Here is a 57,671-nt window from a genome sequence, read left to right on the forward strand (position 1 = left end):
CGCGACTCATGAGTGCTCGGTTATATGCGGGCCAATTGGTTGTGCGGTAGATTTTGTGTGTAGGCTTCTTCATTTGAAAATTATATCGCTGAAAAAGCCTTTACAGATAGGTTTGTGCAACAAAGCCCTTTTGAATTAAAGCAAAAACTGTTGAAAGAGACTTCAGCCAAAGAACATTTTGAAAATCTTTGCAAAGAGCATGGTATTGATGGAGGGAGCCCACAACTTTCAGAAACATACTCTGAATAAGATGTATTAGTTCAGATCGGACAATACAACCAATAATAGAACCCTTAAACATTGAATTTAAGGGCTTATATATTCAGTCGAGCATTTCTGAATTGAATTCTGGTGTATATGACGTCACCATAACCCACTAATATTTATAAATTATTTACTATGCATTTTCTTGCATTAATTGTTCTAAATAATTCGACCATGCTTGCATCATCACTATCCTCTCCTCCAAATACTTTGTTCGGTTATACGCCCTTCCATGCATATCACGGACCTGATGAGCTAACTGCTGCTCAATACGTTCAATAGGAAATTTCAATACTTCATCTAATAAAGTTCTTGCTGTTGCTCTGAACCCATGCCCAGTTGTTTCACCATTTTCAAAGCCATATTGCTTTAATCGCTTATTAATAGTCGATTCACTGATGGTTTTCGTTTTATCTCGCATAGACACAAAACAATATTCGGTATATCCAGTAATGCAATACAATTCTTGGAACAGCTTCAAGACTTGATCAGACAAAGGAACAATATGTTGTAGGGCTGTCTGATTTTTGGTCTTAGGCGGTGTATAACTCCATGTTCTATTTTTAAAATCGATATCTGCCCATTTTGCTGCACGTAATTCTCCTGGACGTACAAAAACATGAGGTAATATTCTCACGGCATAGTCTATTGTGATATCACCACGGCCAACACTATTATTAATATTCCACAATAACTGTCCTAGCATTTGTTCATTTGTGATCGCTGATCTATGCTTGGTTTTACCAACTTTTAATATCCCACTAATCTGGTCCGCAACATTAAATTGACACAATCCTAAAGCAATCGCATATCGAAAGACTTGAGATGCTTTGCTTCGCATTCTTTTAGCGGAATCAGTCTTTCCTTGCCTTTCGTAAATACGGCAAACATCTAAAATCTGAGTAGGTGTTATATCGGTTATTACCATCTCACCTATTGATGCATATAGCTTATCCCATACGAATTCGTTTCTTCGCTGAGTACTAGGCTCAAGTTCTTCCGTCTTACGATATTCATCAGCGATTAAAGCGAAAGTATTTTTACCTAATTTAGCTTCTTCGTCATTTTTCTTCAGAATTGCTGGATCTATATTTTGAGCAAGTAATTCTCGATATTCTGTTCTTTTTGCTCGGGCATTTAGTAATGATACCTCTGGGTATGTGCCCAAAGAAATACTATTACGCTTTTTAGTGATTGGGCGAGCGTAGTCCAATCTCCAATAGGAATTGCCATTTTTATTAATAATAAAAAATAGTCCTTTACCATCTGAAAGTTTAATTTGAACCTTTGTTGATAACTTTCTATGTGAATTTACAGCTGAACGAATCTGTGTATCTGTCAGATTTACAATTACTTTTGGCATTTTTACGGTAAGCCTTCGCAATAATTTTGAAATTACCGCAAAAATTACCGCAAAAAACTTAAATAACCTAAAACACCTTCGGACAATATCGGACAAGAGAAGTACGTAAGCTATTTATTTTTAATGATTTTCGTATTTCTTCGGATGAGGTAAAACAGTGAAATGGTGCGCTCAGCGGGACTCGAACCCACGCCACAGGCTTCGGAGACCTGTACTCTATCCAGTTGAGCTATGAGCGCTTATTTTGGATTGCGCACATCATAACAAAAAAAACTGTAAGGTAAAGCAACTATATAGATGTTAGGTATTTTTCTGCTTAAGCTTTATACAACGTTCTATTTTTAAAATGCAGAATTCCATACGATTTACTTGGTTTATTTGCCCCGATATCGCACAATACTCATACTATTTATAGAGTGAATTATTTATGACTGATGCACTAACGTTAAAGCAGCTGTCAAAAACCTATAAAAATGGGTTTCAGGCGCTTAAAGGTATTGATTTAACAGTACCCGAAGGTGAATTTTATGCACTTTTAGGTCCCAATGGTGCAGGAAAATCTACCACGATTAGTATTATCAGTTCACTAACCCGTAAAACTTCAGGTACTGTCGAAATTTTTGGGCACAATTTAGATACCCATCCCTCGCATGCAAAGCAGTGTTTGGGCGTTGTACCTCAAGAATTTAACTTTGGTCAATTTGAAAAAACATTTGATATTTTGGTGACTCAAGCTGGTTATTACGGTATTTCTAAAAAGATAGCAGAGAAACGTGCAGAGGAATATTTAGAAAAGCTTGGCCTTTGGGAAAAACGTAGCACCCAAGCACGCATGCTATCGGGCGGTATGAAACGCCGTTTAATGATCGCTCGTGCCATGATGCATGAACCTAAACTGCTGATTTTAGATGAGCCGACTGCTGGTGTTGATATTGAACTACGCCGTTCGATGTGGGATTTCCTCACTGAAATGAACGAAAAAGGCACGTCCATTATTTTAACGACACACTATTTAGAAGAAGCTGAAATGTTGTGCCGTCGAATCGCAATTATTGATCGTGGTGTGATTAAAGAAGACACCAGCATGAAAGGTTTCCTCAGCCAGTTGAATGAAGAAACATTTATTTTCGATCTAGCCGAACCCATTGAACCGATCCATATAGAAATTATTGGTGTCCGTTTCAACTTAGTAGATCCTGTCACCTTAGAAGTCACTATGGATAAAGGCCATACCTTGAATGATTTATTCCAACTCATGGAATCTCAAGGTATTCAGGTTCGAAGTATGCGTAATAAATCTAACCGACTAGAAGAACTGTTTGTCCGTATGGTCGAAAAAAATCTTGAAGGTGCAGCACAATGAATTTTAACCAACTGTGTATTGCCCTCTACACCTTAGTGTATAAAGAAATTCGCCGTTTCATGCGTATTTGGCCGCAAACCCTTCTCCCACCGGCAATCACCATGAGTTTGTACTTTGTGATTTTCGGTAATTTAGTCGGTTCACGCATTGGGCAAATGGGTGGTTTTAGCTATATGCAGTTCATCGTGCCCGGCTTAATTATGATGGCGGTCATTACCAACAGCTATGCCAATGTGTCATCCAGTTTCTTTAGTGCAAAATTTCAAAAAAGCATCGAAGAATTAATCATGAGTCCAGTGCCGTTACACATGGTGCTTTGGGGTTATGTGATCGGTGGTGTTTGCCGTGGTGTTTTAGTCGGCTTTATTGTCACTGCGATGAGCCTATTTTTTACTGAATTACACCTGACCAATATCTTCGTAACTATATATACAGTTCTCATTACTTCGCTGCTGTTTTCTCTTGGCGGATTTATTAATGCTGTTTATGCAAAGTCTTTTGACGACATTTCGATTATCCCGACTTTCGTCCTGACTCCGCTGACTTATTTAGGCGGTGTTTTCTATGCCATCTCATCACTGAGTCCTTTTTGGCAAAATCTCTCTTTAATCAACCCTGTCGTGTATATGGTCAATGCATTCCGCTACGGTATTTTAGGTCATAGCGATGTGAATGTCGGCATTTCATTGACAGTTATTACTGCATGTTGCGTTGTACTTTATGGCGTGGCGTATCATTTACTTTCTCGTGGTTCAGGAATGCGTGAATAATGAGTGTAGAACAATCCCTTTTAGGCAAAGACACCAATTACCCAACAGAATATCAACCTGCTATTCTGTTTCCGATTGCACGTGCCACTGCACGTGAACAATATGCCCATGTGGAAGGCATCCGCCAAGGTACAGACTGGTGGCATGTTTTTGAAATTTCTTGGTTAAATGCTTCTGGTGTGCCTCAAGTCGCTATTGGCCGTTTAACTTTGCCTGCAAGTTCAGACAACCTCATCGAATCGAAATCTTTAAAGCTCTACTTTAATAGTATGAACTTTACCAAATTTGATTCTCAGGCAGCGTTTAAAGCAACCGTTGAAAAAGACTTATCTGCTGCAGCCAATGCCGCTGTGACTATTGATCTATTTCATGTTGATGAAGTTGAAATTTCAAAACCGCAAGGCATCTGTATTGATGACTTAGAACCCACCCAGTTAGAAAATCATCCAAATGCAGCTTTACTCTCTTTAGATGAAGATGCAGCGCAAGAAGAAGTTGAAATTCAACTTTATTCACATTTATTAAGAAGTAACTGTCCAGTCACGGGTCAACCTGATTGGGGAACGGTATTTATACGGTATAAAGGTACTAAGCCTTGTTATCGTAGTATTCTGGCTTATATTATTTCTTACCGTCAGCATAATGGTTTCCACGAACAATGTGTGGAGCAAATGTTTGCCGATATTTGGCAACATTTAAAACCAAGTCAGCTGATGGTATATGCTGCCTATACACGCCGTGGTGGATTGGATATCAACCCTTGTCGTGTATCGGATTTAACATGGATGCCTCGCCCCATTCGATTGGCGCGACAATAAAAAAATTGAGGTTAGTGATGCCATTTTTTGGTTTTATTCCTTCTGAGGAACTTCTAAGCAGTATCCAAAATGGTCACGCGAAAAAAAATTCGAGTGAACCCCTTTATCCTTTACGTGATAAAACAGCTTTGCTGATTAATGAAGAAATCATTGGTGCAACTATATTAGCTCCTGTTCATCTGTTTCCTGCAAGCGATAAGCGCGACACAGCAGAAAAACTGGCTGGCTATGTCAAATCAACAGTCGCTGTATTGTTAAAGCAGCTATTGGGTAAATCTCCGAATGATGTGGTGAAACAATCCATTGAATTTTCAGAACGAAGTTTATTTCAAGACGCGACTGGCACTTATCGTGTAGGTCTGAGCTTAGATGCAGGATTGGTCACTAACCTTAAGAACAGTTATGCCGAAATTAAATCGGGTGTAGATATCAATAAAGCTGCTTTTGGTGAACTGTATAAACAGTTTGCTGAAGCTGCAGTGCGTCATTTTATGAATGACTTTAATAAAACACTCGATTTAGGCATGATTAAGCGTAAAGCAGCCGATATCGGTTCTTCTGCTGTGATTAAAGCTATTCATATTGCAATTGATAAGATTTTCCCAAATCTGACCAAAGAAGAGCTAGGTGCCCTTGCAGAAGCACATGATTCGATGTTTAACAAATAAATCGCACTACTCGTCAAAACCTAGCTTCAGCTAGGTTTTTTTATGGCTAAACGCATAAAATCGAATCCCGATACAATGACTATATAGTCATGCAAACACAGTTCTAGAATTGAACAGATTTTTATTAAAAGAAAGACAGTACATTGATATCCACAATTTTTAAAAATCTACAAAGAACAGGAAGAACCTGAATATAGATCATATTTTAATGTGAGCCGTCATTTTGGCTTAAATTTCAATGCGTCCATTTTAATATTCAATCTCTTTCTTTTTTATCATTCAGTCTATATTTCTACTATATAGCGACGTTTTCAACAGCATTGAAGCGCTGGCGAACAAAAACTATGTAATGAATAAAACACTGCTTGCATATGGGTGTTTTAGACCGATACCTTTTTAATCCTATCCCTTTATTTTTAGATATAACATTGCAACTTTTGTAGCTTCTAAACAGTATTTCGCAACGCGATAAAGTTTACTCGTTCTGCGTTTTTATGACGCATGAGTTTTAGAGTCATCTTTATTTCAAATGATTTGTGAATATTTGAAAGTTATGTAAATGAATATGTCACTTTTCAATATGTTAACTGCGAAAAAACCCTTTGCTTTGTCTTTTTTTGTATATCTATTTATGAAAGCATGCGCTGTCAGTGGTATCTTAGTTGCTATTGGTAACGTTTACCTTTAATGAGCTATGAAACCAGAAGGTCATCACAATTTTCAGGATCTTTTCCCCTCGAAATTTTGTTCATACTCATCGCTAAAGCAACTGGAAATTTTTTATTTATGCTAAATCGAAATTTTTATAAAAAACTATCACATATTGCCATTATGGCCGGTTCAATTTCACTGACTAGTTTCTGTCAAGCCAACGACTTTCAGTCTCATCCAGCCTATGCAGCTTTTAAACAAAATACCATGCAAACCTATGGTTTAAGTGAGAGTCAAATTGATTGGGCAATGCAAGGTAGTAAAAACCTACCCAATATTATTAGCATTATGAATAGACCTGGTGAATCAAAGCCTTGGTACCAATACAAAACCAATTTTTTAGCTGAAAGTACAATTCAACGCGGCGTTCGCTTCAAAAATCAATATGCCGACACTTTAAATCGTGCAGAACAACAATTTGGTGTGCCTCAATCCGTGATTTTAGGCATTTTGGGTGTTGAAACAGGCTACGGCAGCAATAAAGGTAATTTTATTACCCGTGATGCTTTGGCGACCCTTGGTTTTGGCTATGAACGCCGTGCGCAATATTTCCAAGATGAACTTGCTGCACTGATTGCTTGGTCATATAAAGATGGTGTTCCAACCAACTCTGTCGTCGGTTCATATGCAGGTGCTGTGGGTTATCCTCAATTTATGCCAAGTAACATTCCAAAATTTGGTGTGGACTACGATGGCAATGGTCATGTTGACCTGCGTAATTCGGCTGTCGATGCCATTGGTTCAATTGCAAATTATTTAGCAAATTATGGTTGGCAGCGTAATCAACCGATTGCTTTTGCTGCTCGCTATAGCGGAAACAACCCAGATGCTATTATTGCAAAGGATTTAAACCAGCCAACACCCTATGGTGTACTCAAGGCTCAAGGTGTAACCCCTATGAATCCATTGGTAAAAATCGATGATCTCGATTTAGTCAATGTCATCCAATTGCAAGATAGTTATGGACCAATTTATTACATCACTTATCCAAATTTTCAGGTCATTACAACCTATAACAAAAGCCGTATGTATGCGACTGCACTATGGCTTTTAGGCACTGAAGTTACCAGTCGATAAGACTGGTTTTTTCTTATAGAACAAAAAAGTCAACAAATATTTTCACCAAAATGAGCATTTAATCGTCATTTTACACATCTTGTTACATTATTGATTATTTATTAACCAAATATTGTTAATTTTTTAGACATTTTCAAAGTATTTTAATTAAACACTAGACAGCCTATTGATGGCATGAATATTATCCATCTCGTTAAATGTAGTTGCAAAAGTGAAATATCAGACGTGTTTACATGGATATCAGCGACTTAGTTGAACCAGTAAATATGCCATTGGGAGATAAACAATGCAGTCATCAATTATTAAATATGCCTTAGCGCTTGCCACGGCAGTTGCGCTAAGTCAGTCACAAGCTGAGATGGTTCAGTCATCATCATTCAATCATGATAATGACAACTCGCGTCTTGCAGCTCGTGTATTGAATAAAGAAGCTCAAAGCTTCAATTCAAACTTTACGAATTTAAGTAGCCTTTCAATCACTGAGCGTTCTGGCGATAAAATTCGTCGTCAAACAATCGCTGCTAAAATCGAAATTCCTGAAGATGAGCCTTCAGTGATTGAAAAGTTAAATACTGTTGCATCGAATACTGTTCGTAAGTTCACTCAAACAGGTACTGCTTCTTGGTACGGTCGTCAATTCCACGGTCGTAAAACAGCAAGCGGTGAAACGTTTGACATGAACGCACTTACAGCAGCACATCGTAGCCTGCCACTTAATTGCTTTATTCGTGTTACGAATCGCAATAATGGTAAAAGCGTCGTGGTGAAAGTAAATGACCGTGGTCCATTCCATGGTAACCGTGTTCTTGATTTATCTTATGGTGCTGCTAAGCAATTGGGTATTACCAGTGCAGGTACTGCAAATGTGAGCATTGAACGCGTAGACGGTCCAAATTCTTAATTCTCCAATGAAGTGACTGCAGTTAACAGACCACGCCTAGCGTGGTTTTTTATTTGAAGCCTCTTAGCCTTTCAAATCATCAGTAATCCTGATTTTGACCCTTCCCGCATTCTTGTTTATATTGAAGTCCTTCCCCATGATTAAGGACTATCATGAAAACAATCAACGAATGGTTTGATGAATACAGCGAAAGTCATCAAAATAAAACCAATAAAATGATTCACTGGATTTGCGTACCCACGATTTATTTTTCAATCATTGGCATATTGGCGCATTTTAGCGCGCTACTTACTGCTGTCTTACTTGCTTTAGCATTTATCTTTTACGCACGTTTAGACATTGTCCTTGCTGTTGCAATCGCCGCGTTAACATTAATCATGGCATGGCTAATTTGGGTGTTACCAGTTGGATATGGCTTTTATATCGCGCTCTTTATATTCGCATGGATTGGTCAATTTTATGGCCATAAAATTGAAGGTAAAAAGCCCTCTTTTTTCAAAGATCTCCAATTCCTCCTCATTGGCCCTATTTGGTGTTTAGATACATTTGCAGGAAAAGTACTTGATAATTGGAAAACACGCTATAAATCGCAAATAAAGAGCATTTAGAGCACGATTAATTTCATAGATCTCTTTTTCACTTATTCCACATCGGTTTTCTTCATATTCGATGCTTAAAACCCTATTGTTTATAGGTGTATTTATCTCTGGTATTTCCAATCATTTTTTCTATTTATACGACCAAAAAGCCAGTGTTTAAACACTGGCTTTTACTCAATATGATTAATCCAATTTTATGTTGATAGCTTCATCTGAATCATGATCATTTAAATAACTAAAGTTAAAAACGACTACGTGATTTTTATTGATAGGTTTTACCTTGATGCTTTAACCAACCATCTTGATGACGTCCATTCGGATCGTGATGTGTCCAATGCATCACACCACCCTGATCTGAATATTCATATTCACCGTAAAATTGAACCGTATCGCCTTTTTGCAAGTCGTCAATTCGTGGAGCAAGATCGATATTATGTGCGACTAAAAGCGTTTGACCATTATTTAAGGTCAAAATGAACTTTTGATGTCGGCTACCTTCATTATCATCTCGAAGTACCGCTTTCACTTGACCCGCACCCTCAACCTGAACATTACTGAGTTTATTTTTAAATGCATGCGCAATAATATCTTCAGCACTCTGCCCTTTTTGATGAACATCTACTGTTTGTACTGATTCTATTTGTGGCTGTGAGTTTTGTTCAGCTGTCGTCTGAACCTGTGCAGTTTTTTTTTGTTGTAAATCTATTCCGAAATAAGCTGCTGCAAGCGCAACAATAATTCCGCCGATGGTTAAGTTTGTTTTGTTTGCCATAACTAAGTTTAAATCTAAATTTTCAACTCATTATAGTCATTAATATGGATAAAAATAGAATCTATGCACAAGAATGCACACAATATAAAGTTTAAATAGCTTTGAAATCAGTAAAGCTACAGCCATAAAAAAAGCCCTCTAAAACGAGGGCTTTTTTCTACAAATAATCAGAGATTATTTTGCAGCAGCTTGAGCAGCAGCAACTTCTTCAGCGAAAGAAAGTTCAGCTTTTTTCTCAATACCTTCACCAACTTCGAAACGTACGAAGTTAGCAACAGTAGTACCAGTTGCTTTAAGAACTTCTGCAACTTTCTTATCGTTGTCGATAACGTACATTTGGTTCTCAAGAACAACTTCGTTCAAGTATTTTTGAACTGAACCAGTTACCATTTTTTCAACGATGTTTGCTGGTTTACCAGATTCAATTGCTTTGGCTTCAGCAATTTCTTTTTCTTTAGCGATAAGTTCAGCAGAAACGCCAGCTTCGTTTACAGCAACAGGGTTGAATGCAGCGATGTGCATAGCCAAACCTTTACCAGTTTCAGCATCACCAGCGTATGCAACTACAACACCGATTTTTAAACCGTGTTTGTAAACTGCAAGGTTGTCGCCTTCAACGATTTGAGCACGACGTACTTGGATGTTTTCACCGATTTTTTGAACAAGCGCAATACGAGCTTCTTCAACAGTAGCACCATCTTCAAGTTTCAATTCAGCAATTTGAGCAACGTCAGTTACACCAGCAGCAAGCGCAGCAGCAGCAACTTTAGCAGAGAAACCAGCAAAGTTTTCGTCTTTAGCAACGAAGTCAGTTTGACAGTTCACTTCTAAAAGGATTGCTTTATTACCTTCTTGAGCGATAGTGATCGCGCCGTCAGCAGCAATGTTACCTGCTTTTTTAGCAGCTTTAGCTTGACCAGATTTACGAAGGTTGTCGATCGCTAATTCGATGTCACCGCCCGCTTCTGTTAATGCTTTTTTACATTCCATCATTGCAAGACCAGTACGATCGCGCAATTCTTTAACCATGCTTGCTGTAACTGCAGTCATGTTAATCTCCTAAATACGGTAGAAAATGAATTCTTTTTAGAACAGAAACGGCCCAGAGCTGTCTCTTGGGCCGTCTGCATACATGACGCTTACTTTGCCACCATCACGTGTCGCAAAAATGACAAGCTTACGTCAAACGCATTAAGCCTCAGAAGCAGGAGCTTCTTCGCCTTTAGCTTGTGCATTTGCTTGTGATTGAGCATATTCTTTACCAGCAAGAATCGCATCAGCCATAGCAGAAGCGTAAAGAGTAACTGCACGGATCGCATCGTCGTTACCAGGGATAACGTAGTCTACGTTGTCTGGGTTAGAGTTTGTATCAACGATACCGATAACAGGAATACCAAGGTTTTTAGCTTCTTTAATTGCAATTGCTTCGTGATCAACATCGATTACGAATAATGCGTCAGGTAAACCACCCATGTTTTTAACGCCGCCAAGAGCGCGTTCAAGTTTTTCCATCTCACGAGTACGTTCTAAAGCTTCACGTTTAGTAAGTTTAGCGAAAGTACCGTCAGTAGATTGAGTTTGAAGGTCTTTTAGACGGTTGATTGACTGGCGAAGAGTTTTCCAGTTAGTCAACATACCACCCAACCAGCGGTGATCAACATATGGTTGACCTGCACGTTGAGCTTGTTCACGGATGATTGCAGAAGCTGCACGTTTTGTACCAACGAACAAAACTTTGTTCTTTTTGCTAGCCAAGTTGTTAGCAAAGTTCAAAGCATCATTTAACGCAGGAACAGTGTGCTCAAGGTTGATGATGTGAATTTTGTTGCGCGCGCCGAAGATGTATTCGCGCATTTTTGGATTCCAAAAACGTGTTTGGTGACCGAAGTGTGCGCCTGCTTGAAGAAGGTCGCGCATGCTTACGTTGTAATCTGCCATTTTCTTTACCTTAAAGTTTGGGTTAGGCCTCCATATACCCGCATTCTCCACCTAAAAAGGCACCCAGAGAAATGTGTCGATATATGTGCGGATTTTATTGCCCCATCGCACAAAGCTCGTGAAAGATATTCACGAAAAAGCATTTGATAAAATGGGCGGCTATTTATACCATAGTCACATACAAATTTCCAAAAGTTTTTAGAGATCATGAACAGTACTTACGAAGCTCCACGTCGATTAATTAAAACGCCTGACGAAATTGAAAAAATGCGCGTCGCGGGTCGACTGGCGGCAGAAGTTTTGGATATGATCAAACCGCATATTGTTCCAGGTGTGACTACCCTCGAACTTGATACGATTTGTCATGACTATATTGTCAACAAACAAGAAGCTATTCCTGCTTGTTTAGGTTATGGCGCTGCGCCGGGTCGTCCAGCGTTCCAGCACGTGATCTGTACTTCAGTGAACCATGTTGTGTGTCACGGTATTCCATCTGAAAGCAAAAAGTTAAAAAAAGGTGACATCTTAAACATCGATGTCACTGTGATTAAAGATGGTTACCACGGTGATACCAACATGATGTACATCGTGGGTGGTGAAACATCTATTTTAGCGAACCGTTTATGTAAAGTTGCTCAAGAAGCCATGTACCGTGGTATGGCGGTAGTAAAACCGGGCGCAACCATGGGCGATATCGGTAATGCCATTCAACAATATGTTGAATCAGAACGTTTTGGCGTTGTACGTGAATACTGTGGTCATGGTATCGGTACTGTTTTCCACGACGAACCACAAGTTTTACACTACGGTCAACCCAATACAGGCATGATCTTAGAAGAAGGCATGACCTTTACCATCGAACCAATGGTGAACGGTGGCGACTGGAAAACCAAACTTCTTGGCGACAAATGGACTGTCGTGACTAAAGATCATAGCTTGTCTGCACAGTACGAACACACGCTACTTGTAACAAAAAATGGTGTAGAAGTGCTAACTGCTCGCCCTGAAGAAGATCTATCGCGTTTTGTTCAATAAGCAAAGTATTTGAAGCACAAAATTTTATTAAAAATGGTCACACATATTGTGGCCTTTTTTATGCCCTATTTTTGTCCGTGACTTTAAGAATTTGCCATAAAATTTGATTAAAAATTTAAGTAACTCAATGTAAATTTTCTCAATTATATGGTTAGGATGGAATATCACACTTTTTTGCACATTGTTGATTTTGCCACTCCCCATTACTGTGCATTTAAGCTAAGATAGTGTGCTTTTTATTTTTTAATCCCTATAAGAAGGAATACTGCCGTGGACGTACGTCTGTCTGATCGTGTAAATAGCATCAAACCGTCCCCTACACTTGCTGTTACTAACAAAGCTGCTGAATTGAAGGCTGCTGGTAAAAACGTAATTGGTTTAGGCGCAGGTGAACCGGATTTCGATACCCCACAACACATCAAAGATGCTGCAATTGCTGCTATCAACAATGGCTTCACTAAATATACAGCTGTTGACGGTACTCCAGGTCTTAAAAAAGCAATTATTGCTAAATTAAAACGCGACAATAACCTTGATTACGCTGCAAACCAAATTTTGGTTTCTTGTGGTGGTAAACAATCTTTCTTTAACTTGGCACTTGCTTTGTTAAACAAAGGTGACGAAGTAATTATCCCTGCTCCTTACTGGGTAAGCTACCCAGACATGGTGATCATTGCTGAAGGCACTCCTGTAATTGTGAAATGTGGTGAAGACCAACGTTTCAAAATTACGCCTGCTCAATTAGAAGCTGCAATCACTGACAAAACTCGTTTAGTGGTTCTAAACAGCCCTTCTAACCCAACAGGTATGATCTACACTAAAGAAGAATTACTTGCTTTAGCTGACGTTCTACGTAAATACCCTGAAGTTTTAGTTGCTTCTGATGACATGTACGAACCAATCCGTTGGGACGACGAATTCTATAACATCGCAACAGTTGCACCAGACCTTTACGATCGCGTAATCGTTCTTAACGGTGTATCTAAAGCTTATGCAATGACTGGCTGGCGTATTGGCTACGCAGCGGGCCCTGCTAAACTTATTGGTGCGATGAAAAAAATCCAATCTCAATCAACTTCAAACCCAACTTCTATTTCACAAGTTGCTGCTGAAGCTGCATTGAATGGCCCTCAAGACGTTCTTGAGCCAATGATTGAAGCATTCAAACGCCGTCACGACCTAGTTGTGAAAGGCTTGAATGACATCAACGGTATTACTTGCCTTCCTGCTGACGGTGCATTCTATGCATACGCAAACATCCGTCCACTGATTCGTGCAAAAGGTTTAAAATCTTGCACAGAATTCTCTGCATGGTTATTGGAAGAAACTGGTGTTGCCGTAGTTCCTGGTGATGCGTTCGGTCTAGGTGGTTACATGCGTATTTCTTATGCAACTGCAGACGAAGTGCTTGTAGATGCACTTGCACGTATCAAGAAAGCTGCTGACTCAATCGAAGGCGTAGACGCTGCGATTGCTTCAATTGCTGCTGAAAAATAATTTGATCTAAAGATCAAATCAAAAAAACCCGCGATATTCGCGGGTTTTTTTATATCTGAGCCATTTTATAATATTTGCTATGTTTCCATTTAAGGATAATAAGACGACGGCGTATGCCAGTTAAATGCCATGCCTCCTGAACACACTCCTCACCGATTTTAGCCGATACCAAAATACTAAATGCAAGATTACTCAATGAAAGCTTCAAAGAATCAACTTGACAATAATTTCAACAATTAGCTATGTTAAACTTAGATTCCTTTTTAGAACTCGTAAAATAGGCCAGAATAATGAACCCAAAAGAAATGACCGGACTGCAACTTCTACAAGCCATGTGTGCAGGGAAAATTCCTCCTGCAAGTATTAGCGAAACTATTGCCTTATGAAGTATCTGAGGGCAGTATTAGCTTTAAGGCTAAAGCAGATGCACGACACATAAATCCGCTAGGCGGCGTGCATGGTGGCTTTGCTGCTACGGTACTCGACTCGGTGACAGGTTGTGCCATTCACACGTTATTAGAGGCTGGTGTGGGTTATGGCACCATCGACTTAAATATTAAAATGTGTCGTCCGATCCCAAAGAATGTTGAACTTACAGCGATAGGAACAGTCATTAATATCAGTAAAAATTTAGGGATTTCTGAAGGGAAAATTATTGATGACAATGGCAAACTTTATGCACATGCAACTGCAACTTGCATGATTATACGTCCTTAATATTTTTATTTTTCTGCTCGCAATTCAATGCGAGCAGATGATGATTCAAACTTAAATTGCTGAATGTAAGGCGCGAATTAATTGGCCTTCGCTTAGATCAATGCGATTACTGCCCTTTTGAAAGCAATAATATTTTAAAGCACTATCTAACTCAACACGAAGTTCCCGTTGTTCTGAAATAGACCATACTTTAGAACGATTTGAGCCTGATAACGCATTACCTGCCAATTGGTATAAATACAAATCTTGCTTGCGTTGCAAAGGCACACGACGGCCATCATCTTGATATTCAAAACGTAAATGACATGGCGCGTTGATCAACCATTTTTCACTAAACCACAGTTGTAATAAATCACCCAATGCTAAGTCACGTCGACCCAAAGGCCAAACGTCAACGTACGCCCCTTCGACAGGTGTTTGATATTGCTCTTGGTTACTGATAATGGAAAGATAGTTTTCTTGATAAAAAGAAAAGTTTGAAAAAATCTGAGAAATAGTCAGCGTATTCATTCGCTTTCTCCTGTTTAGCCATTTTAGTGCTGGCAAGTTGGGTTTAAATCCACACTGTTTAAACATATGTTTAAACGCTCTGTTGTTGCATTCAGACTATCAATTGAATTTTTTCTTTGCAAGCCTAAGATTCATTTTTTCTAAAAAATCCTTCTTTTTGTTCAAATAAAAAACATCTATCACGCATTTCTCCTCATATTGGTATTTTTAGCTTGACCCTCTTCAAAATCTGCTTATAATCGCATTCAGATTCTCCAATAGCTCAGTCGGTAGAGCGACGGACTGTTAATCCGCAGGTCCCTGGTTCGAGCCCAGGTTGGAGAGCCAAATTCTAAAGCCCATTTATTTAAATGGGCTTTTTTAATGCCTATGATTTACATATAATCTATAAGTCATTGTCATTAAAATAAAAAAAATGTTCATTCAAGTTGATGCTGAATCAAATAAAACTGCCTTAAAACACTACCTCACTGCATTCATTTTTCTTTTAATTATTATCAGCCCATTTGCAATTTATTTGGTGAGCTGCACACCCGAAAGTGAAATTGAGCAACATTTCAAAACACCACCCAATTTATATAATAGTGAATCTAACACCCTTCTTGACAGCAACCTACAGTGGTTGATTCCACCTCAGCAGATTCAAAATCACAATAGCATTCCCGAAATATCTGAATCTGTATTGAACGAGATAACAGAAGGACAATATTGGTCGAGCACACCGATTACACTGCAAAACCAATCTGATCAACTGTATATCCATATTGATTTTGCAGGTCAGCAACAAACTCGAAAAGATCTTGAAATTTCGGTACTGCCGTTATGTATTGTTCACGAGAAAGAAACACCATGTATGAAAGCTGGGTTAAATGCAACTGGACAACTTTTTAACATCTCAACTCAAAAAAATACGCAATATCACACACTAGAGACCAATAAGTCATGGATGTTTTATGGCCATGAATTCCAAGAAAATTATATTATTCCACCACAAGCCACTCTCAAATTTTTAGTTAAAGCCAACATCCCTGAACACTTAACCCTGCAATGGCTTAGGCTAAGCATCAGTACTAGCCCCATTGTTGAGAAACAGCAAAATTTTATGCTCATGACGCAAAACAGTATAAGAATAAAATATGCACTTGCTCTATTGCCATTCTTCATATTAGCTTTGATGCACATTTTTCAAGGGTTTGAAAGCCTGCGTAATTTATCTATCGGCGCACTTTCAGCACTTTTATTTGCAATCAACACCATCATTTGGGATATCCATTATATGGTGATTGGCTGCCTGATTTTATGTTTTGCAAGTGTCTGTTATTGTTTTGAGAGCCGATATTATCGATTGCTTTATTTAACGGGTTGTTTACTGATTGCAGGCTATTCGCAGCAATATTATGGTGGTTTTAATAAACACTTTTTCACTCAAACCAGTTTAATTTTATTGATAGGTTTATCGATGTTTTATCTTGAACCTAAAGATAGCTAAATCATTTTCATAAAAAAGCTCCGCAAATCGCAGAGCTTTTTCTCTTTAAATCACATTAAAACTCAAAGTATATTTATATCGTTTTAATGCGTGTTCCTTCATTTCAAAAGGCTGTTGATAATCCATTTTCAGCAAATACTGACCACGATCTGATAGGTTAAAATTCAAATTTCCATCTTGATCAGTTTTAAGCGTTTTATAAACTTTTCCTTCACGGCTGTAATCCGTGGTTTGCTGCAAAATTTCAACCTGTAAACCCGCAACCGCTTTTTTCTGATCTAGCACTTTCAGTTGCACAGGCTCATTATGCTTTATAGCATTTGGATGGGTTTTAAATTGCACATCAAAGCCATCATGTAAATGATTCACCACATGTGTAGAGGTTGCACGGCGTGATACAAAAGTTTCAATGATTTCCTGCGTTTGAATACTTTTGATTTGCGACTTTTTAGTCAACTCGGCTGTATAAATGACATTTGCATTCGCAGTTTTTTGAGGATCACGCACACCATTGATTAACGCTTTCCACTGCTTTTGATCATAAGCAAAACGCGCTGTACTTCCCTGCTTTTCACCGCGAATACGATACGTGCCATCTTGCTTATTTTCTAAACTATAACTGCTGACTGTTTGAGTTTTTGCCCAATCGGCATCTGTTAGATGCAGCTTTTCACCTGACGGTGTATGTACATGGAAATTAAAATTTTTAATGGCTATTTCAGAAACAAACGGATTGTCATAAAAACCAGAAAGAATGGCACTATGATTATTAAATGTTTGATAGTTTAGAGGTGCAACATAAGGATAATGCGCTTCAGCCTGACCAACCGCACACAAAGCGATACAGAGTAAAGTGAATTGTAATTTCATATTGAATAAGTGAGCTTAAATTGTTTGATTCATAGAGATCGTTTCATTTTAGATTCACCCAAGATAATTATAAATAATTCTTATTATCATTTATTTTAAGTGCATAAAAAATCCCCCATTCTGGAGGATTCTTTTATCAAGCTGCTTTGACTGGCACACCACTATGAAAGCGGAATAACTCATCTGGGCTGCTAATCAGATTTTTTTCAACTTCACGAATATGCTCAATACGCATCTGAATATCTTCTTTCGGGTTCTTTAGCTTATTGGTCGTCGCCACATCCATGGCCAATGCTAAATAGTCCTCATAATGGCGTGATTCAGACTTTAGCAAATAGCGGTAGTAACGACCCAACTCTTCATCCACGTGCGGTGCAAGCGCATAGAAACGTTCGCATGAACGTGCTTCAACGAATGCGCCGATCACCAAAATATCAATTAACGCTTCTGGCTCATAAGTCCGCACTTCTTTACGTAAACCACCTGCATACCGACCAGCACTGATTGCAGTCCATTCCTGACCACGTTTTGCCATCAGTTCCAGCACTTGCTCATAATGAAGCATTTCTTCACGTACTAGCTGTGCCAGTTTGATTTGTAAATCCGAGAAAAAACTATAACGAAACATCAAATTCATTGCTGTACTTGCAGCTTTCTTTTCACAATTGGCATGATCCTGCATCAGGATATCCAAATTATTTAAAGCTTCATCTAGCCATGCTTTTGGTGTTTCACACCCCAAGAAGCCAATGACTGGCTTCATTAGGGCATCATAATCAATATTTGACATATACTTTACTTAAAAAATTAACGTGCGGCTTTAATCGCAGCTTTCATTTGTTTTACAGACTGTGCCAATCCAATAAACACTGCATCAGCAATAATCGAGTGACCAATATTTAGTTCATGAATTTGCGCAATGCGAGCAATTGGAGTGACATTGTCAATATTTAAGCCATGACCAGCATTCACAATCAAACCTTTAGATGCCGCATATTCAGCACCTTGAATGATACGCTCCAGCTCTGCTTTCTGCGCTTCAGGTGTTTCAGCATCTGCATATGCACCTGTATGCAACTCAATCGTTGGCGCGCCACAGGCAATCGCCGCATCAATTTGAGCAAAGTCAGCATCAATAAATAATGAAACTTCGCAACCAATCGCTGCGAGTGCTTGAGTCGCATTTTTTACATCTTCAAAATGCCCAACAACATCTAGACCGCCTTCAGTCGTGACTTCTTCACGCTTTTCAGGAACAAAGCATACATGATGCGGCTGAATCTCTTTGGCAAATTCAACCATTTCATTGGTCACTGCCATTTCAAGATTCATATGGGTTTTTAATACAGAACGCATACGACGAACATCATCATCTTTAATATGGCGACGATCTTCACGTAAATGTAGCGTAATCCCTTCCGCCCCCGCTTGCTCACAAATAATTGCGGCATTCACAGGATCTGGATAAGTTGTCCCACGTGCATTTCGTAGTGTTGCCACATGGTCAATATTTACACCAAGCAAAGCTGCCATAATTCTTTCCTAATGACGTTGAGTTTGAGAATTCTGTATCCACAATTGACGACTTTTTAATGGACGATCGCCAAGCAAGGAAGTAATCATTTGTCGGTACAACTTAGACAGTAATTGTAACTGTTCAGAATTAAATTCCCCACCTTTTTCATAATCACACATACTTAAAATATGTTGACCTGACAATGTTGCGCGTGAGGCTTTAATGACAGGTTGAAAACCTTCATTTAAATGAAATTGATAATTTTCATGAAGCTGAATTTGCTGTTGATTTGCATCAGTTGAATAATCCAGCGCATAACCCAACTCTTCAAGTAGCTCATGCTCAAACTGTCTAAGGATTTGTCGCAAAAACAGGTCAGGATTTTCTTGCGCAGACATGCATTGGAGTTGTTCTAAGGTATGCGCATATTGAGCAAATGTCTCTGGCATCTCGACCTCTAAGGGACATAACCTCAATAAGACTTCATTCAAATAAAAACCTGAAAAAAAAGCATCCCCATAAAAGAATATGGGTTGATTTACAATTTCAAGTTTACTGAAATTTTTAAGCTCAGACTTGCCGGAGGCTTGCAAGCAGATCGGTTGATACTGAGGCGGAGGTGTTTGCCTGAGAATACCATCAACTCGGCCATGCTCCTGCGTAAACAAGTGCACGATATGACTTTTTTCACGATATTTACGATGGTGAATTAAATAACCATGCAGTATCTCATTACGCATGATTTAAGATATTAATCCTTGTCTTTCTTTTTCTTTTCGTCTTCTTCATCATCACCCCCATCTGGAATGACTGCACCTACAACTGCAGCGGTCCCTTTGACCACGCCTTTTGTGGTTTTATAAGCCACTTTGACAGGAACAGTAACGATTTTATGAATACACCCTTGTAGAAACAAAACACATGCCACTACAGCTAATACTTTCATCATTACTCTTCCCTCAAAGTTTTAAATGTCTAGCAATTAAATATCGCTATAACCCAAGCTTTTCAATGCACGTTCATCATCAGACCAACCACCTTTGACTTTCACCCAAAGTGTCAGCATGATTTTTTGCTCGAACATTTTTTCCATATCCACACGTGCATCCATACCGATTTTCTTCAGTTTGGCACCTTTCTCACCAATCACAATGGCTTTTTGGCCAGAGCGATCGACAAAAATCGTCGCATCAATATAGGTACACGCCGCTTTAGGACGACCTGTTTTTGGATTAATTGTTGCTTCTTCTGTTTTAAACGACTCAATTTGAACGGTTAAATCATAAGGCAGCTCTTCACCCAATTGACGCATGATTTTTTCACGGATAATTTCAGATGCAAGGAAACGCTCTGAACGATCAGTCAATTGCTCAAGTGAATACAGTGGTGGTTGGAACGGCAGATATTTCTCAATCGTACTGCGCAAATGATCCAAATTTGCACCGCGTAACGCTGATACAGGAACAATTTCTGCAAAATTCATTAATTTCGCACGTTCTTGTATCAAGGGTAATGCATGGTTTTTGTTTTCTAGCGTATCAATTTTATTGATCACAAGAATCACTGGCATATCGGCATTTTTTAGCTTCTCTAACACTAAATCATCATTCTGTGTCCATTTGTCTGCATCAATCACAAACAAAACCAAGTTCACATCACGAAGTGCAGAATGCGCCGCACGGTTCATCATTTTATTGATGGCACGAACTTCTTTTTTGTGCATCCCAGGCGTATCAACAAATACCGCTTGAGACTTTTCACGTGAGTCAATACCCACAATTTTATGACGCGTCGTTTGTGGTTTACGAGACGTAATTGAAAGTTTTTGACCCAAAATATGGTTCATTAACGTTGATTTACCCACGTTTGGACGACCAACAATCGCCACAAAACCACTTTTAAAATCGGCAGGGATTTCAGTGCCTTGTGCACTAAAAAACTGACTAATTAAATCGTTACTGTCGCCTTGCGACTCGTGATCAGCATCTACGTGATCGGAATGAGTAGTCATTAAGACTTTTTCTCCAAAATTTCTAAGATTTCTGCCGCTACAGCTTGTTCAGCAAAGCGACGGCTTGAACCTTCACCGTATTTAACAGGGAGCCCTTCGACTGTACATTCAACTTTAAAATGTTGGTTCGGAGCATCACCCTGAATATCTACAACCTCGTAAACCGGGAGAGGTTTTTTACGTGCTTGTAAATACTCTTGCAAACGTGATTTAGGGTCTTTCAGTTGATCGGTCGGTTCAATATGATCTAAATATGGCACATACCATTTAAGAACAATCGGTTCCAGAATTTTTAAATCCTGACAATCGACATAGATTGCACCAATGATCGATTCAACGGTATCTGCAAGTATAGACTCACGATGATGACCGCCAGATTTCAACTCACCTGTACTCAAGATTAATTCTTGACTGAGTTTTAAGTCATTGGCAATTTTTCCTAGCGCTTCCTGACGAACCAGTGTCGCACGCATACGCGTTAGACGCCCTTCATTTTCATGCGGGTAGGCATGGTACAGATAATTGGCAATTATCATACCCAATAATGAATCGCCCAGATATTCTAGGCGTTCATAATTGTATTTATGGCTCACCGATCGGTGGGTCAAGGCCAGTTGTAACAATTCAGGTTGTTTAAACTGATAACCGATACGACTTGCTAAACGAGCTTCATTTAGCTTGGACTGAGCTTTGATCAAAACTTTTCTCGAACTTCAACACAATATCAATATTCAATAAGAAAGGTTTTCTTATTTCATAATCTGTTTTCACTTGTAGACCATCTACATTAGTGACTTGAGCAATATCTTTAAAATTTAAATCACGTACACCATTCATATCTAAACGCTGTGACATTTGTGACTCAAACTTACTCGGAGCAATATTTTTAGGACTGCTCTTCATCAATTCTTCAATTTCATTGTTGACGAGACGGTCGTCAACATACGGTCCCCAAACCGCAATTAAAGCTTTAGCTAAAAAAGCAAACCCAATAATAGCAATTAAAATTGCGATATAAGACGTTCCCCGTTGATGTCTCATTTTATTTTCCTGATGTAAGACTAATCAATACTGCCATTACGACTAAATGAAGGCAGTTTTAAACCAGGTTCCTTATGCATCCACTTGTAAAAAGCACGTCCAGTGAGGTTTTCTTCAGGCACAAAGCCCCAAAAACGACTGTCCGCACTTTGATCGCGATTATCCCCCATCGCGAAATAGTGACCTTCAGGAACCTTAACTTCCCAATATAAACCATTTTCTGTTGAATATTTACCATTTTCAACATAGTTGATAAATGGTGCTTGGCGCGCAACATTGACGCCTTCAAGCTCACGCATGGTAAACGTATGCTTACCCATGGTTTCTTTATGATAAATCGATGTAGGTGTATCAAGTTGATCTTTTTCACGGCTAAATTCTACAGGAACTTTTGCCACCTTTTGACCATTCACACTCAGTTGACCATGATCGTAAATAATATGATCACCTGGTAAACCGACCACTCGTTTAATATAGCTGATGGTTGGTTGTGGTGGATAACGGAATACAATGACATCACCACGCTCAGGTTCACCGACATCAAGAATTTTTTTATTGACGATAGGTAAACGTACGCCATACTGATATTTATTCACCACAATAAAATCACCTGTTTCTAAGGTTGGAACCATAGAGTCAGATGGAATATTAAATGGCTCATATAAGAATGAACGCATCACCAAAACTATCGCTAAAATCGGCCAGAAATCATAAGCCCATGCGATAACGACATTTTCATTCCCCTTACCTTTGGTCTGCCGTTGCTTCCAGACAAACTTATCCAACAACCAAATTAAGAAAAAAATGACTGTGGCAGGAACAAGGATCAAATTAAAGTCAAAATCCATGAGCTCATAAACCTCTATTTATTATCTTTCTACTTTCAATACAGCAAGGAACGCTTCTTGTGGGATTTCGACGCTGCCCACTTGTTTCATACGTTTCTTACCTTCTTTTTGTTTCGCAAGAAGTTTCTTCTTACGCGACACGTCACCACCATAACATTTAGCCAAAACGTTTTTACGCATCGCTTTTACAGTTGAACGTGCAATGATTTGTGCACCAATCGCTGCTTGAATAGCAACATCGAACATTTGACGTGGAATTAAATCTTTCATTTTTTCCACAAGTGCAATACCACGATGGCGAGCATCTTGTCGGTGGCAAATCATGGCCAAGGCATCAACCTTTTCACCGTTGATTAACACATCCACCTTAACTAGGGATGAAGACTCAAAACGCACAAAGTTATAGTCTAACGATGCAAAACCGCGTGAACATGATTTCAATTTATCAAAGAAATCCATCACTACTTCAGCCATTGGAATTTCAAACGTAATGGCCACTTGGTTCGCCATAAACTTCATATTCTTTTGAACGCCGCGACGTTCAACACATAACGTCATCACATTACCCAAGTATTCTTGCGGTACTAAAATGTGACATTCGGCAATTGGCTCACGTAAGTCTTCAACTGTTGAACCATCAGGCATTTTAGAAGGACTGTCGATATAAATGGTTTGACCATTTTTCATCACCGCTTCATAAATTACGGTTGGTGCTGAAGAAATCAGGTCCAGATCATACTCACGTTCTAAACGTTCTTGTACAATTTCCATGTGCAGCATACCCAAGAAGCCACAACGGAAGCCAAAACCAAGTGCATCTGAACTTTCAGGTTCAAAGAACAACGCTGAGTCATTAATTTGCAGTTTGTGCAGCGCCTCACGGAACGGTTCAAATTCACTTGAATCGATTGGGAATAAACCTGCATAGACCTGTGGTTTCACTTTTTTGAAACCCGGTAAGCTTTGAACTTCTGGTGTAGTTGCCAAGGTAATCGTATCACCAACTGGAGCACCAAAAATATCTTTAATACCCGCGATCACGAAACCAACTTCACCTGCTTCGAGCATGTCAGTTTCTGTATGTTTAGGATTAAAAATACCTACTGAGGTGATGATGTGCGTTTGACCAGTTGATTTCATCAACATTTTATCGCCTTTACGCACACGACCTTCTTTAATACGAACTAAAGAAACCACACCCAAATAGTTGTCGAACCAAGAGTCAACAATTAAGGCTTGTAATGGTGCATTACGATCGCCTTCGGGTGCAGGAATGACATTGACTAGTGTTTCAAGCACCCCTTCAATGCCTAGACCGGTTTTAGCTGAACATGTAGGTGCTTCAGTCGCTTCGATACCAATAATGTCTTCAATTTCTTGAATAACACGCTCTGGCTCTGCTTGCGGCAAATCGATTTTATTTAAAACAGGTAGGACTTCTAAGCCTTGTTCAATTGCTGTATAGCAGTTAGCAACAGACTGGGCTTCTACACCTTGTGCAGCATCGACCACCAATAATGCGCCTTCACATGCAGCAAGTGAACGTGAAACTTCATAAGAAAAGTCAACGTGCCCAGGTGTGTCAATAAAGTTAAGCTGGTATTCTTCACCGTTAGGATGAGTGTAATACAAAGTCACAGACGTAGCTTTAATCGTAATACCACGCTCACGTTCTAATTCCATAGAATCTAGAACCTGTGCCTGCATTTCACGATCTTGCAGGCCACCACAAGTTTGAATAAATCGGTCGGCAAGCGTCGACTTACCATGGTCGATATGCGCAATGATCGAGAAGTTACGAATGTTTTTTATATCAACAGATTTTTTAGCTTGCGCCATGGGCTACCTTGGAAAAATAAAAGCGCTATGCATGCAATTCTTTATGCATAGCAAAAGCCGAATAGAAATTGCCGAGGATTATAGCAGATGGATTTTTCAAAGTATCGAAAATAATGCATTGCTTTTATGCTAAGCACTTATCCTGCGTGTAGAACTTAACTAGTCTTCGCTTTAATATGAGGTTTCAATTAAAAATCAGAAATCATAAGCACTAAAATCAAGCGGATTTATGCTATCTGCGATGGGTTGATAAGCTTGGGTAAATGTTGGCGACATGCGCTTTGGACGGCCTGTAGCAATTTCAATGCATGCCCACTGTGTATTGCCTGTAAATAATATCGCTTTGTCTTTAGGGCGATAAAATACATACTGCCGAAACGAATACAATGCATTGATATCATTTAGCCAAGTTCGTAAAATAATCTCCTCACCTTCGAGCGCTGCTTTACGATATTGCACATGATGCTCAACAGCGACCATGGCATGCTTCAATTCAATATATTCTTTTAAGCCTAAACCCAAAGCTTCAATATGTGCTGTCGCGACATCTTGCATCCAACTGACGTACACCACGTTATTCACATGATTTAATGTGTCGATATGTTCAGCTTGAACTGTAATTTTTAAATCAAAGATATCGCTCATAGCGTCCTGCAAATTTTAAATTGTGGCCCACAGTCTACCCATTTTTATCTAAGGGTGAATTGCAAAAACGCTAAAGTTAAAAAACCACTCGCTTGGAGTGGTTTTCATTCAGCAAATCATTATTGAATGCGCATGCCCACAATCGCACGTTGCCCCTGACGAATCAAAGAAACACGTGCAATGCTGCCATTTTTCAATTCTGAAATAACTTTCACAAAATCTTCTGCATTATTCACAGCTTTATTATTAACTTGAGTCACAACGTCACCCGGCTGAATTCGCGCTTGTGCAGCAATACCACTAGCTCGTACATCTTGAATTAATACACCACCTTTCACACTCAGTTGCTTTAATTCATCTGCAGTTAAATTACGAATTGACACCCCAATCACCGGGCCTTTTTTCACAGGTGCAATTTCAGCTTTTGCAGGCGTATCATCTGGTGCAGTGATCAAGGTTGCTGAAATGTTTTGGCGTTTATCATCACGTAATACTTCAAGCTGAATACTTTGATTAGGACCTGTACGATTGAGATAATTCAGTAGTTCGCCAGTACGTGAAATCGGTGTACCATTAAATTTCAAAATGACATCACCCGCTTTAAAGCCAGCTTTTGCTGCGGGTGAATTCGGTGCAACTTGAGTAATCAATGAGCCCTCAGGTTTTGAAAGGTTATAGGATTCAGCAAGATTCCGATCGATATCTTGCAGCATAACGCCTAAGTAAGCACGTGTCACCTTGCCGTTTTTCTTTAATTGGTCTGCAACATCCATCGCCACATCAATAGGAATCGAGAACGATAAACCCATATAACCACCCGTACCACTAAAGATACGAGAGTTCACCCCAACCACTTCACCAGACTGGTTAAATAAAGGGCCGCCTGAGTTTCCGGGGTTCAATGCCACATCGGTTTGAATAAATGGAACCGAGGTTTCTCCCATCATATTGCGCATTTTCGCACTGACAATCCCTGCCGAAGCTGAATAGTCAAAACCAAATGGTGAACCAATAGCCAACACTGGCTCACCTACACGTAAACGGTCAACATTACCTGTGCGTAGCTCTGGAAAATTTGAACCTTTCACCTTTAGCAAAGCCACATCAGTCCGCTCATCACTCCCCACAACGGTGGCATCAATTTCACGGCGGTCATTCAATACGATGGTGACTTTCGATGCATCTTCTACCACATGGTGATTAGTTAATAGATAACCATCTTTACTAATAAAGAATGCGCTTCCATAACCGGTCTTTTCTTGCGGCATTTTTTGCTGCGGGATAACGACCTGATTACCGAAAAAGCGTCGTAATATTTCTGGGACTTGTTGCTGCAAAAGCTCTTCTTGACTAAGCTTTTTAACCACATTCACGCTTACGACAGCTGGGCTGACTTGTTCAACCAAATTGGAAAAATCAACAGGACCCGCTGCCTGAGTCTGCACGCTAGCAACCGTAAACACAGCTGCATAGAGTCCCTTTTGTAAATACGATTTATTCATTGTTAGCATTCACTCAATTGTGCTTATCATTTGAAATACGTTAGTTTTTATCACAATGCAAGTCTAAGCTTCGTAATAAAATGTTTGATGATTATTTATGATAAACAATCTTAAACATTCCTTAAATATTACAGATCTATGAATATTTTTCATTATTTAGTTAATTTATAGTCATTGCGTTTTTAGGCAAAAACAGTTGTGATGATCGGACATTTTTAAAATTAGCTGATGGACATGTCTAATTTAAACACGACACATCAATTTGATGTGATTATTGTGGGAAGTGGCGGTGCAGGCCTAAGTTTAGCCCTATCGTTACCAGATCATTTTAATATTGCTGTTTTAGCTAAATCGACGCTGACGGATGCCAGTACATATTATGCCCAAGGTGGTGTTGCTGCCGTCCTCGATAAAACAGATTCTATTGAACAACATATCAATGACACCATGATTGCCGGTGCGCATTTATGTGAAATGGCAGCGGTAAAACAAACCGTTGAAGGTGGTAAATCTTCTGTCGATTTTCTACTGAATCAGGGTGTGCAATTTACTTTAGACGACCAAGAACAGTTACATCTGACACGTGAAGGTGGTCACTCTCACCGGCGGATTATCCATGCAGCAGATGCCACAGGTCGTGCTATTTCCACAACATTGGTTGAACGTGCGCAAGAAAAAGCCAATATTCATATTTTTGAAAATTTTATTGCAATCGATTTAATCACCGCACAAAAATTAAATCCTGAAGCTGAAAACCGTGCTCTCGGTCTATATGCTTTAGATGAAAAAACCGAAAAAGTACATACCTTTTTAGCACCGTTCACTGCCCTTGCCTGTGGTGGTGCCATGAAGGCATATTTATATACATCAAATCCCGACATTGCGACGGGTGATGGTATTGCCATGGCGTATCGTGCAGGCTGCCGTGTTGCCAATATGGAGTTTAACCAATTCCATCCAACCTGTTTATATCATCCTCAAGCTCGCTCTTTCTTAATTACCGAAGCGATGCGTGGCGAAGGTGCCTATTTACGTCTTCCAGATGGTGAACGCTTTATGCTGCGCTTTGATGAGCGTGCCGAATTAGCACCACGCGATATCGTAGCGCGCGCTATCGATTATGAAATCAAACGTCTAGGAATCCGTCATGTTTGGCTTGATATCACCCATAAACCTGCAGAATTTGTCAAAGAACATTTCCCAACATTGTATGCACGCTTAATGGAACTCGGTATTGATATTACCAAAGAAATGATTCCGGTGGTTCCGGCAGCACACTACACCTGTGGTGGCGTTGTGGTTGATGAAAACAGTCAGACCGATATTCCAGGCCTATATGCCATTGGAGAAACCTCTTATACCGGCCTACATGGTGCAAACCGTATGGCAAGTAACTCCTTACTTGAATGTTTCGTCTATGGTATGAGTGCTTCAACACATATCACAGCACAGCATCAAGGAACTTATCAGGCGCCTCATGTCCCAGAATGGGATGACTCGCAAGTGACTAACCCTGATGAAGATGTAGTGATTTTGCAAAATTGGGACGAGCTTCGCCAAACCATGTGGAACTACGTGGGCATTGTCAGAACGACCAAGCGGCTTCAACGAGCGCTCCATCGTATTGAAATGCTTAATCGTGAAATTACCGAGTATTACCAAGACTACCAAGTCAGTAAAAATCTGATTGAACTACGTAACTTGGTACTGGTATCAGAAATGATTGTGCGCTGTGCAATGGAACGTAAAGAATCTCGTGGTCTGCATTTCACTTTAGACTATCCTGAACAAGCAGCAGAATTACGAAAAACAGTCCTAACTCCACCCAATTTCCAAGTGGAATGTCCATTGGTGAATACAGAACTGGTTTCTTAAACATCTAAAATGTCTAAAAACCATAAAAAGCCGAATATAAATTCGGCTTTTTATTTGAATCAGCAAATGCAATTGAGCCTTTATATTCGTTTTGGTGGAATAGAATAACTCCCTGTTATATGTGCAACAGGCTCATCCACACCTGCTGAATACACCAACACCTCACCATAAATTATACTTTTGCCCACTTTCAGCAATCGACACTCGCCTATTAAATCTTGATTGGCTTCGGGTTTTCTTAAAAAATTAATATTCATATTGGTCGTGACCGCCAGTCCTACAATCCCGATCTCCCCCAATATAGCCACATATAGCGCAAAGTCCGCCAAAGTCATCATAGTCGGGCCTGAAACAGTATTGCCAGGCCGCAAATCTTTTTCAGTCACATGCCAAATTAAAGTGGCAGCCTTTTCACCAACTTCAACGATAGTGCAATGCTTTAAGCTTGGCGCAAATTCAGTCTTAAGGAAATTGATAATCTCCTGTTTTGTAGCATGCATAAAAAATCATCCATAACTTTTGCTATGGATGATTTTTAAATCAATTGCCTAACAAATACTATGGCATTTTAGATCTGCTGTAGATGCGATAATGCCTGTTGGAAAACATGCTCAGGTGTTTGGGTTGCGTCAAGGCGTTTCATTCGTTCAGGGTGCGTTTGATGAATCTCAGCAAAACCTGATCTTACTTTCTCAAAGAAAGTTGCTTTCTCTTGTTCAAAACGGTCTAAAGCACCACGCTCTCTTGCTCTTAACATTCCTGTTTCAATCGGTGCATCAAGCCAAAAAGTAATATCAGGTATACGCGCAACAAAACTTGCATTTAAGACATTGAGCTTGTCACGATCTAAACCACGTCCTGCACATTGATAAGCAAAACTCGAATCGGCAAAACGATCACATAAAACGATTTTACCTTCTGCCAATGCAGGTAAAATCACGCGCGCCAAATGCTGTGCGCGTGCAGCATACATAAGTAACAACTCTGTATCATCACTCATTGCTTCATCATGATTGACGGCCAAAAGTAATGCACGAATTTGTTCAGCCATAGGTGTACCACCCGGCTCACGTGTAAGTACGACATTTTTACCCAAATTTTGGAAATGATCATGTAATTTACGAATGAGTGTAGTTTTACCCACACCTTCCGTGCCTTCAAAGCTAATAAACATGCTCACTCCTTAGTTTTTCGCACGAATTACAGATAAATATTCTTGTACCGCGCGGTTATGGTCTTGCAAATTACTGCTAAATTTATGGCCGCCATTTCCTGTTGCAACAAAATATATATTGTTAGATGAATCAGGATGCATCGCGGCTTCAATTGCTTTTTGACTCGGCAAAGCAATCGGTGTTGGTGGTAAACCATTAATCGTGTAAGTGTTATAGGCTGTTGGTGTACGTAAGTCCTGACGCGTAATATTACCGTTGTACTTATCGCCCATACCGTAAATCACAGTTGGATCTGTTTGCAAACGCATCCCTTGTTTGAGACGACGCACAAATACACCAGACACTTGTTCAAGCTCACTATCAATACTGGTTTCTTTTTCAATAATCGACGCCATAATCAGGGCTTCATATTTATCTTTATACGGTAAATTTTGAGCTCGATTAGTCCAAGCCTGATCTAAGGCTTTGATTTGTCGGTTATACAAATCCTTCAAAATTTTTCGATCAGATTCGCCTTTTGCAAAGAAATACGTATTTGGTGCAAATAATCCTTCTGGGTGTGAATACGGAATACCGAGTTCTTTTAAGATTTGTGCATACGGTAAATGACTGATGTCATGCGTCACCAAAGGATCATTTTTTAACGCGTCTATCAGTTGCTTAAATGTCGTCCCTTCGATCACTAAAATTCGATTCATTTGCGCATTTTCAGAGTTAGAAATCAGTTTCATGACTTCACGTACGCTCATGCCTTCATGGATTTCATACACACCAGCTTTCAGGGTGTCATTGATCATGAACTTTTGGTACAACTTTAAAATAATAGGAAAATGAACTTGTTTCTCTTTGGAAAGTCGGTCAATAAAACCTGAATAGGTATCCCCTGCACCAATCGCCAACATTTGCTTTTTGCCTTCCACAGGATAGGCTTTAAATAAACTCGACCACAGTAAAATCGCCACAAGTACAACGATACCAAGTAGCACAACCAAACATGCTTTAAATGGAAAACCTGCTTTGGCAGATTTTTTCTTATTTGTTTTTTTAGACGCGGTGGACATATTAACGAATCTGACTTAATTGAAGTGTTCGGAAAAGTTCAATACAAGCTTGAACATCTAACTCAACTCCATTCAGAGTTGATGCAATTTTCATGGGACTTAAAGCATTGCAGAAAAAAACACTCTGAAAATGCGTAATTTCATCCATATTGACGTGACGTTGAGTACATGCAATCTGATGCTGCTGCATCCGTTTTAAAATTTCTGCACGCATGACACCATGCACGCCATTATAACGAAGTTCGGGCGTAATCCATCCTTCATTTGTACGAATAAAACAATTACTGCTCACACCTTCGACAACTGTACCTTGCACATCCGTCACCAAAGCTTCCCCCCATGGGGTTTGATCCAACTCTGCTTTGAGCATGACTTGTTCTAATCGATTTAAGGACTTCAAGCCCACCAAACTTGGCATGGTTAACCCAATGGCTTGATGTAATACACCACTTTCGACAGTTTCGTACTCAAAATCTGCAACAGCTTTGGGGTAATAAAACACCCAAACATCTGCTGGATGCTCAGGTAAACTATAGCCACGCTGACCGATACCACGACTCAACACGATTTTCAAAGTGCCATTGACGACATCTTGTTTACGTAACAATTTTAAAGTGTCTTCAATAAGGATTAAATCTGCATTTAGCTTTAAACGTTCATTACTCAGTTTTAATCGTGCAATATGCAAAGCTAAAAGTTCTATTTGTCCTTGGCGAATACGTGCCGTGCTAAAACAGCCATCGCCATAGTGAAAGGCTCGATCAAGTAAATCAACTTGTTCTATTTGCTGCGCATTTTTAAAACACTGCATACGTCGTCATCCCAATTACATCACTTTATTTTAAAAAATAATCGTTCAGCATATATTTCTTTTTTGTTCATATTAAATTCTTTTTTAATTATTTTTTCTGCATAAAAACTACAGATATTCTTGCCTCATCCAACAAAACATGTATAAAAATTGAGGACAACATGAATCTATCTAAATTAAAACTTGGGGTTTTGGCTGCATTCATTTCTGCCACAGCATTCAGTGCATCTGCCAAAGATTTCTTAAATGTGTCATATGATCCAACCCGTGAATTGTATGACAACTTCAATAAAGACTTTAGCGTTTACTGGAAAAAAACCACAGGCCAAGACATTAACTTTAAACAATCTCATGGTGGATCAGGTAAACAGGCTCGTGCTGTTATTGATGGTCTAGATGCCGATGTTGTTACGTTGGCTTTGGCTGCAGATATTGATGAAATAGCTGCACGTGGTTTAGTTGCAAAAGACTGGCAAAAGAAATTCCCACAAAACTCAACGCCATATACATCGACCATTGTGTTCTTAGTGCATAAAGGCAACCCGAAAGGCATTAAAGACTGGGGCGATTTAATTAAACCTGGTGTCGACATTATTACCCCGAACCCAAAAACATCGGGTGGTGCGCGCTGGAACTATCTAGCAGCGTGGGCTTGGGCAAAACATCAAGCAGGTGGTAATGATGCAAAAGCCCAAGAATTTGTCCGTCAAATTTATAAGCAAACCAAAGTCCTCGACTCAGGTGCTCGTGGTGCAACAACTACATTCGCTGAACGTGGTATTGGTGACGTGTTATTGGCTTGGGAAAATGAAGCACATTTGGCAGTTCGTGAACAGCCAGGTAAGTTTGAGATTGTGACCCCTTCACTTTCTATCTTGGCCGAGCCACCTGTTGCGATTGTAGAAAAAAATGCTAAGAAAGATGGCAATGAAAATTTAGCCAAAGCGTATTTAAATTATCTGTACTCACCTGCAGGTCAAACTATTGCCGCACAGAACTATTATCGTCCACGTAATGCGGCAGTTTTAGCAAAATATAAAAATGTTTTTAAACCTTTAAAACTCGTCACGATTGATAAAGAGTTTGGTGGTTGGAGCAAAGTGCAGAAAAAACATTTTGAAAATGGTGGTGTCTTTGATCAAATCGTGAAGATCAATAATTCCAAATAATGCTTTAAATACTGAAAAGCATCTTCCTTTCGCATAAGGTCGATGCTTTTTTTTCATGGACATGCCTTTTATCTTTTTTATTCATATAAAATTCGTTTTTAATTATTTTTTATGCATAAAGATTGGCGCTATTCTTCCCCCATGTTACAGATAAAGTAAAAATTATTGAGGTTCACATGAGTATTTCCGCAAAATTAAAATTGGGTGTTCTTGCTGCCGTCATCTCGACGATTTCTTTTGGTGCAGCTGCAAAAGACTTTTTAAACGTATCTTACGACCCAACGCGTGAACTCTATGAAAGTGTGAATAAAGACTTCAGTAAATATTGGGAAAGCCGTACAGGTCAAAAAATTAATTTTAAACAATCTCACGGTGGTTCGGGCAAACAAGCACGTGCAGTCATTGATGGCTTAGATGCCGATGTGGTGACTTTAGCACTGGCAGCGGATATTGATGTGATTGCAGAAAAAACCAAACTTTTACCTGCAGATTGGCAAAAGAAACTTCCGCAAAACTCAACGCCATATACCTCAACCATTGTGTTCTTAGTACGTAAAGGCAACCCAAAAGCAATTAAAGATTGGGGCGATCTGGTTAAACCAGGCGTAGGTATTATTACCCCAAACCCGAAAACTTCAGGCGGTGCGCGTTGGAACTATTTAGCTGCGTGGGCTTGGGCAAAACATCAAGCGGGTGGTAATGATACAACGGCTCAAGAATTCGTCCGTAAGGTTTATAAAAACACCAAAGTGCTCGATTCAGGCGCACGTGGTTCGACTACGACCTTTGCTGAACGTGGTATTGGTGATGTATTGCTGGCTTGGGAAAATGAAGCACATTTAGTGATTCGTGAACAACCGGGTAAATTTGAAATTGTGACCCCTTCACTTTCAATTTTAGCTGAGCCCCCTGTTGCTGTTTTAGAAAAAAACGCAGAGAAAAAAGGTAATCTTTATTTAGCCAAAGGTTATTTAAACTTCCTTTATTCACCACGTGGTCAGCAAATCGCGGCTCAAAATTTTTACCGTCCACGTAACGCTACAACACTTGCACAATACGCGTCAGTCTTTAAGCCACTTAAACTCGTAACCATTGATAAAGAATTTGGTGGTTGGGATAAAGTCCAAAAAGCACACTTTGAAAATGGCGGCGTGTTTGACCAAATCGTTAAAGCCAACAACGGAAAATAAGACCAGTCATTGACTGAATCAGGAGAACTTGACATGACACATACAGTAATTGTCCCAGGAGTAGGCGGTAGTGAACACGCGCATTGGCAATCTTGGTTACAACGTCAGCTCATGTCTAGCTCTCGTGTTCAGCAAAAGGACTGGAATCACCCTGTACTCAAGGACTGGATTAAACAATTCGTTCAAACCTTACGACCATTACAGGGTGAAATTCAAATTGTGGCGCATAGCTTTGGTTGTTTAACCACGGTGGCAGCATTGGCCTTGCATCCAGAACTCAATAAAAAAATCAAAAATTTAGTTTTGGTTGCGCCAGCCAATCCAGCTCGCTTTGGAGAAAACGGCTTTGCACGCGACAGTACAACGGATTACAAAGCATTTTTTCATCAGCTAAGTATTCGTGTGCCAACAACGATGTTGATTAGTGAAAATGATCCTTGGCTTAGCTTTGAAGATGCAAAACAACTTGCAGATGCTTGGAAGCTCTACCCTGTAAATATGGGCGCTGTGGGTCACATTAATGTTGCATCAGGTTTTGGACCATTTCCTGAAATTTTCAATTACTTAATTTCAGAAAACCACATGAAACATATCAGCTTTACTGATGAAAACAAGTATTTATTTCAATTTGCTTTTTAACTACTGAGCATTAAGCTTGTCGCAAAATCATTTATTCAATTTTGCTGACCTTTTAAGTCAGCTTTTCTCATTTTGAGGAGTCATCATGTCGCAGCGATCCCGAGTGCTGCCAGGATTTGGTCTTTCTCTAGGCTTTACCCTAGCGTATTTATCCTTAATTGTGCTCATTCCCCTTTCGGCCGTATTTATTAAATCTTTAGGTATCGGTTGGGATGGACTATGGGAAATTTTAAGCTCAGAACGTATTTTAAAATCGTTACAACTGAGTTTTAGTGCCGCCATTATTGCTGCGTTAGTCAATGTGGTTTTTGGTTTGCTCTTAGCATGGTGTTTGGTTCGCTATACCTTCCCGGGTAAACGTATTATCGATGCATTGGTTGATTTACCTTTTGCATTGCCAACTGCCGTTGCTGGTATTGCACTGACTTCGTTATATGCACCGACTGGTTGGATCGGTCAGTACCTTGAACCCATTGGCATTAAAGTCGCATATACCCCGATCGGTATTACCTTGGCCCTCATCTTTATTGGTATTCCTTTTGTGGTTCGCACTGTACAGCCTGTACTGAGCGACCTAGAAACTGAACTTGAAGAAGCAGCTTCTGCACTGGGTGCAAATCGCTTTCAGATCGTGACCAAAGTGATCTTACCTATTCTATTTCCTGCGCTGTTAACAGGTTTTGCTTTAGCCTTTGCTCGCGGTGTAGGTGAATATGGTTCGGTGATTTTTATCGCAGGTAACCAACCCTTCAAAACTGAAATTGCCCCATTGATGATCATCTCTCGTCTTGAGGAATATGATTATGCAGGCGCGACCACGATTGCAGTGGTGATGCTGGTGATTTCTTTTGCCATTTTATTCTTAATTAACTTGGTTCAAGCATGGGCAAGTCGCCGTACAGGGAGAACTGCACGATGAATACGAATAGTAATGCGCTTGCGGAAAAATTACAGTCGCGTGATGCAACACGTGAACCGACATGGGTTCGTTATACCCTGATCATCATTGCTTTAATTTTCTTCTTAAGCTGCCTGATTCTGCCCTTGGTTTTGGTTTTCGTTGAAGCCTTTAAACAAGGTGTTGGCGTTTACTTCCAAGCACTGGTTCATCCAGATACATTATCAGCAGTAAAACTTACGTTACTGACAGCTGTGATTGCCGTACCGTTGAACGTCGTCTTTGGTGTAGCTGCGGCATGGTGTGTTGCCAAGTTTAATTTCCGTGGTAAATCTATTTTAACCACGATTATTGATATGCCATTTTCAGTCTCTCCAGTTATTGCTGGCTTAATGTTGGTATTGATTTTTGGTACTCAAGGTTGGTTAGGCGGCTGGCTGATGGATAACGACATCAAAATTTTATATGCCGTTCCAGCGATTGTCCTTGCCACTGTGTTTATTACCGTTCCTTTTGTGGCACGTGAGTTGATTCCATTAATGGAAGCTCAAGGGACTGAGGAAGAAGAAGCGGCAATCGTCTTGGGTGCTTCAGGCTGGCAGACATTCTGGAAAGTGACACTTCCAAATATCAAATGGGGCTTAATCTACGGCGTGATTCTCTGTAATGCACGTGCAATGGGTGAGTTTGGTGCTGTTTCTGTGGTTTCAGGTCACATTCGCGGCGAAACCAACACCTTACCGCTACACGTAGAAATCCTTTATAACGAATATACCTTTAGTGCTGCTTTTGCTGTGTCTTCACTATTAGCGCTCTTGGCGATTGTGACCCTGATTTTAAAAACATGGGTTGAACTACGTCAGGAACGACAAGACAAGCGTAAAGAAGATTCACAAGTTTCTTAAGGAATGACCTCATGAGTATTCAAGTAAAAAATATTGAAAAACACTTTGGTGCATTCCATGCACTTAAAAATATCTCTTTAGATTTCCCTGATGGTCAGCTCGTTGCGCTGCTTGGCCCATCAGGCTGTGGTAAAACTACCCTATTGCGTATCATTGCAGGACTTGAATCTGCCGATGGCGGTCAAGTCATTCTAGAAGGTGAAGATGCCACTAAAGTTCATGTCCGTGAACGTGAAGTTGGTTTTGTATTCCAACATTATGCACTATTCCGTCATATGACCGTATTTGACAACATTGCTTTTGGTTTACGCGTACGCCCACGTGCAACGCGTCCAAATGAAGCTGAAATCAAAAAACGGGTTACTCGTTTACTTGATCTTGTTCAACTTGGTTTCTTGGCTGACCGTTACCCTGCACAACTTTCAGGTGGTCAACGCCAACGTATTGCCTTAGCACGTGCTTTAGCGGTTGAGCCGCGTGTGTTATTACTGGATGAACCTTTTGGTGCATTGGATGCCAAAGTTCGTAAAGAATTACGCCGCTGGTTACGTACCTTGCATGACGAACTCCACATCACCTCTATTTTCGTGACCCATGACCAAGAAGAAGCGCTTGAAGTGGCCGATCAAATCATTGTGATGAATAAAGGCAACGTAGAACAGATAGGCTCGCCGCGTGAAGTTTATGAAAAACCTGCAACACCGTTTGTATTTGACTTTTTAGGTCAAGCCAACCGTTTTGAAGGTCAAAATAGCAATGGCCTTTTTCAAATTGGTGAAGACCGAATTTTGTTGCCACAAAACGCCAATGCGCCGCAAGGAAATGTCATTGCCTTCGCTCGCCCTGATGAACTGCGTATTCATGCACAGCCGCAAGAAAATGCCATCCAAGCGACTTTTGTACGTGAGCTTTGGATTGCAGGTAAAGTCATTGCTGAACTGCATGACCGTCAAGGCAATCTTATTGAAATTTCATTAACGGCAGATGAAGCGAAAGCGCATCAATTCCGCCCAAATCAAACGGTATGGTTAAGTGCAACGAATTTGCATTTATTTGAAAACCAAGTTGCATAAAACAAAAAAGTTGGGGCCTTCACAAGCCCCACTTGCTTTTAAGGTAAAATAAAATTATGAATTTCCAACAATTAAGAATTATTCGAGAAACCGTACGTCAGAATTTTAATTTAACTGAAGCATCTGCTGCACTTTACACCTCGCAGTCTGGTGTAAGTAAACACATTAAAGACCTAGAAGATGAACTAGGCGTACAATTATTTATTCGTAAAGGTAAACGCCTACTTGGTTTAACTGAACCAGGCCAATCTTTACTCGGTATCGTTGAACGCATGTTGGTGGATGCAGACAATATCAAACGTCTAGCAGATGACTTTAACAAAGTCGATGAAGGCACTCTCACTATTGCGACTACGCATACGCAAGCGCGATATGTCTTACCACCTATCGTGAATCAATTTAAAAAAGAATTTCCCAAAGTTCATCTGATTTTGCAACAAGCAAGTCCTGTTGAAATCACTGAAATGTTGCTTCAAGGTGAAGCCGATATTGGTATTGCAACAGAGTCTTTAACCACCGAAGACAACCTTGCAAGTGTGCCTTATTATAATTGGCAGCACAGTATCATTACACCACAAAATCATCCACTTACGCAAAAAACAAATATTACAATTGAAGATTTGTCGAACTATCCAATTATTACCTATCACGGTGGTTTTACAGGTCGTTCAAAAATTGATAAAGCCTTTGAAGATTCAGGCTTTGATGTTGATATCGTGATGTCCGCACTTGATGCAGACGTTATTAAAACCTATGTTGAACTTAATATGGGGGTTGGTATTGTCAACGATGTAGCATACGACCCAGAACGTGATTACCGTTTAAAACAGATTCCTACCGATATTTTTGGTGTTAATACCACTTGGATTGCTGTTCGCAAAGGACATTTACTACGCGGTTATGGCTATGAGTTTATTTCTTTATGTTCACCAGATGCTGACATCAAAGCGTTGAAAAAAGTCGCTTACCCAGAAGAATGATAGGCCAATTGACGAATTAAAGAGGACACCTACTGTCCTCTTTTTTTGGTAAACACATATTTTATCTAAGTTTTCTTGGCTTTATTTTTAATTTTGATTAAAATACATCCAACACAATAAAAATTAAAACCTTATTACTTCCGACCCATATTTATGAAAAATCAATTCGTCGCAGTGGCAGTCGGTATCGTCTGCCCCATACAGATCATGTATGCAGCAGGAATAGAAAACTCAGATCAATCGATCTCGGCCTTTCTTGAACCCGGAAATTATACTGAAGCCAGTTTCGCTTATGTCGATGCTCAAGTTGACGGCAAAGTTCAGAATCAAGGCTTAATTAGTGAATTGGGCATCACTGATTTTTCTACAGGGAATCTCGCTCATCAACAATTTTCTGGGAAATTTGCACTTAAAATTCAACCACATGAAAATATTTCTGCGGGAGTAATTTATGAGCAACCTTTTCATACTGATATCAGTTATCAATATAGTCCTCGCTTACCAGATAGCTCAAATATCGATATTGAAAGCGCCGATATTAACTTTAGAACGCATAACCTAACTGGACTGGTAGGCTATCAACCCAATAATAATTGGAATATTTATAGCGGTTTAAGCCTACAAACATTTAAAGGTGATTTAAAAATTTCTGGGCAACAATATGCTGCTCTCAATGGCTACCATGCCGATTTTAAACAAGATGAAGCGATTGGTTGGCTGCTCGGATTCAGTTATCAAATCCCTGAATATGCTATTAAAACTAGCCTAACCTATCGTTCAAAAATAAAACATGAAAATAAGACCTCTGAATCAACTTTATATTCAAATGGTCCTTTTCAATTAGTACCAGACACCCATACCTCTATTCAAATGCCACAAAGCGTCAATTTTGAATTTCAAACAGCCATTAGCCCACACAATGTTGTTTATGGCACAGTTCGGTGGATTAATTGGAAAGATTTCAACATTCAGCCACCGCAGTTTAATGCCGTGCTTCAGTACGCAGCACTCGATCCACAATACCATGATTTAGCTGATATCCAATTGGTGGAATATCAGAAAGATCAATGGTCAGGAAAGTTAGGGATTGCACATCAATTGAATCCGAGTTGGCTCGCTGCTGCAGAGTTTATTTGGGACAATGGGACAGGAAATGCGGCGTCTACCTTAAACCCAAGTGATGGCTATCGAGGTTTAGGTTTAGGTATGATGCATAAATTTAACCCGAACAATTTTCTAGCGACTGGCCTGTATTATATGAAACTCTCAAAACCATCGAATACTGAAACATCTCATATTTCAGGTCTTGCAAGTGTCTCAGACAATGATGCCATGATCTATGGTCTGAAATTTGGTCACAGATTTTAAACGCTTTCAAAAAAAAAAACGAGCCGAAGCTCGTTTTTTTTATTTCAGTAAGAACTTACCAATGGTAGCTCACACCTACTTTAGCAACTGGCATCCATTCATATTTGTCATCGTTTGCAATTTTACGTGCCTCATTATCTACAGATTCGCTGATTGAAGGTGAGCCTGTTACAGAGTTTTGAAGATTACCGTACTCTTGAAGTTTCACAGTAGGGTTGCCAGTGTAATAAGCACCTACTTCACCAAATACACCAAAGTTTTTATTTAATTTTGGTGCAAAACCTAAACCTACATAAGGCGCAATGTCGTTATCATAAGATAAGTTACCTTTCACACCACCAATGCCAGTGTAGCTCGTACCATCAACTTTAATCGTACCTTCGGCATTTTTATTATGTTTATTTAGACCGTATTCATTATCGATATAACCTACACCTGCAGCAACATATAAGCCTTGTGCCCAAGGACTCGTACTTGCGCCCCATGGACGAATTTCTGCATTTAAGTAGCCAACGCTGTTATCCATATCCATGTCATATTTAGTGCCATTGATTGACAAATCATCAGACCATGAAATATCACCACCGTTATAACCTAATGCAAGGCCGACGTATGGGTTCGCAGTCCAAAGTAACGCACCACCATAACCAGTCGTACCCACTTCTAGACGAGCGCCAGTTGGGATAAGTTGGTTTTGATCAAATGCATAACCATCATGAACTACAGAGGTATCTGCCATTGCAGTACCTGCAGCAGTAAGTAGAGCAGCTACTGTTAATAAACGTAATGATTTCATGTGTTTCTCCTCAAAATAAACTGTTATTCAGATTTTACAGACTTGTTATATGGCACATGTTAAAAGGAAACACAGCTCAACATTTATGCAAATTTACTGATTTTTTGTTAACTTTTGATACATTTAGATTTTAATATTGATTAATAAAGAGTTTTTGTTTCATTTTTTAAATATAATAATGATGTTAAGGAACAATTCTGTATATTTTGCGTATTTCTTATACAAACCTTATGAAAATGCTAAATTCATCACTCTTAATTTCTTGGTTTTAGTACTTGCTTAATAATTAATTCCGATCCTAGGCCGATTTACCATCTATTTTTAACTCGATATAGTGTAAAATCTTGGAAAATTTTTTTCTGGATGGAAGAACATGTCTCAGCTTTCAACAATCATTGAACAAGCGTTTGAAGACCGTGCTAATTTCACTGCAGCTGATTGTCCTGCTGAAGTACGTACAGCAGTAGAAGAAGTGATCGCTGGCCTAGATAACGGTACATTACGTGTTGCTGAAAAAATTGATGGTGAATGGATTGTTCATCAATGGGTGAAAAAAGCCGTTTTGCTTTCATTCAAATTGAACGACAACAAACCAATGGAAGCTTGTGACTTACGCTTCTATGACAAAGTTGATACTAAGTTCTCTGACTGGACTGAAGAACAATTTAAAGCTGCTGGTGTACGTGTAGTACCACCTGCTGTAGCACGTAAAGGTTCTTTCCAAGCAAAAAATGTTGTATTGATGCCTTCATATGTCAATATTGGGGCATATGTTGACGAAGGTACTATGGTTGATACATGGGCAACCGTTGGTTCATGTGCTCAAATTGGTAAAAATGTTCACTTATCTGGTGGCGTTGGTATTGGTGGTGTTCTTGAACCACTTCAAGCGAACCCAACAATCATTGAAGACAATTGCTTTATTGGCGCGCGTTCTGAAATCGTTGAAGGTGTGATCGTAGAAGAAGGTTCTGTGATTTCAATGGGTGTATTCATTGGTCAATCAACTAAGATTTATGACCGTGAAACTGGCGAAATCCATTACGGCCGTGTTCCTGCTGGTTCTGTTGTGGTTTCTGGTAGCTTGCCGTCTAAATGCGGTAAATACAGCCTATATGCTGCAGTAATCGTGAAAAAAGTTGACGCGAAAACTCGTGCGAAAACAAGCTTGAACGAATTATTACGCGAAGACTAAGTTTTTATTTCAGCGGAGCATTCTTGTTCCGTGGAGCTTCTATCGCTCCTCGTCTCTACGGTTAGCAATAATCGTAGAGATTTTTTGTTTTTTTATATCTGGTTAATTTTGCTATGAATACCCTTCGATCTTCCGCTATTCCTGTTTCTGATCCGTCTGCGGGTTTACGTATTACGGAGATTTTTTATTCATTGCAAGGTGAAGCCAATACCGCAGGTTTGCCTACGGTTTTTATCCGCTTAACGGGCTGTCCGTTACGTTGCACTTATTGTGATACAACCTATTCGTTTGAAGGCGGTGAACGCCAATCATTAGAAGAAATTATTCAAACTACTTTAGATTTTAAAACCCCTTATATTTGTGTGACGGGTGGTGAGCCGCTTGCTCAACCGAACGCCCTCCCCCTTATGACTCGTCTGGCCGATTTAGGCTGCGAAGTCTCTTTAGAAACCAGTGGTGCTTTAGATGTGTCTAAAGTTGACCCACGTGTTTCAAAGGTTATGGATTTAAAAACCCCGACATCGGGTGAAGTTGCACGAAACTTGCTTAGCAACTTCGACCATTTAACAGCGCATGATCAAATCAAATTTGTGATTTGTAATCGTGAAGACTATGAATGGTCAAAACAGCAAGTTGAGCGCTATAAACTAAACGAAAAAGTTAGCACCATTTGGTTCTCTCCGGCCTTTGCCGTTGAAAAAGGTGCTGTTCGTTTGCCTCAGCTTGCACGTGATTTAGCACAATGGATTTTAGAAGACCATCTCCCTGTTCGCTTCCAATTGCAATTACATAAGTTGCTTTGGAACGATGAAACTGGTCGTTAAGTTTTAAAGAATTATTTGGAGTAATGCATATGCGCCCTCGTGCCATAGTTTTATTGTCTGGCGGCTTAGACTCAACCACTTGTTTAGCTTGGGCTCAAGCACGTTATGAATGTATCGCCTTAAGTTTTATGTATGGTCAACGTTCTACGACAGAACTAGATGCTGCTCGTGAGTTAACTAAGCAGGCTGGTGTAGAACATCGTGTCATTAATATCGATTTAGGTAACTTAGGTGGCTCTGCGTTAACTGACCATAGCATTGAAGTTCCTGATCATGAACAAGCCGGTATTCCTGTAACTTATGTACCAGCGCGTAACACGATTTTCTTGTCATATGCTTTAGCTGCGGCGGAAGTTTTTGGTGCAGAAGCAATTGTCATTGGTATTAATGCAGTTGATTACTCTGGCTATCCAGACTGTCGTCCAGAGTTTATCGAAGCATTTGCCAACATGGCTCGCCTTGCAACAAAGGTTGGCGTTGAAGGAAAACCACTTAAATTTGAAACACCTCTGTTACATTTATCCAAAGCAAATATCATTCGCTTAGGTATAGAACATGGCGTAGACTACAGTCAAACGGTGTCTTGCTATCAAGCAGATGACCAAGGTCGTGCTTGCGGTAAATGCGATAGCTGCCGTCTTCGTAAACAAGGTTTCGTTGACGCAGGTATTGAAGATCCGACACGTTACATACCGAAATAACAAGGTAGGGTTTATGAAAAATTTAAAATCAAACATTATTCTTTCTGCTGCTTTCTCTGCAGCTGCGTTGTTTGCTTCAGTTGCACACGCTGACAACGACAAGCTTCAACAAGCATATAAGAGCACTAACGTAAAATCTTCGTTAATTAATGTTTGTAAAGAAGAAACTGGCAAAGGTAAAAAACTAACTGCCGCTGAAGTTAGCAAATACTGTACTTGTGCTGTTGAAGCAGATGGTCGTTTAACCAATGCTCAAAAATGGGAAATCCAAAGCACAATCAACCAGAAGAAAAGCCCTGCAACACTCGCTTTTGTTCAAAAACAAAATAAAGACCTTCAAGCATGTTTCGGTCCTCAGTTAACAGGTAAATTAAAAAATTTAACTGAAGAAGCAATGAAATCTGCTCAAGCGAAAAAATAATTTTCGTTTTAAAAAAGCCTGCAAATGCAGGCTTTTTTATTGCTTTAAGTTCAAAGTAAATTCTGTATGATGGTCATATTTCACATACTTTGTTTAAGCCCCTTTAGGGATAAGACACGAAAAAGGAAATCTTCATGACTGAAATTAGCTTACCAAATCAAACCTTTCCAACTACCTCAGGTGAAGTTAACCTTGCGGAACTTAACAATGACTGGCTGATTGTTTACTTCTACCCTAAAGATTCAACACCGGGATGCACAACGCAAGCTATAGGGTTTTCATGCTTAAAAGATCAGTTTGATGCGCTTAATACCCCAATCTACGGCATTTCTCGTGACTCGGTTAAAGCCCATCAAAACTTCACTGAAAAGCAAAATCTAAGCATTGATTTAATCAGTGATAAAGAAGAAGTGCTATGTCAGCATTTTGACGTGATTAAAGAAAAAAATATGTATGGCAAAAAGGTTATGGGCATCGAACGTTCAACCTTTATTTTCCATCATGGCAAGCTGGTAAAAGAATATCGCAAGGTCAAAGCTGCAGGCCATGCAGAACAAGTCTTAGAAGATTTAAAAGCACTACAAGCAGCATAACAGTAATGATTTGAGCCCGCTCCTTTAGGAATGGGCTCAAACTTAATAAGAAGCTTCTAACTAGAGCAATAATGAGGCTGCAATTCCCCACATCACAACGCCAATAATAAAGTCTAAAACTTTCCATGCCTTTGCACTTTGGAAGAGTGGTAATAAACAGCGCGCACCATATCCGAGAACAAAGAAAAATACCCATGAAGCTGTAATTGCCCCAATCGCAAAATATACTGCGGTCGATTCAAACTTCGTGGAAATAGAACCAATCAGCACAACCGTATCGAGATACACATGTGGATTTAACCACGTTAAAGCCAAGCAAATCAGTATCAACTTCAATAGTTTGGTTTCATTCTTCTCACTGGGCGCTAAACTGCTCGAAGTTTTAAAGGCTTGCAGAAAATGCTGTACCCCATAAACTGCTAAAAACGTTGCGCCCAAATATTTCGCTGCATTGACAATTTCCGGATGACTTTCAACCAATTGGGAGAATCCGAGCACTCCCAATAAGATGAGTATCGAATCAGAAGCAGCACAAATAGCGCAGAGCCAAAAGACATACTGCTTTTTTAACCCTTGCTTGAGAATAAACGCATTTTGCGCACCAATCGCGATAATTAGGCTAAATCCAATTGCGAGCCCTTGCATATAACTGTGCAACATTTTTAACTACACTTTCAAAGCTTTAAATGAATCTTGCTATTATCTAAGCTTATTGCTAAAAATAAGTATTTATAAATAAATATCAATATAACTAAGTTTTTCTTAGTTTATGTAATTTCTAATACTCGTAGGTGACTCATGTTACAAAGCAAACATAGTGAAGCATTTCTTGCGGTTGCAGAAACAGGAAGCTTTGAACAAGCGGCACTGCGTTTAAATATTACGGCATCTGCGGTCACGCTCAGGCTACAAACCTTAGAAAAGAAATTAGGTCATGTGCTCATTGTGCGTGAACGGCCCTGCCGCCCAACACTCGCAGGCCAATCTTTATTGCATTATTTACAACACAGCAAATTACTAGAACATAATTTTCTGCAAAATCTAACAGGACAAACGGCGAATGCTTTCTATCAAGTCAATATTGCAACCAATGCTGACTCACTTGCGACATGGTTGCTTCCGCTACTCAAAGATCTCTTAATTGAAGAAAAAATCGTGATTCATTTTCAGGTCGATGATCAGTCACAAACACATCATTTATTAGAAGCAGGACTGGTCAATGCCTGTGTTACAACAGAATCAGAAGCCATGAAAGGCTGCGTCGCAGAATATCTGGGAGAAATGCATTATCGATTTGTAGCAACCCCTGATTTTATCCAAAGATGGTTCGGTCAAGGTGTGACGCGAAATGCGTTAAGGGCTGCGCCTGCACTGATTTTTAATGAGAAAGATGACTTACATACGCAATCGATTCAGAAAAATTTCGGACTCAATCCTTCACAATATCCACATCATTTCATTCCCTCTTCAACAGCATTTTTTGATGCCATTACGATGGGCTTGGGCTACGGATGGTTACCCGACTATCAAAGTAAAGACTTATTAGCAGTGGGAAAATTGATAGAGCTTTCAACGGAACTCAGTATTGATTTAGCCTTGTATTGGCATCACTGGAACCAACAATCTGTTCAATTACAAAAATTGACTGCTGTTGTGCTGCAACATGCCAATGATCATATGTGTTAAATCCAATAAGACTGGGTTTATTCAAGTCGCCATTGGCCTTTGAGTTGTATCAATACTTGCTCACCTACTCCACCGAGTGCTTTACGCATACCAAAATCACTACGCTTAATGGTTGCTAAAGATTGAACATCCAACACTTTTGGATTTTGCGGACTTGGGGTGAGTGTGGTATCGAAGATCACAGGCTTAGTGATGCCACGAATGGTCAGATCCCCTCGAATCATATACTTCGCATATGCCACGGGTTCGATTTGTTTACTGACAAACTTCACTTGCTTAAATTCAGCAGCATCAAAATATTCACTGCCCAAGATCAATCCCTTTAAGCTTGGGTTACTAAAACTGATGCTATCTACATCTAACACTAAATGCGCTGAACCTTTATGCGGAACTTCAGGATCAAACTTAAGATTCGACTGAACCTTATTAAAGCGTCCTTCAACAATAGATAAGCCCACAGATTTAATGCCAAATGTGACCTGACTATTAGGCGTTAGCGTCCACTCAGCAGCATGTAGGGGCAATACGCAGCATAAAGCGAAGGCTCCCATATATTTTGCTAACGTTCCGTGACGCAAATTCATGTTTTTCTCCTGAATAAAACACAGCCTAAAATCACTACAACGTTTATTTTTTTGCTCCATTGTAGTGCTAGAAATTTTAGCGTTTTTTTATAGCAGATTTGTTTTATCCTGAGTCATAAATTTGTGTTGAAGTTGTTTATAAATGTCAGTCTGTTGAAATTTTTGCAAAAATTCGACGGTACCTTGAGGAAAAGCATAATGCTGAATTTCACCACGATAATACGCCTCGCGTACCGGTGTCGCAGAGATCGCCCCTTCTAGACTATCCAGCTCAACCATTTCCCATTCGGGGAAGAATTTTAAATAATAAGAAGAATCATCTTTAAAATGTCCAATCAAACCGACTTTTGCATTCGTTTCAACTAAATCATTCACCAAAGATTTGACTAACTTTTGCCATTTTTCATCGTTATATACATCTATCACATGCACAAACTTGATTCGCTTCTGATCTTGCTCTGAAAAATTTGACAGGATCATCTGCTCACGTTCTGACGCTAAAAATGGATTTTTGATATTACGTTCATTTTGCGCCGAACCAAGCGCCAAAAGCACATAATGACTCTGTTGCAAAGCTATTTTAATGGTTTGCAAATGCGCTAAATGGAACGGCTGAAAACGCCCAATGAAAACCAAATAATCAAATGTATATTTCATATCAAATCAAACTTTTTATGAACTGAGCAGTTGTGCCACAGGCTGAAATATGCGACATAATGTCGAGCATAAAATCAAAACGAAACTTTTACGCAAGGATAGTACGATGACACTGAGCTGTATTCAACAACCCCATGAACATTTGAATGCGAATTTGGACAATGGCGTACTGACCTTAGCCATTAACCGACCTCAGGCGAAGAACGCGCTGTATACAGAATTATATCTGTGGATTGCAAAAGCATTAGATGAAGCTGATCAGGATACTTCAGTGCGTGTAATTGTACTCCGTGGTCAAGATGCGGACTTCAGTGCGGGCAATGACATGCAAGATTTTATGAAATCTGCTGCTCAAAAAGGACAAGCTCCAGCTTCAGAAGGCGCACCGTTCATTTTATTAAAATCTGCTGCTCAATTTTCTAAGCCGCTGATTGCTGCGGTTCGCGGCGTTGCCATTGGGATTGGTGTTACGATTCTGCTTCATTGCGATCTTGTCTACAGCGACAATACTGCCCTATTCCAAATTCCGTTTGTGAGCCTTGGTCTATCGCCTGAAGGTGCATCGAGCAAGCTATTGGTTCAACAAGCCGGCTACCATAAAGCGGCGGAATTACTGTTAACTGCTCAGAAGTTTGACAGTGCGACAGCGCTTTCAGCAAATTTGGTCAATAGCATTGAAGAAGATGCTTATGCGACAGCTGCGAAAAAAGCAGCACAGTTATCTGCACTTCCACTAGCATCTTTGGTTCAATCAAAAGCATTAATGAAACATAATGTAGATGAAATCGTGGCATGGATTGACCATGAAGCTGAAATTTTCATGGATCGAGTAGGCTCTCCAGAAATGATGGAAGCTGTTGCCGCCTTTATGCAAAAACGCAAACCTGACTTCTCTCAGTTCAATTAATGTTTTAATGGAACTAAAAAACCACTCATATTTGGGTGGTTTTTTTCATCTCAGCCCCAATCTATTTTCTAAATTAAAAAACTGGATGTTTCCACATGACTGCAGTATCACAAACTGAAACTAAACCTGAAAAGAAACGCTACTACGAGCCTGCGCCTGAAGGCATCGATATCGAGAATTTTAAAAAAGTTGTACAAAGCCGTCGTTCTGTACGTAAGTTTACCGACAAGGCCATTCCAAACGACGTTTTAGATGAATGCTTAGACCTCGCCTTGCTTGCACCGAATTCATCGAATTTACAACCGTGGACATTCTATGTCGTTCAGAACCCTGCAAAGAAAAAACAATTGGTGAAAGCTTGCTTAGGGCAACTAGCTGCAAAAACTGCTGCTGAATTGATTGTCTGTGTCGCGCGTACCGACCGTGTAGATGAAATGGCAAAACGGAATATTTCGGAATTTCCATTTCCTGAAGCACCTGCAGCGGTACAGAAGTATTACAAGTTTATTCCTTATAACTATAAAACTGGTTACTTCAACGCCCTAGGTAACTTTAAGAAAGTTGCTTTCAAAGTTGCACGTACACTGGATAAACAATTGCCTGTAACAGCTTTTAATGAAGCAGATGCAAAACTTTGGGCGAGCAAAACCACAGCATTGGCTTGTGAAAACTTAGTTTTGGCTTTACGTGCCTATGGTTTTGACAGTTGTATGATGGAAGGTTTTGATGAACCTTTGGTGAAGAAGATTTTAGGATTAAATGCCCAGCAATACCCAGTGATGGTGATTGGTGCAGGTGAACGTGCTAAAGATGGTGTGTTCTTCCCGCAGTATCGTTTTGACCGTGAGCTGTTTATTCAGAAGATATAAATTGCTTTCAAATGAATGGTCACAACCACAATTAGCTGCATAACTTTAAATAATCGGTAAGTCCCTTCTCTCTTCGGGATGAGGAGCATGTTCCGCAAGAGGATGAGGGGGCATAATCTGATAAATCCTCTCCCTAACCCTCTCCTTTAAAAGGAGAGGGGACTTTTATTGTGAATTAAAAACTCACATCCACCATTTGAATAAACTCAAATGCTGGCTCTTCATAAGGATGACTTGCTTTTAAAGCCCTTGCGACTTCACTCGCTTTATCTTCAGGCACGATGGTTTCCACTCGCCATTCAGGGATAGATTCAAGCTGATTCAACTCACCAATAAAAGGATTTGCGCCTTTTACAGGTTTAAATTGCCCCGTCCCTAACACTTGCCAAGCACAGTGTTCATAGTTTCCGATACCTCCTGCTCCAGCTTCAAAAACAGCCAGTTTAGTCGACTCTAGGTGAGACTCAGGTACATAATAAATCAGTTTTAACATTGGTTATTCCAGACGCTATTGTGCAGTCACATTATTTAAAGCACTGCAAATCATTTTTAATGCCACATTATTCGATGCATTCGGATAGGTTGCATATAAACCTAGTTTCGGTAATTCCACATCTGTTTGAATGACTTTGACCGAATCATTTAAAAATTTGAGTAAATATTCGGGCACAAAACTCAGGCCCATGCCCATATTAATCAAATTTAAATGCTGCATGACATTGGTCACCCACAGCATGTGATCATGTTGTTGCTGATCAAAAGGAATCAAGGCATTTAAGGTATCGTAAAAAACAGGAGAAGCATTTTGTTCACACATAATAATGGTGTGATTTTTTAACTCTTGAAGTTTTAAGATTCGATCTGATGGATGCAGATGCGCTGCACCGACTAGATAGATCTGCTCACTTAAAACCTGAATATTGGTGAAGTCGTCATGACTTAAGTGATAACGAGTAAAACTAATATCCAATTCAGTATTTTTGAGTTTTTGGATTTGCTCTGTACACGTCAAGCTATGTAAATGAATTTTTAAATCTGGGATATGTTGTTTTAATTGCGCCAAAATACTCGGCATAATTTTCAATTCTGCGACATTTAAAAAGCCAATATGTATTTGGTTATTTTTAGCTTGCGCCACGTGGCGAGCTGCAGCTACAGCTTGTTTGGCATTTTGAATTGCTTGCTCGGCATATTTGAGAAAAGCCTGCCCCTCATCGGTCATTAAGACTTTTCGGGCAGAACGTTCAAATAATTGCACCCCAACCTCCTGCTCTAAGTCTTTAATTTGCTGACTGAGCGATGGTTGTGCTGTAAATAGTTTTTCCGCTGCCTTAGTGAAACTCTGTTCTTTCGCCACCGTCACAAAATAACGTAAATGTCGTAATTCCATTCGCTTCACTCCACACACTCACTACATCACCCGTGTCATGCAGTCAAAATACCAATAGATCTATAGTTTATATGAATATCCATTCTACTCGGAAAATCATTTGCCTAGACTGCGGACTATTCCAAGTTTGCGCTTCACATACACATGGAGTTTTGTATGACACAGCAATACGATACCGATGTTCTGATTATTGGCACAGGGCCTGCGGGTTCTACTTTAGGTTTGGCCTTGGCAAATTACGGCATTCAGGTTCAGCTTTTTACCCAATTTAATTGGTTAGCCAATAGTCCTCGTGCCCATATTACCAACCAACGTGCGATGGAAGTATTACGTGACTTAGGTATCGAAGAACAAGTTCTCGACATTGCCACACCTTGGGAACAGATGGGTGAAAGCCTCATCACCACGAGTCTTGTCGGTGAAGAAATTGCCCGTATGAGTGCTTGGGGCACGGGCGATGAACGTCATGGCGATTATATTAAAGGCAGCCCTTGTCCATTGGTTGATCTCATTCAACCGAAAATGGAAGCTTTATTAGTTAAAAATGCGGCTGAACGTGGTGCGATTTATAATTTTAATACTGAATATTTATCGCATGTACAAGATGAACATGGCGTAACTGCAACATTCCTTAATCGTATTACCCAGACTGAATTTAGCTTACGTGCCAAATATTTAATTGGTATGGATGGTGCGCATTCTAAAGTGCTTGAGCAACTTGATTTACCGCTTGAAGGTGTGATGTCACGCGCCGGTACGGTATACGTGACCTTTAAAGCAGATCTTTCACAATATGTGAAAAACCGCCCTGCTATTTTGCAATGGATTGTTAACCCTGAAGCGAGCTTTGGTGATTTGGGCATGGGCTTACTCCGTGCCATTACGCCTTGGAATGAATGGATTATGGGTTGGGGCTTTGATATTTCCAAAGGTGAACCACAAGTCACCGAAGAGCAAGTGCGTGCTCGTTTAAATGCCTTTGTCGGTGCTGAAATTGAACATGTCGAAATTCAAAAACTATCTTATTGGTATGTGAACCAAACATGGGCAACTGAATATTCAAAAGGTCGTGTATTCTGCGGTGGTGATGCGGTGCATCGTCATCCACCATCAAGTGGCTTAGGCTCAAATACCTGTATGCAAGATGCTTTTAACCTCGGTTGGAAATTGGCATATGCCATTAAAGGTTGGGCTGCTCCTACTCTACTTGATTCTTATACATTAGAGCGTGCGCCTGTCGGCAAGCAAATCGTGGCGCGTGCCAACCAATCTCGCTTTGACTATAAGCATCTCAAAGAGGTATTTGGTTTTGACCAAGGCATCACAACTCAAGCTCAAATGATGCAACGTATTTTTGCGGAAGATGAACAAGCTGCAGAAATTCGTCAAAAGCTATATCAAGCCTTAGAAATTAAAAACTTTGAGTTTAATGCCCAAGGTGTAGAGTTGAATCAGCGCTATACATCCAATGCCATGATTGCGGAATCTGAGCCTGAGATCTTTGCCAAAGATCAACAGCTTTACTTGCAAGCAACCACGCGTCCGGGGGCTAAAGTTCCACATACTTGGATTATTGATGCCAAAGGCGATAAGCAATCAACTCTAGATATTACTGGGCATGGTCGTTTCACTCTACTGACAGGTCTTTCAGGCAAGGGTTGGAAAACTGCTGCTGAATTTTTGAATCTACCTTATTTAGATGTGATTCAAATTGGTTCACGTGAATACCGTGACGTTTATGGGACATGGAATGCGAAATCAGAAATCCATGAATCAGGCGCTGTCTTAGTTCGTCCAGATGGTTATGTCGCTTGGCGATACCAAGACAGTACCAATGCTGCTTTTGATTATGAAAATACGTTGAAGGCTGTCTTAAAGCAGATTCAATTGGCTGTTTAATCAAAAAAACCACCTTCGGGTGGTTTTATTAATTCAATATTTTAGGATTTTTCTTTCCAACAATGTTGTTTTTTTTCTACACCTAATTCAGCTTTATCTAACAACAATACTAAATTTTGTGTTCGATTATTTGAACTTTTTGGCACAAAACTATTTTGACTATATCCATTTTTATAAACGCAAATCGACCAACTATATTTTGCTGGAAATATATGAATAAATTGCAAACTTTTCTCTGCAGAAAATGTAGCAATTCCGTCCTGTGTTTTTTTTAATGTAGATTCAGTAAAAGACTTGCCTTGCCATGTTGTAAGATTTAAAAATACTTCTGCATCGTCCAACTTTTCATTTTGCTCATTGATAACAGTTATATTAATTTTCGGATGCTTCGTTTTTAAAATAGGAAAGCACCCACTTAACAATGTTGACGGAAACATAAAGCCTAAAAGTAAAAATATTTTTATATCTTTTAATAATACAAATTGTTTAAAGCTCATTATTAATTTTTGCAGTTTTTTAATTATGCATTAGTTTACATAAAAAACCGCCTCACGGCGGTTTCAATTGTTCAAATATTACATCTGTAAAACATAACCCAAAACTAAAAACACCAACTGCAAACACACGACTGCACCAAAAAGCTTCCAGCCCTTTCTACGCAACGCAGACTTATCCACTGCCGAATATTCCACTGTTTTAATCATGTCATCACCTCATCATGAGTGTTGATACTGAACTCGTTTAGTTATCCATCTTTCTTTTATCTTGCTATCTTTTATCTTGCATAGTTATTGTGCATAAAATACACACTAGCATGATTCCACAATTATAAAAGCAAAATCTAAACCAAGTTCAGCGGGAGAAATAAAATTTAAAAACCAACAAAAAACCACCCGTAGGTGGTTAAAAATCGAAAGCGATTATATGTGTAAAAACAAGCATTCACAATAATTAATATATCTTTTGGTAAATTTTAACCATAAAAAAGCCACCCGAAGGCGGCTCTTTTCTATGATTCATCTATCTAAGATTAACCAATAAATTTACGTGCATTACGGAACATACGTAACCAAGCACCGTCTTGATCCCAATCTTCTGGTTTCCAAGAATGCTGAATCGCACGGAAGTTACGTTCAGGGTGCGGCATCATAATCGTTGCACGACCGTCTTTAGACGTTACACCTGAAATCGCTTCTGGCGAACCATTCGGGTTCATTGGGTAATGCTGCGTTGGGTTGCCTTGACTATCTACATAACGCAAGATCACTTGATCGCCTGCATTCAATGCTGCAATGTTTTCTGCGCTAGCAACTACACGGCCTTCACCATGTGCTACAGCGATAGGAAGAATTGAACCTTCCATACCTTCTAACAATACAGAGTTCGATTTTTCAACGCGTACGTTAACTGCACGCGCTTCAAACATCTCAGAAGTATTGCGGTGGAAACGAGGCCAAGCTTCTGCGCCAGGAATAAGCGGTGCAAGCTGAGACAACATTTGGCAGCCGTTACATATACCTAGAGAGAATGTTTCATCACGGTTGAAGAATTTCTCAAATTGGTCACGAAGCTTCGGATTAAACAATACAGATTTAGCCCAACCGCCGCCTGCACCCAATACGTCACCGTAAGAGAAACCGCCACATGCCACTAAGCCTTCAAAGTCATCAAGACTGATACGGCCAGCAAGCAAGTCGCTCATGTGTACGTCTACAGTATTGAAGCCAACTTTGTCGAATGCAGCAGCCATTTCTACATGACCATTTACACCTTGCTCACGCAGAATCACCATGTTTGGACGGCGTTCATTGATGTATGGCGCTTCGATCGGCTCGTTCAAATCAAATGTTGGTTTGGCAATTAAACCTGCATGTGATTTGTCCGCGATTAACGCATATTCTTGATCCGCAGTTTCTACGTTGTCACGTAGACGTTGGATTTGATGTGACACTTCTGTCCATGCTTGTTGTAAGTCTGCACGGTCTAAGTTCAAACCATTTACAGTTAAAGTATCTGTATCGTTTACAGTACCCACAACTGCAATTGCATCTTTAAGGCTAGACGCTGCAACTTCAGCTTCTAATGCAGCCCAATCCGCTTTGCTGATTTGAAGCACTGCGCCAATTTCTTCAGCAAATAACGATTCAACAGATTGATCTTCAAGTGCTACACCTAGGCGTGAAGCGAACATCATTTCTGCAACAGTTGCCAATAGACCGCCATCACCGATGTCATGGTAAGCCTTGATAAGACCACGGTTGTTCCAGTCTTGAACCAATGCAAAGAATGCTTTGAAGTCATCGAAGCTGTCTACATCAGGAGTTACAGAACCAATTGCTTTATAAACCTGAGCAAGGATTGAACCGCCTAAACGGAATTGACCTTTAGAAAGATCGATACGTACAAGTACAGACTCGATATTTTTCAATTCAGGTGTCAATGTTTTGCGAACATCCGTCACAGGTGCAAATGCTGTGATCACGCCTGACATTGGTGAAGTGACAGATTTGTCTTCGCCTTCGTCATTCCAAGTGGTACGCATAGACAATGAGTCTTTACCTACTGGAATTGCGATACCTAGTGCAGGACACATTTCCATACCGATGGCTTTAACGCCTTCGAATAGCGCTTGGTCTTCACCTTGTTGACCTGCAGCAGCCATCCAGTTTGCAGACAATTTAATGTCGCTGATCTGGTCGATTTTTGCAGACATGATGTTTGAAATTGATTCTCCTACAGATAAACGTGCAGAAGCAGCAGGATTCAACAACGCAACTGGTGGACGCTCACCCATTGCCATCGCTTCACCTGTATAACCAACAAGGCTAGTCGTTGTTACTGCAGCATCCGCTACAGGCACTTGCCACTTACCGACGAACTGATCACGTGCAACCATACCTGTAATCGAACGGTCACCAATGGTGATGAGGAACGATTTAGATGCAACAGTTGGATTCTTAAGAACGCGGTAAATCGCATCTTTCAAATCTGTTACAGTTTCAGCAGTGAAGTCATCGCCTTTACGTTCAATCGTTTCGTATGAACGGCTCATGCGTGGTGTACCGCCAAGCATCACTTGCATTGGCATATCCACAGCTTTGTTTTCAAACAATGGATCTTCAACGGTTAAATGGCGCGCTTCAGTCGCTTCACCCAATACCGCAAACGGACAACGCTCACGTGCACACAGTGATTCAAAGAGTTCTAAAGATGATGGACGGATCGCCAAAACATAACGTTCTTGCGCTTCATTCGACCAGATCTCCATCGGAGACATGCCTTTTTCAAGCGATGGAATTTTACGCAGATCAAGTACCGCACCTAACTCGTGATCGTTCACAAGTTCAGGCATTGCATTTGAGATACCGCCTGCGCCTACGTCATGTACAGACACGATTGGGTTATGGTCTTCCATGCGCCAGCAAGCATCAATCACTTCTTGGCAACGGCGTTCCATTTCTGGGTTTTCACGCTGTACAGATGCGAAGTCTAGGTTTTCACCTAACTTACCGCTGTCTACAGAAGACGCAGCACCGCCGCCTAGACCGATCAACATTGCAGGACCGCCAAGTACGATTAAAAGATCACCCGGTTGGATTGCATCTTTTTCTACATGGTCAGGACGGATGTTACCGTAACCGCCAGCAATCATAATTGGCTTATGGAAACCTTTTACGTCGCCATTTACATTTTGTTCAAAGGTACGGAAGTAACCATTTAAAGCAGGACGACCGAATTCGTTGTTAAACGCAGCGCCACCCAATGGGCCTTCAATCATAATTTGAAGCGGAGATGCCATACGAGACGGCTTGCCGTAGTTTTCTTCCCAAGGCTGTTCAAAGCCCGGAATGTTCAAGTTAGAAACAGTGAAACCTGTTAAACCTGCTTTTGGCTTACCGCCACGGCCTGTTGCACCTTCATCACGGATTTCACCGCCTGAACCTGTCGCAGCACCCGCAAATGGCGCAATTGCTGTCGGATGGTTATGCGTTTCCACCTTCATTAAGATGTGAGCAGCTTGGCTCTTATATTTATAAACGTGCTGACCTGTTTCTTCGTCTTTTTTCGGATAGAAACGTTGAGTGTCAAAGCCCACGATCACTGATGCGTTGTCTTTATATGCAGACAAAACATCATCTGGAGATTCTTTATACGTGTTTTTAATCATTTGGAACAATGACAATGGCTGAACTTCGCCATCAATTGTCCATTCAGAACCAAAGATTTTATGACGGCAGTGCTCAGAGTTTGCTTGAGCAAACATCATCAATTCGATGTCATGCGGGTTACGGCCAAGCTTGTTAAACGCTGCAACTAAATAATCAATTTCTTCGTCAGATAGTGCAAAACCAAACTCAGAGTTTGCTTTCACTAAAGCTTCTTTGCCTTGACCTAAAATATCAATTGCATTTAACGGCTTTGGTTCAGTTTCAGAGAACAGCGCAGTCGCTTCTTCAATTTGATTGAAAACACTTTCGGTCATGCGGTCATGTAATGCTAGTTTTACTTCATCAGAAACAGCATTTACGCCCTTCAAAGTAAATAAAACACCGCGTTCAAGACGATGAACCGGTGTATTACAGTTGGCGAAAATGTCTGTTGCCTTCGACGACCACGGAGAGATTGTCCCAACGCGTGGCGTCACTAATATTTGGACTTCATCACTTGCTGGCTGGCGCAATTCAAAAGATTGACCATCATTAAGCAGCTGTAAAGCAGATTGCTGTTGCTGTTCGCTGAGCGTTTGGTCAAATAGATAGACCAATTGGCTTTCAATTTCTTGAACAGAACTAATCGAAGATAGACGTGTTAATAGTTGCGTTTTCTTAAAAGAAGAGTGTGCTGGTGCACCGGCCACGATAAACATGCTGATTTTGGCTCCACGGGCTGGTCTTTTGAACCAAGCCGCAATGTGACTTGAAGAGAGCGCATATTCTACTGTGTATTGGTGAAATCAGCTAGATGGGAAAAGCATTTTCTGTTCGAGAATGGCACAAGATTTTTTAAATTTTGTTTTTATTTTCAGTCAAAAAGATTGAATACAGCAGTGCAGCTTAGCACAAAATAAATTGTAAAAAACATTAATCGAAAATTAATATCAAATTTAGAATTTTGAAGCTTTCAAGTCCGCATTACCAATGGGTTTGAATCAGCGAATAGTCTAGCCAATGAATAATATTTATCTTAAAAACACCCTACCTTAATACGAATATTCTACACCTACACCGATACCCTTAAATA

Annotated in this window: 59 protein-coding genes, 2 tRNA genes and 1 pseudogene; 31 read left to right on the top strand and 31 right to left on the bottom strand. The window is 39.9% G+C overall.

Annotation, left to right across the window (positions count from 1 at the left end):
* Positions 1–114 precede the first annotated feature (114 nt).
* Positions 115–249, top strand: a complete 135-nt coding sequence (locus FTV11_RS17070; protein ID WP_257223188.1) for a hypothetical protein — start codon at positions 115–117, stop codon at positions 247–249.
* A gap of 148 nt (positions 250–397) precedes the next feature.
* Here FTV11_RS17070 and FTV11_RS05570 read toward each other — a convergent pair whose 3' ends face one another.
* Both FTV11_RS05570 and FTV11_RS05575 read right to left on the bottom strand, forming a co-directional pair.
* Positions 398–1,627, bottom strand: a complete 1,230-nt coding sequence (locus tag FTV11_RS05570; RefSeq protein ID WP_180073565.1) for an integrase arm-type DNA-binding domain-containing protein — start codon at positions 1,625–1,627, stop codon at positions 398–400.
* A 163-nt stretch (positions 1,628–1,790) separates the two neighbouring features.
* Positions 1,791–1,866, bottom strand: a tRNA-Arg gene (locus FTV11_RS05575).
* Positions 1,867–2,054: 188 nt separating this feature from the next.
* Here FTV11_RS05575 and FTV11_RS05580 point away from each other — a divergent pair.
* The 7 genes from FTV11_RS05580 to FTV11_RS05610 all read left to right on the top strand — a co-directional run bounded on the left by FTV11_RS05580 (position 2,055) and on the right by FTV11_RS05610 (position 8,543).
* A complete protein-coding gene (locus tag FTV11_RS05580) occupies positions 2,055–2,990 on the top strand; it encodes an ABC transporter ATP-binding protein (RefSeq protein ID WP_168378014.1) in 936 nt (311 codons plus the stop codon).
* Positions 2,987–3,760: an ABC transporter permease gene (locus FTV11_RS05585; protein ID WP_078190306.1), complete on the top strand. Its 774-nt coding sequence runs from the start codon at positions 2,987–2,989 to the stop codon at positions 3,758–3,760. Before FTV11_RS05580 ends, FTV11_RS05585 begins: the two co-directional genes overlap by 4 nt.
* Positions 3,760–4,578, top strand: coding sequence for an NADPH-dependent 7-cyano-7-deazaguanine reductase QueF (queF, locus tag FTV11_RS05590; protein ID WP_180007650.1), 819 nt, complete (start codon positions 3,760–3,762; stop codon positions 4,576–4,578). The genes FTV11_RS05585 and queF overlap by 1 nt, the downstream gene beginning before the upstream one ends.
* 17 nt (positions 4,579–4,595) lie before the next feature.
* On the top strand, positions 4,596–5,246 hold the full coding sequence (locus tag FTV11_RS05595) for a hypothetical protein (RefSeq protein WP_180007649.1): 651 nt from the start codon (positions 4,596–4,598) through the stop codon (positions 5,244–5,246).
* Positions 5,247–6,032: 786 nt separating this feature from the next.
* Positions 6,033–7,034 (top strand): lytic murein transglycosylase B, encoded by a 1,002-nt coding sequence (gene mltB, locus FTV11_RS05600; protein ID WP_180007648.1) that lies wholly within the window; start codon positions 6,033–6,035, stop codon positions 7,032–7,034.
* Positions 7,035–7,320: 286 nt separating this feature from the next.
* Positions 7,321–7,935 carry a septal ring lytic transglycosylase RlpA family protein gene (locus tag FTV11_RS05605; RefSeq protein ID WP_180007647.1) on the top strand — a complete coding sequence of 205 codons (615 nt, stop codon included), beginning with the start codon at positions 7,321–7,323 and terminating at the stop codon, positions 7,933–7,935.
* A 152-nt stretch (positions 7,936–8,087) separates the two neighbouring features.
* The gene (locus FTV11_RS05610; protein ID WP_180073566.1) at positions 8,088–8,543 is read left to right on the top strand and encodes a DUF962 domain-containing protein; all 456 of its coding nucleotides are present in this window, start codon (positions 8,088–8,090) and stop codon (positions 8,541–8,543) included.
* Between the two features lie 253 nt (positions 8,544–8,796).
* On the opposite strand, the gene FTV11_RS05615 is transcribed toward FTV11_RS05610, so the two are convergent.
* From FTV11_RS05615 to rpsB, 3 genes are all read right to left on the bottom strand, one after another.
* The gene (locus FTV11_RS05615) at positions 8,797–9,306 is read right to left on the bottom strand and encodes a DUF3465 domain-containing protein (protein ID WP_180073567.1); all 510 of its coding nucleotides are present in this window, start codon (positions 9,304–9,306) and stop codon (positions 8,797–8,799) included.
* Positions 9,307–9,480: 174 nt separating this feature from the next.
* Positions 9,481–10,356: a translation elongation factor Ts gene (gene tsf / locus FTV11_RS05620; protein WP_180066391.1), complete on the bottom strand. Its 876-nt coding sequence runs from the start codon at positions 10,354–10,356 to the stop codon at positions 9,481–9,483.
* A gap of 141 nt (positions 10,357–10,497) precedes the next feature.
* Positions 10,498–11,244 carry a 30S ribosomal protein S2 gene (gene rpsB, locus FTV11_RS05625; RefSeq protein WP_078190314.1) on the bottom strand — a complete coding sequence of 249 codons (747 nt, stop codon included), beginning with the start codon at positions 11,242–11,244 and terminating at the stop codon, positions 10,498–10,500.
* Positions 11,245–11,451: 207 nt separating this feature from the next.
* Between rpsB and map the strand changes: the two genes are divergently transcribed.
* The 3 genes and pseudogenes from map (at position 11,452) to FTV11_RS05640 (ending at position 14,493) form a co-directional block, all read left to right on the top strand.
* The gene (gene map, locus FTV11_RS05630) at positions 11,452–12,279 is read left to right on the top strand and encodes a type I methionyl aminopeptidase (protein WP_168378021.1); all 828 of its coding nucleotides are present in this window, start codon (positions 11,452–11,454) and stop codon (positions 12,277–12,279) included.
* Positions 12,280–12,549: 270 nt separating this feature from the next.
* On the top strand, positions 12,550–13,776 hold the full coding sequence (locus FTV11_RS05635; protein ID WP_111883988.1) for a pyridoxal phosphate-dependent aminotransferase: 1,227 nt from the start codon (positions 12,550–12,552) through the stop codon (positions 13,774–13,776).
* 290 nt (positions 13,777–14,066) lie between these two features.
* Positions 14,067–14,493: pseudogene (locus FTV11_RS05640) on the top strand (PaaI family thioesterase).
* A 51-nt stretch (positions 14,494–14,544) separates the two neighbouring features.
* Here the strand turns inward: FTV11_RS05640 and FTV11_RS05645 are convergent.
* Complete coding sequence (locus FTV11_RS05645) at positions 14,545–15,003, bottom strand: hypothetical protein (protein ID WP_180073568.1); 459 nt, start codon at positions 15,001–15,003, stop codon at positions 14,545–14,547.
* 251 nt (positions 15,004–15,254) lie between these two features.
* On the opposite strand from FTV11_RS05645, the gene FTV11_RS05650 reads away from it, so the two are divergent.
* Together FTV11_RS05650 and FTV11_RS05655 are read left to right on the top strand one after the other, a co-directional pair.
* Positions 15,255–15,330 (top strand) — tRNA-Asn (locus FTV11_RS05650).
* Positions 15,331–15,418: 88 nt separating this feature from the next.
* A complete protein-coding gene (locus FTV11_RS05655) occupies positions 15,419–16,492 on the top strand; it encodes a hypothetical protein (protein ID WP_180073569.1) in 1,074 nt (357 codons plus the stop codon).
* A gap of 45 nt (positions 16,493–16,537) precedes the next feature.
* Here the strand turns inward: FTV11_RS05655 and FTV11_RS05660 are convergent, their stop codons facing one another.
* The 12 genes from FTV11_RS05660 to FTV11_RS05715 form a co-directional block, all read right to left on the bottom strand.
* Positions 16,538–17,362, bottom strand: a complete 825-nt coding sequence (locus FTV11_RS05660) for a DUF4198 domain-containing protein (protein ID WP_180073570.1) — start codon at positions 17,360–17,362, stop codon at positions 16,538–16,540.
* A gap of 136 nt (positions 17,363–17,498) precedes the next feature.
* Positions 17,499–18,152 carry a tRNA-(ms[2]io[6]A)-hydroxylase gene (locus FTV11_RS05665; protein ID WP_078190322.1) on the bottom strand — a complete coding sequence of 218 codons (654 nt, stop codon included), beginning with the start codon at positions 18,150–18,152 and terminating at the stop codon, positions 17,499–17,501.
* A 17-nt stretch (positions 18,153–18,169) separates the two neighbouring features.
* Entirely contained in the window at positions 18,170–18,895 is a 726-nt protein-coding gene (gene pdxJ, locus FTV11_RS05670; protein WP_180003244.1) for a pyridoxine 5'-phosphate synthase, read from the bottom strand.
* 9 nt (positions 18,896–18,904) lie between these two features.
* Positions 18,905–19,621 (bottom strand): DNA repair protein RecO, encoded by a 717-nt coding sequence (gene recO / locus FTV11_RS05675; RefSeq protein ID WP_180010013.1) that lies wholly within the window; start codon positions 19,619–19,621, stop codon positions 18,905–18,907.
* A gap of 8 nt (positions 19,622–19,629) precedes the next feature.
* Entirely contained in the window at positions 19,630–19,827 is a 198-nt protein-coding gene (locus FTV11_RS05680) for an NF038104 family lipoprotein (RefSeq protein WP_180009944.1), read from the bottom strand.
* Between the two features lie 33 nt (positions 19,828–19,860).
* Positions 19,861–20,889: a GTPase Era gene (gene era / locus FTV11_RS05685; protein WP_180007638.1), complete on the bottom strand. Its 1,029-nt coding sequence runs from the start codon at positions 20,887–20,889 to the stop codon at positions 19,861–19,863.
* Positions 20,889–21,587, bottom strand: coding sequence for a ribonuclease III (gene rnc / locus FTV11_RS05690; protein WP_111883979.1), 699 nt, complete (start codon positions 21,585–21,587; stop codon positions 20,889–20,891). The genes era and rnc overlap by 1 nt, the downstream gene beginning before the upstream one ends.
* Complete coding sequence (locus tag FTV11_RS05695; protein ID WP_168378031.1) at positions 21,559–21,930, bottom strand: DUF4845 domain-containing protein; 372 nt, start codon at positions 21,928–21,930, stop codon at positions 21,559–21,561. Before FTV11_RS05695 ends, rnc begins: the two co-directional genes overlap by 29 nt.
* Positions 21,931–21,950: 20 nt before the next feature.
* Positions 21,951–22,778 (bottom strand): signal peptidase I, encoded by an 828-nt coding sequence (lepB, locus tag FTV11_RS05700; RefSeq protein ID WP_111883978.1) that lies wholly within the window; start codon positions 22,776–22,778, stop codon positions 21,951–21,953.
* Positions 22,779–22,799: 21 nt separating this feature from the next.
* The gene (gene lepA, locus FTV11_RS05705; RefSeq protein ID WP_078192005.1) at positions 22,800–24,617 is read right to left on the bottom strand and encodes a translation elongation factor 4; all 1,818 of its coding nucleotides are present in this window, start codon (positions 24,615–24,617) and stop codon (positions 22,800–22,802) included.
* 195 nt (positions 24,618–24,812) lie between these two features.
* Positions 24,813–25,262 (bottom strand): thioesterase family protein, encoded by a 450-nt coding sequence (locus tag FTV11_RS05710; RefSeq protein ID WP_180003252.1) that lies wholly within the window; start codon positions 25,260–25,262, stop codon positions 24,813–24,815.
* A gap of 119 nt (positions 25,263–25,381) precedes the next feature.
* The gene (locus FTV11_RS05715; protein WP_168378034.1) at positions 25,382–26,764 is read right to left on the bottom strand and encodes a Do family serine endopeptidase; all 1,383 of its coding nucleotides are present in this window, start codon (positions 26,762–26,764) and stop codon (positions 25,382–25,384) included.
* A 228-nt stretch (positions 26,765–26,992) separates the two neighbouring features.
* On the opposite strand from FTV11_RS05715, the gene nadB reads away from it, so the two are divergent.
* The gene (gene nadB, locus FTV11_RS05720) at positions 26,993–28,639 is read left to right on the top strand and encodes an L-aspartate oxidase (RefSeq protein WP_180009945.1); all 1,647 of its coding nucleotides are present in this window, start codon (positions 26,993–26,995) and stop codon (positions 28,637–28,639) included.
* A gap of 80 nt (positions 28,640–28,719) precedes the next feature.
* On the opposite strand, the gene FTV11_RS05725 is transcribed toward nadB, so the two are convergent.
* The 4 genes from FTV11_RS05725 to pabC form a co-directional block, all read right to left on the bottom strand.
* A complete protein-coding gene (locus FTV11_RS05725; protein WP_180003387.1) occupies positions 28,720–29,139 on the bottom strand; it encodes a PaaI family thioesterase in 420 nt (139 codons plus the stop codon).
* A gap of 68 nt (positions 29,140–29,207) precedes the next feature.
* Positions 29,208–29,813 (bottom strand): dTMP kinase, encoded by a 606-nt coding sequence (tmk, locus tag FTV11_RS05730; RefSeq protein WP_180040130.1) that lies wholly within the window; start codon positions 29,811–29,813, stop codon positions 29,208–29,210.
* Between the two features lie 9 nt (positions 29,814–29,822).
* Entirely contained in the window at positions 29,823–30,875 is a 1,053-nt protein-coding gene (gene mltG, locus FTV11_RS05735; RefSeq protein WP_180059227.1) for an endolytic transglycosylase MltG, read from the bottom strand.
* Between the two features lies 1 nt (position 30,876).
* Positions 30,877–31,686 (bottom strand): aminodeoxychorismate lyase, encoded by an 810-nt coding sequence (gene pabC, locus FTV11_RS05740; RefSeq protein ID WP_180073571.1) that lies wholly within the window; start codon positions 31,684–31,686, stop codon positions 30,877–30,879.
* A 161-nt stretch (positions 31,687–31,847) separates the two neighbouring features.
* Between pabC and FTV11_RS05745 the strand changes: the two genes are divergently transcribed.
* The 8 genes from FTV11_RS05745 (at position 31,848) to FTV11_RS05780 (ending at position 39,908) form a co-directional block, all read left to right on the top strand.
* Positions 31,848–32,855, top strand: coding sequence for a sulfate ABC transporter substrate-binding protein (locus FTV11_RS05745; RefSeq protein ID WP_180009950.1), 1,008 nt, complete (start codon positions 31,848–31,850; stop codon positions 32,853–32,855).
* A gap of 176 nt (positions 32,856–33,031) precedes the next feature.
* A complete protein-coding gene (locus FTV11_RS05750; RefSeq protein ID WP_180073572.1) occupies positions 33,032–34,045 on the top strand; it encodes a sulfate ABC transporter substrate-binding protein in 1,014 nt (337 codons plus the stop codon).
* A gap of 33 nt (positions 34,046–34,078) precedes the next feature.
* Positions 34,079–34,684: an alpha/beta hydrolase gene (locus FTV11_RS05755; protein ID WP_180059229.1), complete on the top strand. Its 606-nt coding sequence runs from the start codon at positions 34,079–34,081 to the stop codon at positions 34,682–34,684.
* Between the two features lie 85 nt (positions 34,685–34,769).
* Positions 34,770–35,603 carry a sulfate ABC transporter permease subunit CysT gene (gene cysT / locus FTV11_RS05760; RefSeq protein ID WP_180007627.1) on the top strand — a complete coding sequence of 278 codons (834 nt, stop codon included), beginning with the start codon at positions 34,770–34,772 and terminating at the stop codon, positions 35,601–35,603.
* Positions 35,600–36,487, top strand: a complete 888-nt coding sequence (gene cysW, locus FTV11_RS05765) for a sulfate ABC transporter permease subunit CysW (RefSeq protein WP_078190343.1) — start codon at positions 35,600–35,602, stop codon at positions 36,485–36,487. The genes cysT and cysW overlap by 4 nt, the downstream gene beginning before the upstream one ends.
* Before the next feature lie 11 nt (positions 36,488–36,498).
* Positions 36,499–37,560 carry a sulfate/molybdate ABC transporter ATP-binding protein gene (locus FTV11_RS05770; RefSeq protein WP_180073573.1) on the top strand — a complete coding sequence of 354 codons (1,062 nt, stop codon included), beginning with the start codon at positions 36,499–36,501 and terminating at the stop codon, positions 37,558–37,560.
* A gap of 56 nt (positions 37,561–37,616) precedes the next feature.
* On the top strand, positions 37,617–38,540 hold the full coding sequence (locus FTV11_RS05775) for a CysB family HTH-type transcriptional regulator (RefSeq protein WP_180073574.1): 924 nt from the start codon (positions 37,617–37,619) through the stop codon (positions 38,538–38,540).
* A gap of 153 nt (positions 38,541–38,693) precedes the next feature.
* Complete coding sequence (locus tag FTV11_RS05780) at positions 38,694–39,908, top strand: OmpP1/FadL family transporter (RefSeq protein ID WP_257223190.1); 1,215 nt, start codon at positions 38,694–38,696, stop codon at positions 39,906–39,908.
* 55 nt (positions 39,909–39,963) lie between these two features.
* Here the strand turns inward: FTV11_RS05780 and carO are convergent, their stop codons facing one another.
* Positions 39,964–40,704, bottom strand: a complete 741-nt coding sequence (gene carO / locus FTV11_RS05785) for an ornithine uptake porin CarO (protein WP_180073575.1) — start codon at positions 40,702–40,704, stop codon at positions 39,964–39,966.
* A gap of 373 nt (positions 40,705–41,077) precedes the next feature.
* On the opposite strand from carO, the gene dapD reads away from it, so the two are divergent.
* The 5 genes from dapD (at position 41,078) to FTV11_RS05810 (ending at position 44,438) form a co-directional block, all read left to right on the top strand.
* On the top strand, positions 41,078–41,899 hold the full coding sequence (gene dapD / locus FTV11_RS05790) for a 2,3,4,5-tetrahydropyridine-2,6-dicarboxylate N-succinyltransferase (protein ID WP_078192022.1): 822 nt from the start codon (positions 41,078–41,080) through the stop codon (positions 41,897–41,899).
* A gap of 113 nt (positions 41,900–42,012) precedes the next feature.
* Positions 42,013–42,723, top strand: a complete 711-nt coding sequence (gene queE, locus FTV11_RS05795) for a 7-carboxy-7-deazaguanine synthase QueE (protein ID WP_078192023.1) — start codon at positions 42,013–42,015, stop codon at positions 42,721–42,723.
* A 29-nt stretch (positions 42,724–42,752) separates the two neighbouring features.
* Entirely contained in the window at positions 42,753–43,424 is a 672-nt protein-coding gene (gene queC / locus FTV11_RS05800) for a 7-cyano-7-deazaguanine synthase QueC (protein ID WP_180009954.1), read from the top strand.
* A 13-nt stretch (positions 43,425–43,437) separates the two neighbouring features.
* Positions 43,438–43,845 carry a hypothetical protein gene (locus FTV11_RS05805; RefSeq protein WP_078192024.1) on the top strand — a complete coding sequence of 136 codons (408 nt, stop codon included), beginning with the start codon at positions 43,438–43,440 and terminating at the stop codon, positions 43,843–43,845.
* Positions 43,846–43,979: 134 nt separating this feature from the next.
* Entirely contained in the window at positions 43,980–44,438 is a 459-nt protein-coding gene (locus FTV11_RS05810) for a peroxiredoxin (RefSeq protein ID WP_111883962.1), read from the top strand.
* 60 nt (positions 44,439–44,498) lie between these two features.
* On the opposite strand, the gene FTV11_RS05815 is transcribed toward FTV11_RS05810, so the two are convergent.
* Positions 44,499–45,098: a LysE/ArgO family amino acid transporter gene (locus FTV11_RS05815; protein WP_180073576.1), complete on the bottom strand. Its 600-nt coding sequence runs from the start codon at positions 45,096–45,098 to the stop codon at positions 44,499–44,501.
* 138 nt (positions 45,099–45,236) lie between these two features.
* Between FTV11_RS05815 and FTV11_RS05820 the strand changes: the two genes are divergently transcribed.
* A complete protein-coding gene (locus FTV11_RS05820; protein WP_180073577.1) occupies positions 45,237–46,124 on the top strand; it encodes a LysR family transcriptional regulator ArgP in 888 nt (295 codons plus the stop codon).
* 17 nt (positions 46,125–46,141) lie between these two features.
* Here the strand turns inward: FTV11_RS05820 and FTV11_RS05825 are convergent, their stop codons facing one another.
* Both FTV11_RS05825 and FTV11_RS05830 read right to left on the bottom strand, forming a co-directional pair.
* Positions 46,142–46,708 (bottom strand): YceI family protein, encoded by a 567-nt coding sequence (locus tag FTV11_RS05825; protein WP_180073578.1) that lies wholly within the window; start codon positions 46,706–46,708, stop codon positions 46,142–46,144.
* Positions 46,709–46,795: 87 nt separating this feature from the next.
* Complete coding sequence (locus FTV11_RS05830; RefSeq protein WP_180007619.1) at positions 46,796–47,365, bottom strand: nicotinate-nicotinamide nucleotide adenylyltransferase; 570 nt, start codon at positions 47,363–47,365, stop codon at positions 46,796–46,798.
* A gap of 106 nt (positions 47,366–47,471) precedes the next feature.
* Here FTV11_RS05830 and FTV11_RS05835 point away from each other — a divergent pair, with 106 nt between their 5' ends.
* Together FTV11_RS05835 and FTV11_RS05840 are read left to right on the top strand one after the other, a co-directional pair.
* Positions 47,472–48,272, top strand: coding sequence for an enoyl-CoA hydratase-related protein (locus tag FTV11_RS05835; RefSeq protein ID WP_078190356.1), 801 nt, complete (start codon positions 47,472–47,474; stop codon positions 48,270–48,272).
* A 95-nt stretch (positions 48,273–48,367) separates the two neighbouring features.
* Positions 48,368–49,141, top strand: coding sequence for a nitroreductase family protein (locus FTV11_RS05840; protein WP_180009959.1), 774 nt, complete (start codon positions 48,368–48,370; stop codon positions 49,139–49,141).
* A 175-nt stretch (positions 49,142–49,316) separates the two neighbouring features.
* On the opposite strand, the gene FTV11_RS05845 is transcribed toward FTV11_RS05840, so the two are convergent.
* Together FTV11_RS05845 and FTV11_RS05850 are read right to left on the bottom strand one after the other, a co-directional pair.
* Positions 49,317–49,634 (bottom strand): YqfO family protein, encoded by a 318-nt coding sequence (locus FTV11_RS05845; protein ID WP_180007618.1) that lies wholly within the window; start codon positions 49,632–49,634, stop codon positions 49,317–49,319.
* Positions 49,635–49,649: 15 nt separating this feature from the next.
* Complete coding sequence (locus FTV11_RS05850; RefSeq protein ID WP_180073579.1) at positions 49,650–50,531, bottom strand: LysR family transcriptional regulator; 882 nt, start codon at positions 50,529–50,531, stop codon at positions 49,650–49,652.
* Between the two features lie 156 nt (positions 50,532–50,687).
* Here FTV11_RS05850 and FTV11_RS05855 point away from each other — a divergent pair, with 156 nt between their 5' ends.
* Complete coding sequence (locus tag FTV11_RS05855) at positions 50,688–52,430, top strand: FAD-dependent monooxygenase (RefSeq protein ID WP_180073580.1); 1,743 nt, start codon at positions 50,688–50,690, stop codon at positions 52,428–52,430.
* A 41-nt stretch (positions 52,431–52,471) separates the two neighbouring features.
* On the opposite strand, the gene FTV11_RS05860 is transcribed toward FTV11_RS05855, so the two are convergent.
* The 3 genes from FTV11_RS05860 to purL form a co-directional block, all read right to left on the bottom strand.
* Positions 52,472–52,927, bottom strand: coding sequence for a hypothetical protein (locus FTV11_RS05860; RefSeq protein WP_180007616.1), 456 nt, complete (start codon positions 52,925–52,927; stop codon positions 52,472–52,474).
* A gap of 78 nt (positions 52,928–53,005) precedes the next feature.
* Positions 53,006–53,134, bottom strand: coding sequence for a KGW motif small protein (locus FTV11_RS17075; protein ID WP_257223191.1), 129 nt, complete (start codon positions 53,132–53,134; stop codon positions 53,006–53,008).
* Positions 53,135–53,460: 326 nt separating this feature from the next.
* Positions 53,461–57,297 carry a phosphoribosylformylglycinamidine synthase gene (gene purL, locus FTV11_RS05865; RefSeq protein ID WP_180073581.1) on the bottom strand — a complete coding sequence of 1,279 codons (3,837 nt, stop codon included), beginning with the start codon at positions 57,295–57,297 and terminating at the stop codon, positions 53,461–53,463.
* Between the last annotated feature and the right edge of the window lie 374 nt (positions 57,298–57,671).

Origin of the sequence: Acinetobacter sp. YH12231 (assembly GCF_013417755.1) — a bacterium.
GTDB classification, from domain to species: Bacteria; Pseudomonadota; Gammaproteobacteria; order Pseudomonadales; family Moraxellaceae; genus Acinetobacter; species Acinetobacter amyesii.

Excerpts from the sequence above, each read along its gene's own strand:
- FTV11_RS05570 (WP_180073565.1), bottom strand. The coding sequence starts at position 1,627 with ATGCCAAAAGTAATTGTAAATCTGACAGATACACAGATTCGTTCAGCT.
- FTV11_RS05580 (WP_168378014.1), top strand. The coding sequence starts at position 2,055 with ATGACTGATGCACTAACGTTAAAGCAGCTGTCAAAAACCTATAAAAAT.
- FTV11_RS05585 (WP_078190306.1), top strand. The coding sequence starts at position 2,987 with ATGAATTTTAACCAACTGTGTATTGCCCTCTACACCTTAGTGTATAAA.
- queF (WP_180007650.1), top strand. The coding sequence starts at position 3,760 with ATGAGTGTAGAACAATCCCTTTTAGGCAAAGACACCAATTACCCAACA.
- FTV11_RS05595 (WP_180007649.1), top strand. The coding sequence starts at position 4,596 with ATGCCATTTTTTGGTTTTATTCCTTCTGAGGAACTTCTAAGCAGTATC.
- mltB (WP_180007648.1), top strand. The coding sequence starts at position 6,033 with ATGCTAAATCGAAATTTTTATAAAAAACTATCACATATTGCCATTATG.
- FTV11_RS05605 (WP_180007647.1), top strand. The coding sequence starts at position 7,321 with ATGCAGTCATCAATTATTAAATATGCCTTAGCGCTTGCCACGGCAGTT.
- FTV11_RS05610 (WP_180073566.1), top strand. The coding sequence starts at position 8,088 with ATGAAAACAATCAACGAATGGTTTGATGAATACAGCGAAAGTCATCAA.
- FTV11_RS05615 (WP_180073567.1), bottom strand. The coding sequence starts at position 9,306 with ATGGCAAACAAAACAAACTTAACCATCGGCGGAATTATTGTTGCGCTT.
- tsf (WP_180066391.1), bottom strand. The coding sequence starts at position 10,356 with ATGACTGCAGTTACAGCAAGCATGGTTAAAGAATTGCGCGATCGTACT.
- rpsB (WP_078190314.1), bottom strand. The coding sequence starts at position 11,244 with ATGGCAGATTACAACGTAAGCATGCGCGACCTTCTTCAAGCAGGCGCA.
- map (WP_168378021.1), top strand. The coding sequence starts at position 11,452 with ATGAACAGTACTTACGAAGCTCCACGTCGATTAATTAAAACGCCTGAC.
- FTV11_RS05645 (WP_180073568.1), bottom strand. The coding sequence starts at position 15,003 with ATGAATACGCTGACTATTTCTCAGATTTTTTCAAACTTTTCTTTTTAT.
- FTV11_RS05655 (WP_180073569.1), top strand. The coding sequence starts at position 15,419 with ATGTTCATTCAAGTTGATGCTGAATCAAATAAAACTGCCTTAAAACAC.
- FTV11_RS05660 (WP_180073570.1), bottom strand. The coding sequence starts at position 17,362 with ATGAAATTACAATTCACTTTACTCTGTATCGCTTTGTGTGCGGTTGGT.
- FTV11_RS05665 (WP_078190322.1), bottom strand. The coding sequence starts at position 18,152 with ATGTCAAATATTGATTATGATGCCCTAATGAAGCCAGTCATTGGCTTC.
- pdxJ (WP_180003244.1), bottom strand. The coding sequence starts at position 18,895 with ATGGCAGCTTTGCTTGGTGTAAATATTGACCATGTGGCAACACTACGA.
- FTV11_RS05680 (WP_180009944.1), bottom strand. The coding sequence starts at position 19,827 with ATGATGAAAGTATTAGCTGTAGTGGCATGTGTTTTGTTTCTACAAGGG.
- era (WP_180007638.1), bottom strand. The coding sequence starts at position 20,889 with ATGACTACTCATTCCGATCACGTAGATGCTGATCACGAGTCGCAAGGC.
- FTV11_RS05695 (WP_168378031.1), bottom strand. The coding sequence starts at position 21,930 with ATGAGACATCAACGGGGAACGTCTTATATCGCAATTTTAATTGCTATT.
- lepB (WP_111883978.1), bottom strand. The coding sequence starts at position 22,778 with ATGGATTTTGACTTTAATTTGATCCTTGTTCCTGCCACAGTCATTTTT.
- lepA (WP_078192005.1), bottom strand. The coding sequence starts at position 24,617 with ATGGCGCAAGCTAAAAAATCTGTTGATATAAAAAACATTCGTAACTTC.
- FTV11_RS05710 (WP_180003252.1), bottom strand. The coding sequence starts at position 25,262 with ATGAGCGATATCTTTGATTTAAAAATTACAGTTCAAGCTGAACATATC.
- FTV11_RS05715 (WP_168378034.1), bottom strand. The coding sequence starts at position 26,764 with ATGAATAAATCGTATTTACAAAAGGGACTCTATGCAGCTGTGTTTACG.
- nadB (WP_180009945.1), top strand. The coding sequence starts at position 26,993 with ATGGACATGTCTAATTTAAACACGACACATCAATTTGATGTGATTATT.
- FTV11_RS05725 (WP_180003387.1), bottom strand. The coding sequence starts at position 29,139 with ATGCATGCTACAAAACAGGAGATTATCAATTTCCTTAAGACTGAATTT.
- tmk (WP_180040130.1), bottom strand. The coding sequence starts at position 29,813 with ATGTTTATTAGCTTTGAAGGCACGGAAGGTGTGGGTAAAACTACACTC.
- mltG (WP_180059227.1), bottom strand. The coding sequence starts at position 30,875 with ATGTCCACCGCGTCTAAAAAAACAAATAAGAAAAAATCTGCCAAAGCA.
- pabC (WP_180073571.1), bottom strand. The coding sequence starts at position 31,686 with ATGCAGTGTTTTAAAAATGCGCAGCAAATAGAACAAGTTGATTTACTT.
- FTV11_RS05745 (WP_180009950.1), top strand. The coding sequence starts at position 31,848 with ATGAATCTATCTAAATTAAAACTTGGGGTTTTGGCTGCATTCATTTCT.
- FTV11_RS05750 (WP_180073572.1), top strand. The coding sequence starts at position 33,032 with ATGAGTATTTCCGCAAAATTAAAATTGGGTGTTCTTGCTGCCGTCATC.
- FTV11_RS05755 (WP_180059229.1), top strand. The coding sequence starts at position 34,079 with ATGACACATACAGTAATTGTCCCAGGAGTAGGCGGTAGTGAACACGCG.
- cysT (WP_180007627.1), top strand. The coding sequence starts at position 34,770 with ATGTCGCAGCGATCCCGAGTGCTGCCAGGATTTGGTCTTTCTCTAGGC.
- cysW (WP_078190343.1), top strand. The coding sequence starts at position 35,600 with ATGAATACGAATAGTAATGCGCTTGCGGAAAAATTACAGTCGCGTGAT.
- FTV11_RS05770 (WP_180073573.1), top strand. The coding sequence starts at position 36,499 with ATGAGTATTCAAGTAAAAAATATTGAAAAACACTTTGGTGCATTCCAT.
- FTV11_RS05775 (WP_180073574.1), top strand. The coding sequence starts at position 37,617 with ATGAATTTCCAACAATTAAGAATTATTCGAGAAACCGTACGTCAGAAT.
- FTV11_RS05780 (WP_257223190.1), top strand. The coding sequence starts at position 38,694 with ATGAAAAATCAATTCGTCGCAGTGGCAGTCGGTATCGTCTGCCCCATA.
- carO (WP_180073575.1), bottom strand. The coding sequence starts at position 40,704 with ATGAAATCATTACGTTTATTAACAGTAGCTGCTCTACTTACTGCTGCA.
- dapD (WP_078192022.1), top strand. The coding sequence starts at position 41,078 with ATGTCTCAGCTTTCAACAATCATTGAACAAGCGTTTGAAGACCGTGCT.
- queE (WP_078192023.1), top strand. The coding sequence starts at position 42,013 with ATGAATACCCTTCGATCTTCCGCTATTCCTGTTTCTGATCCGTCTGCG.
- queC (WP_180009954.1), top strand. The coding sequence starts at position 42,753 with ATGCGCCCTCGTGCCATAGTTTTATTGTCTGGCGGCTTAGACTCAACC.
- FTV11_RS05805 (WP_078192024.1), top strand. The coding sequence starts at position 43,438 with ATGAAAAATTTAAAATCAAACATTATTCTTTCTGCTGCTTTCTCTGCA.
- FTV11_RS05810 (WP_111883962.1), top strand. The coding sequence starts at position 43,980 with ATGACTGAAATTAGCTTACCAAATCAAACCTTTCCAACTACCTCAGGT.
- FTV11_RS05815 (WP_180073576.1), bottom strand. The coding sequence starts at position 45,098 with ATGTTGCACAGTTATATGCAAGGGCTCGCAATTGGATTTAGCCTAATT.
- FTV11_RS05820 (WP_180073577.1), top strand. The coding sequence starts at position 45,237 with ATGTTACAAAGCAAACATAGTGAAGCATTTCTTGCGGTTGCAGAAACA.
- FTV11_RS05825 (WP_180073578.1), bottom strand. The coding sequence starts at position 46,708 with ATGAATTTGCGTCACGGAACGTTAGCAAAATATATGGGAGCCTTCGCT.
- FTV11_RS05830 (WP_180007619.1), bottom strand. The coding sequence starts at position 47,365 with ATGAAATATACATTTGATTATTTGGTTTTCATTGGGCGTTTTCAGCCG.
- FTV11_RS05835 (WP_078190356.1), top strand. The coding sequence starts at position 47,472 with ATGACACTGAGCTGTATTCAACAACCCCATGAACATTTGAATGCGAAT.
- FTV11_RS05840 (WP_180009959.1), top strand. The coding sequence starts at position 48,368 with ATGACTGCAGTATCACAAACTGAAACTAAACCTGAAAAGAAACGCTAC.
- FTV11_RS05845 (WP_180007618.1), bottom strand. The coding sequence starts at position 49,634 with ATGTTAAAACTGATTTATTATGTACCTGAGTCTCACCTAGAGTCGACT.
- FTV11_RS05850 (WP_180073579.1), bottom strand. The coding sequence starts at position 50,531 with ATGGAATTACGACATTTACGTTATTTTGTGACGGTGGCGAAAGAACAG.
- FTV11_RS05855 (WP_180073580.1), top strand. The coding sequence starts at position 50,688 with ATGACACAGCAATACGATACCGATGTTCTGATTATTGGCACAGGGCCT.
- FTV11_RS05860 (WP_180007616.1), bottom strand. The coding sequence starts at position 52,927 with ATGAGCTTTAAACAATTTGTATTATTAAAAGATATAAAAATATTTTTA.
- FTV11_RS17075 (WP_257223191.1), bottom strand. The coding sequence starts at position 53,134 with ATGATTAAAACAGTGGAATATTCGGCAGTGGATAAGTCTGCGTTGCGT.
- purL (WP_180073581.1), bottom strand. The coding sequence starts at position 57,297 with ATGTTTATCGTGGCCGGTGCACCAGCACACTCTTCTTTTAAGAAAACG.